This window comes from Mycobacterium sp. (genome assembly GCF_035274705.1).
GTDB lineage: Bacteria > Actinomycetota > Actinomycetes > Mycobacteriales > Mycobacteriaceae > Mycobacterium.
In genome coordinates this window covers 57,672-105,035 of the sequence record NZ_DATENY010000063.1, presented here as the reverse complement: position 1 = coordinate 105,035, position 47,364 = coordinate 57,672, and the positions used below count along the sequence as shown (strand labels likewise).

Below are 47,364 nucleotides of genomic sequence, written 5' to 3'. Positions count from 1 at the left end.
TATCGGGCATCCGATCGGCATGTCGGGGGCGCGCATCACCCTGCACGCGGCTCTTGAGCTGGCACGACGCGGTTCCGGATACGCTGTTGCCGCACTGTGCGGCGCGGGCGGCCAAGGCGACGCCCTGATCCTGCGCGCGGGATAGCCACCTACGACGCTATGTAGTAGCTGGCCCGTTTCTCGGGCACAATGGCGCTCATGACGAGCGCATTTGATCTTCGATCGGTTGCTGGCTGGTTCCGTCTCATCGCGCTGGCAGAGGCCGTCAGCTGGGTCGGTCTGCTGGTCGGCATGTATTTCAAATACCTGGGCACGCCGCGAACCGAGATCGGCGTCAAGGTCTTCGGCATGACCCACGGGCTGGTTTTCATCGCATTCGTGGTGGCCGGGCTACTGGTCGGTATCGCGTTCAAGTGGTCGACCGGCACATGGTTGCTGGCGTTGCTCGCAAGCATCGTGCCCCTGTGCAGTGTGATCTTCCTCATCTGGGCCGATCGGACGGGCCGAACGGGGTCCGCTGAGGCCGCGTCGGCGGTTGCGCAACCGGGGCAGCCGGCGCCCGAAACGACGTGACAGACTTGGGGGCGTGACTCGTCCCCGACCTACCATCGCGGCCTCCATGGCCGGTGCGGTTGACCTGTCGGCTCTCAAGCAACGAGCAGCCTCCCCCGAAGGCGGCGAGGCTACCGGCCCGCCGGGGGGCGTCGAGGTCACCGAAGCCAACCTCGAAGCCGAGGTGCTGGTTCGGTCAAGCCAAATGCCCGTCGTCGTGCTGTTGTGGTCACCGCGCAGTGAAGCAAGCGCCCAGCTAGGCAATGTCCTTGCCCAACTCGCCGATGCGGACGGCGGTAAGTGGTCGTTGGCGACGGTGAATGTCGACGCCGTGCCGCGGGTGGCCCAGATGTTCGGCGTGCAGGCCGTCCCGACGGTCGTTGCGCTGGGGGCCGGGCAGCCGCTGTCGAGCTTCCAGGGTCTGCAGCCGCCCGAACAGTTGCGGCGGTGGGTCGACTCTTTGCTCGACGCGACCGCCGGCAAGCTCAGCGGCGGCGACCCCGACGTGCCCGAGCAAGTCGATCCCGAACTCGCCCAGGCACGTTCGCATCTCGATGCCGGCGACTTCGATGCCGCGCTCAACGCCTATCAAGCGATCCTGGACGCCAACCCCGGCCATGCTGAAGCCAAGGGCGCGGTCCGTCAGATCGGCTTCCTGCAGCGAGCTTCCACACAACGGCCGGATGCAGTCGCCGCGGCCGACGCTGCCCGCGATGACATCGACGCGGCGTTCGCGGCCGCCGATGTGGAGGTTCTGCAGCAGAACGTCGCCGCGGCGTTCGACCGGCTGATCGGGTTGATCAAGCGAACCTCGGGCGACGAGCGCACGACAGTGCGCACGCGCTTGATCGAGCTGTTCGACCTCTTCGACCCAGCCGACCCCGAGGTAATCGCGGGGCGGCGCAACCTCGCCAACGCGCTGTACTAGTACGCCGCGAGCAGACGTAAAACTGCCCATTTGTCGCCGAAATAGAGCAGTTTTGCGTTCCCCTACCTGCGGTGTGGGCCCAACTCGCGCTAAGAAACTAGGCCGGTTCGAACCACAGCGCGGCCAGCGGCGGCAGCACCATCACCGCCGAGGCCGGGCGTCCGTGCCACGGCTCGTCGGTGGCGTCCACCGCGCCGAAATTGCCGATGCCCGAACCGTTGTATATGTCGGCGTCGGTGTTGAGCACCTCGCGCCACGCGCCCGTGTGCGGCAAGCCCAGCCGGTAGCGCGTGTGCTCGGAGCCGGAGAAGTTGAACACGCATGCCAGCACCGAGCCGTCGTCGCCATAGCGCAGGAAGCTCAGCACATTGTTGGCGGAGTCGTTGGCGTCGATCCACGAGTAGCCCTCGGGGCGGGTGTCCTGCGACCAGAGCGCACGTCGGCTGCGGTAGATGCCGTTGATGTCCCGCATCATCCGCTGGATTCCGTTGGAGAAGCTGTCCTCACCGAGTTGGTACCAGTCGACACCGCGTTCCTCCGACCATTCCCCCCGCTGCCCGAATTCCTGGCCCATGAACAGCAGCTGCTTGCCTGGGTGCGCCCACTGATACGCGAGCAGGCCGCGTAGCCCGGCCGCCTTCACATGGTCGTTTCCGGGCATCCGGCCCCACAGTGTGCCCTTGCCGTGCACGACCTCGTCGTGGCTGATCGGCAGCACGAAGTTCTCGCTGAACGCATAGAGCATCGAGAAGGTGATCTCGTGGTGGTGGTAGCTGCGGTGTATCGGGTCGCGCTTGATGAACTCCAATGTGTCGTTCATCCAGCCCATATTCCACTTCATTGAGAAGCCAAGCCCGCCAAGGCTTGTCGGTCGCGTGACGCCCGGCCACGACGTCGACTCCTCGGCGACGGTAACGATGCCGGGTGCGACCTTGTGCACCGTCGCGTTCATCTCCTGAAGGAACTGCACGGCTTCGAGGTTCTCCCGGCCACCGTAGATGTTCGGTGTCCAGCCATCCTCGGGCCGCGAGTAGTCGAGGTAGAGCATGGAGGCAACCGCGTCCACGCGCAGGCCGTCGATGTGGAACTCCTGCAGCCAGTACAGCGCGTTGGCGACCAAGAAGTTGCGCACCTCTGCCCGGCCGAAGTCGAATACATAAGTGCCCCAGTCGAGTTGCTCGCCACGGCGCGGGTCGGAGTGCTCGTAGAGTGGTGTGCCGTCGAAACGGCCCAGCGCCCACGAGTCCTTCGGAAAGTGCGCAGGCACCCAGTCCATGATCACGCCGATGCCGGCCTGATGAAGAGTGTCCACCAGGAACCGGAACTCGTCGGGTGTGCCCAGCCGTGACGTCGGAGCGTAATACGACGTGACCTGATATCCCCACGATCCGCCGAACGGATGCTCGGCGACGGGCATCATCTCGACGTGTGTGAACCCCTGGGAAACAACGTATTCCGTGAGCTCCTCGGCGAGCTGGCGATAGCTGAGCCCGGGCCGCCACGACATCAGATGCACCTCGTAGGTGCTCATTGGTTCGAACACCGGATTCTGTCGGGCACGCTGCGCCATCCAGTCGTCGTCGCCCCAGGTATACGAACTCGTCGTCACCTTCGACGCCGTCTGTGGCGGCACCTCGGTGGCGAAGGCCATCGGGTCGGCACGGTCGCTCACTGCGCCGTCAGCCCCGTGAATCCTGAACTTGTAGAGCCCGCCGACCGGCAAGTCGGGCCAGAACAATTCCCACACACCCGTCGAACCGAGCACACGTAGCTGGGCCTCATTACCGTCCCAGTGGTTGAACTCGCCGATCAGGCTGACGCCCTTGGCATTCGGCGCCCAGACTGCAAAGGACACCCCTTCGACGACGCCGTCGGGGGTGGTGAAGCTCCGCGGATGCGCGCCTAGAATCTCCCACAGGCGCTCATGGCGGCCCTCGGCGAAAAGATGCAAGTCCATCTCGCCAAGCGTCGGCAGGAAGCGATACGCATCGGCGAGGGTGTGCGTGTGGGTCGAGCCGTCCGCACCCGGGTAGCTCACTACCAGCCGGTAATCCACCAGATTTGTGAACGGCAATGCGACGGCGAAGAGTCCGGATTCGATGTGCTGGAACGTATAGCGCTCACCGCCGACCAGCGCCACCACCTCGACCGCATGCGGCCGATACGTGCGGATAACGGTGTGGTCGTCGTATTCATGCGCGCCCAAAACCGAATGCGGGTCATGGTGTTCGCCGGCCAGCAGCCGGTTGAGGTCGGCCGTGTGCGGCCGCAGGTGTGGGCTCGTGCGTTGGTTTGTCTGCGTCATCTCGTCACTCCCTACGCAGCAGCTTGAGTCGTTGGTCGGCAGGCACCTGGGGCATGTTCAGCACATGCGCGACCGCCTTGGCCGGATCGAGGCGGACGTAATTTGCCTGCCCCCATTGGTATTCGTCCCCGGTGATCTCGTCGCGCACCCAAAACCGGTCGTAGGGCTCCATACCCAGCGCGGCCATGTCCAGCCACACCATCGCCTCCTCTGGCCCGAACGCGTTGAGCGTCACCACCACCAGCACCTGGTCGCCGGTCACCGGGTCGAACTTGCTGTAGGCCAGCACCGCATCGTTGTCGGGATGGTGGAACTTGATGGTGCGCAACTCGTGCAGCGCGGGGTGTACCCGGCGAATCTCGTTGAGCCGGGTCAAGAACGGCTCCAACGACTCGCCATCGGCAAGGGCGGCGTCGAAGTCGCGGGGACGCAGTTCGTACTTCTCCGAGTTCAGGTACTCCTCGCTGCCTTCCCGAACCGACCGGTGTTCGAACAGCTCGAATCCCGAGTACACGCCCCACGCCGAGCTCATCGTCGAGGCCAGCACCGCCCGAATCGCGAACATGCCCGGGCCGCCGTGCTGCAGGCTCTCATGCAGGATGTCGGGTGTATTGACGAACAGGTTCGGCCGGGCAATATCGGCATACTCGGCGATCTGCTGACCGAATTCGGTGAGCTCCCACGTCGACGTGCGCCAGGTGAAATACGTGTAGGACTGCGTGAAACCGAGCTTGGCCAGCCCGTACAGCCGTGCGGGCCGGGTGAAGGCCTCCGACAGAAACAGGACGTCGGGGTCCTCGTTCTTCACTTCGCCGATCAGCCAGGCCCAGAAGTTCGGCGGCTTGGTGTGCGGATTGTCGACGCGAAACACCTTGACGCCGTGGGCGATCCAGAACCGCACGACTCGCAGCACTTCCTCGTAGAGACCGGCCGGGTCGTTGTCGAAGTTCAGCGGATAGATGTCCTGATACTTCTTCGGCGGATTCTCCGCGTACGCGATCGTCCCGTCGGGCAGCACGGTGAACCACTCCGGGTGCTTGCGTGCCCACGGGTGATCGGGCGCGCACTGCAACGCAAGGTCCAGCGAGACTTCCATGCCCTCGTCACGAGCGGAGGCGACGAAGTCGTCGAAGTCTTCGATGGTGCCCAGCTTCGGATGCACCGCGTCGTGGCCGCCTTCGTCGCTGCCGATCGCCCAGGGCGAACCGACGTCGTTGGGCGCAGCGGTAACGCTGTTGTTGCGGCCCTTGCGGTGCACCTTGCCGATCGGATGGATCGGCGGCAGGTACACCACGTCGAATCCCATCTTGGCGATGCGTGAAAGTGCCTTGGTGGCGGTCGCGAACGTGCCGTGCACAGGGTTGCCCTTCGCGTCCCACCCGCCGGTGGACCGCGGAAATATCTCGTACCAGGCACTGAAGCGGGCCAGCGGCCGGTCCACCCACACGCCGTATTGCTCGCCACGGGTGACCAATTCGCGCAGCGGGTACTGGTCCAGCAACTCGGTCACTTCCGGCGACAGAGCGGCACCCGCGCGGTAGAAGGGGTCGCCGGGCTCGCGCAGCCGCGCCGCGGCATCGATCAGGGGATAGCGGTTCTGACGCGGCACACCCGTGGCGGCGCGATCCAGTAGCCGCGCACCGACGAGCAGGTCGTTGGACAACTCGCCCTCGCTCTGACCCGCGTCGAGTTTGGCGGTCACGTTCTTGCGCCATGTCGCGATGGGGTCGCCCCAGCCGTCCACCCGGAACGTCCACAGCCCGACGCTGTCGGGGCTGAAGGTGCCGTGGAACGCGTCGGGTGTGCGGCCCATCGACATCCGCAGCAGCTGCGGCTTGATCCGCGGCGCCGGGGTGACGACCTCCTCGATCGGCACGGGATCGGCGGCCTTGACGCGACCTGGCGGATCCTCGGACAGCCTCGGATACGCCGTGCCGTGATAGCGCACCACAAGCGTGGCCGACACCGCTTCATGACCTTCTCGCCACACCGTCGCCCGGACGGGAACTATCTCTCCGACGACGGCCTTGGCCGGGAACCGTCCTCCGGAGACGACGGGTGCGACGTCATCGATTCCGATACGACCGGCCACCCCACCACTCCTTACACTGGCGCGGCCACTGTGGGCCGCTGTGCTTGTCGTCTGGTCTTCGTTTACAGCCTCTAAAGCTTCCTGGGCGCCCTATACCCACCGTAGTGCTCGGCCCAACCCAACGAGGCGAAGGGATCACCGCCCAACGCCGCCATCTGCTCTTCGCGCAAAGCGCCCAAGACTGCGAAACCGCGATTTGTCAGTAAGGTTGGGTCGCGTGAAAGCCCTTCGCAGGTTCACCGTCCGCGCGCATCTTCCCGATCGTTTGGTTGCGCTCGAGCGGCTGTCGATCAACTTGCGCTGGTCGTGGGACAAGCCCACGCAGGACTTGTTCGCGGCCGTCGATCCGGAGCTGTGGCGGCAGGTCGGGCATGACCCGGTTGCACTGCTCGGACAGGTCAGCCCGAAGCGGCTCGACGAACTTGCCGTCGACGAATCGTTCGTGCGCCGTCTCGACGGGCTCGCCGCAGACTTGGACGACTACCTGAACCGGCCGCTGTGGTACCAGCAGCAGATCGATCAGGGGTCAGCACTGCCCAATGGCATCGCGTACTTCTCGATGGAGTTCGGTGTGGCCGAGGTCCTGCCGAACTACTCCGGCGGCCTTGGCATCCTCGCTGGTGATCACCTGAAGTCGGCGTCTGACCTGGGTTTGCCGTTGATCGCCGTCGGGCTGCTGTACCGGTCGGGTTACTTCCGGCAGTCGTTGACCGCCGACGGCTGGCAGCACGAGAGCTATCCGTCGCTGGATCCGCAGGGGCTTCCGCTGCGGTTACTCACCGACACCGAAGACAATCCGGTTCTCGTCGAGTTGGCGTTGCCGGACTCCGCGCAGCTGCGAGCGCGTGTGTGGATCGCGCAGGTGGGCCGAATTCCGTTGCTGCTGTTGGATTCCGACGTCCCGGAGAACGAGCACGACCTGCGCGGCGTGACCGATCGGCTCTACGGCGGCGACCAGGAACACCGCATCAAGCAGGAGATCCTGGCCGGCATCGGCGGCGTGCGCGCGATCCGCGCGTTCACGGAGGTGGAGGCCTTGCCCGCCCCGGAGGTGTTCCACATGAACGAGGGGCATGCGGGCTTCCTCGGCGTCGAACGCATCCGTGAGTTGATTGACGCCGGGCTGGATTTCGACACCGCGCTGACGGTCGTGCGGTCGTCCACGGTATTCACCACGCACACCCCTGTGCCCGCGGGCATCGACCGGTTCCCGGTGGAGATGGTCAAGCGCTACTTCGGCAGCTCTTCCGATGAGCGCTCGCGCGAAGAGCATCGATCCGGCGGGCCCTCCGATTCAACCTCGCGCCTGCTGCCCGGGGTGCCGCTGGACCGGATCATCGCGTTCGGCGAGGAGGACGACCCGTCGAAGTTCAACATGGCGCACATGGGCCTGCGGCTGGCGCAGCGCGCGAACGGGGTGTCGCTGCTGCACGGGCGGGTCAGCCGCCACATGTTCAACGAGCTCTGGCCGGGATTCGACCCCGATGAGGTGCCGATCGGCTCGATCACCAACGGCGTGCACGGGCCGACGTGGGCGGCGCCGCAGTGGCTGGAGCTGGGTCGCGAGCTTCTGGGCAGCGAAGATCTCGGCTCGCTGACGGAGCCGGAGACGTGGCAGCGGTTGCAGCAGGTCGATCCGGGCCACATGTGGTGGATCCGATCGCAGCTGCGACAGGCGCTGGTCGAGGACGTGCGCGCCCGGGTGCGGCGCTCATGGTTGGAGCGAGGCGCGTCGGACGCCGAATTAGGCTGGATTGCAACAGCTTTCGACCCGGATGTATTGACGATCGGGTTCGCCCGACGGGTGCCGACGTACAAGCGGCTGACGCTGATGCTGCGAGACCCCGAACGGCTGGAGAAACTGCTGCTCGATGAGAAGCGGCCGATTCAGTTGATCGTCGCCGGCAAGTCGCATCCAGCCGACGACGGCGGCAAGGCATTGATCCAGCAGGTGGTCAAGTTCGCCGACCGGTCCGAGGTGCGGCACCGCATCGCGTTTCTGCCCGACTACGACATGTCGATGGCACGCCAGCTGTACTACGGCTGCGACGTGTGGTTGAACAATCCGCTGCGACCGCTGGAGGCGTGCGGCACGTCGGGCATGAAGAGCGCCCTCAACGGCGGGCTCAACCTGTCCATCCGCGACGGTTGGTGGGACGAGTGGTACGACGGCGAGAACGGCTGGGAGATCCCGACCGCCAATGGTCTGGCCGACGAGAGCCGTCGCGATGACATCGAGGCCGCCGCGCTCTATGACCTGCTCGAGCGGTCGGTGGCGCCGAAGTTCTACGACCGCGATGAGCGCGGAGTTCCGACGCGGTGGGTCGAGATGGTCCGCCACACGCTGATGGAGCTCGGGCCGAAGGTGCTGGCGTCGCGCATGGTTCGCGACTACACCGAGAAGTACTACGCCCCGGCGGCGCAGTCGCTGCGCAAGACCGTCGAACCCGGCGCGGACGGCGAGCCGTTCGGTGCCGCCCGCGATCTGGCCGCCTACCGGCTGCGGGCCCAGGAGGCGTGGCCGAAGATCCAGATCACCGACGTCGACAGCTACGGGCTGCCCGACACTCCGCTGCTGGGCTCGGAGCTGACGCTGACCGCGACGGTGGAGCTTGCGGGGCTGCGGGTCGACGAAGTGGTGGTGCAGGCCGTCCTGGGCCGGGTCGACGCCGGCGATGCGCTGGTCGAGCCGGTCACCGTGCCGATGCAGCACACCGGCACTGCCGACGGCGGCAACGAGATCTTCTCGACGACCACGCCGTTGCCGGTCGCGGGCCCGGTGGGCTACACGGTTCGGGTGCTGCCGCATCACCCGTTGCTCGCCGGTGACAACGAGCTCGGCCTCGTCACCCTGGCGTGAGTGCTGCCCAGAAGGTCGCGCTGGACGGCGGCCCGTATGCGATTGCGTCAGGTCCGGACGGAGCGATGTGGGTGACGCTGGTGCACAGCGGCGCGATCGCGCGGGTTACAGACGCGGGCGAGGTGGCGGTGTATCCCGTCGGTCCGCAATCGCGGCCGTCAATCATCACCGCGGGACCCGATGGCGCGATGTGGTTCACCCGTACCGGTGATGACCGCATCGGCCGTATCAACATGGCAGGCGAGCAGACCGCGTTCGATTTGAAGGAGGGCAGCGGGCCGTTCGGCATCACCGCGGGCGCGGATGGCGCGTTGTGGTTCACCGCCATGGCGTCGGGTGACATCGGCCGGATCTCGGTGGACGGCGAGCTGTCCAGCTGGCCCTCGGTGGGCGGTGCGCCGTCGATGATCATCACCGGCCCCGACAACGCGTTGTGGTTCACCCTCAATCAGGGAAACGCGATCGGCCGCTTGGCGCCTGCAGACGGTGTCACGGTGCGCGAATTGCCCACTGCAGGAGCGGGACCGGTGGGGATCGCTGCCACGCACGACGATGCGGTGTGGTTCACCGAGATCCTCGCCGACAAGCTCGGACGCATCCCGATGGACGACGCGATCCAGGAAATGGATCTGCCGGGGAAACCGCACGCCGTGGTCGCCGATCGCGACGACGGCGTCTGGGTGAGCCTGTGGGGCGCCAGTCAGATCGCACGCGTCAGCGGCGACGGCTCGGAAGTAGTCACGATCGACCTGCCGCCAGGCAGCGAGCCGCACGGCCTGGCGATCGGCCCTGATGGCGCGCCATGGGTCGCACTGGAGTCGGGATTCTTGCTGCGAATGCCCACCTGACGTAGCGGGTAGCACCGAACTCGGTCTGGTCACACTCGCATAAAGACACGCGCAAAATGCGGACGGCTCTTGGCAACGGGCGATTCCGTCGGGTAATGATCCTAGGCGGTATAAGTTCCGGCCGAGGAGGGCTGCGTTGTGCTGGTTCGTCCGCTGGCCCTCATGACCGCGTGCGTCCTGACCTGCGTGTTGGTTGCGCCGCCCGTCGCCGCTGAGCCCGAGACGGAGCCCGTTTCGGCAGCGGGGCCCGCACCTGAAGCGGCCCCGGTCGACGACGGCCGAGTGGAGTCGTCGCCGCCGGCTACCACGAAGACGCCCGACGGGTGGACGCTCACGGTGTCGGCCAAGGACGAAACGCAGCGCGTGATCGCGCCGCTGACGACCGCGATTTCGTCGCGCGAATACGAGGTCGGCGGAATCTTCAACGGCTCGCTGGCCGGCCCCGAAGGCGAAGAACCGCCGCACGGCACGCTGGAGGTCGGATATCAGATCGGCTGCGGCATCGACATGAGCACGTCCAACGGCGTCACGCTGACGGGCAGCGTGGGCATCACGCCGTCGCTGGGCCTCGGCGGGGTCGATGTGGTGTCGCCGCTGCCGGAAGGCCTGGTACCCGTAGTGCTCACACCCGTCACCGGCGGCATGGCGATCGCGCTCAAGCCCGGCATCGTCAACGTGGTTCCGGTGTCGAAGAAGGAGTTCAAGGGTACGGATCCGTGGATCATGGTCGACGGGTTCCACATCAAGATCGACGGCTGCGTCGGCGAGTCGTTCGTTCGGTCCTACGCGTTCCTGACCCGGTCGACGGAAACGTCCGACGCCGTCAAGGCCTGGTACGGCGTGACGAAGAAGGTCTAGTACCGCGTCGAAACTGCGCACAGATCGCGAAAATCGCCAAAATCGCGATCTGGCAGCAGTTTCGAGAGCAGGCCGCTACGGGAAGCGCTTGAAGCAGCGGTCTGCGTCGCCGAGCACACCGACGCGGAACGCGTCGATGCGCGAAAAGCCCGACGGCACGGATTCACCGTTGACGTCGCTGGCCACCAAGCCGTTGGTGAGGATGCCCGACACCGCCTCGTCGACGTCGCCGGCAGTCAGCGCGATCGTGTTCCCGTCGGGCGTCGTGACGTCTTTGGACATCTTCACGGTCGCCACTCCGGTCAGGCACGCCGTGCGCAGCGCTGCCTCGGCATTGTCGAGCACCACGCCGCCGTGCTCCTGCTGGATGGCCTGCATGTACCGCGACACCAGCACCGAATATGCCGTGTTGTCGCCACTGGCCAGGCTGGTGCCCTCCTCGCGGTCGGACTGCATACCCATCGTCTTGAGCTCAGGGAGGTCGACGACGATGGTGTTGCTCGCCGGACAGTACGACACCGGCGAACTCGGGCGCGCGTTTGGGCACTTCTCCGCTTGGGAGGTCTCGAAGCTCAGCTTCGGCGGTTTGGCGGGGGAGAACAGGATGCCCATCGCATCGACGATCGATCGCACAGACTCCTGGGTGATGGGCAACTCGCCGCTCTGATCCTCAGGCAGCAGCACAGGCAGATCGCCACGGCGCTGGCCGATTTCACGCATGTCGATCGCCGCGCACGCCGAGGGCCCGTCTGTGAAGCCGAACTGGAAGGCCGAGAGCCGCTCGAACGCCGAACCGTGCTCGTCCACGCCGGCTTCGGGATCTCCCTGACTCAGCAGCGGGTCGCGGAACGCGATCACCGCCGCCAGCACGTCGTTGAGCCCGTCGCCTGTGGACAGCGTGAAGCGGGGCGAATTGCCTTCGGCGACCCACCGCATGTAGGACCCGGCGAAGCAGTCGGCCTGCTGCTCGGAGACCAGCGTCGGCGTGCTCTTCTTGTTCAACCCGGCCTGATGCTGGATGGCGTGGCCGTATTCGTGGGCGAGCACCATTACAACGCCCATGTCCCCGAACGCTTTTCGTAGCGAGGGCATCAGTTCACCACGATCCCAGCCGATGGTGTTGTCGTCGAAACAGAACGCGGCATTGACCAGACCGTAGGTGTCGTCGCCGCAGAACTGCCCGTCAAACCCGTTGGCGTCCCACGAGATCAGCGCCTCAACGGGGCTGAAGCTGCCATCGAATGTGTCACCGTAGGCATTTCCCCAGTACTCTTCGATGTCGCCGACCGCGTTGCCTGCGAGGTCGTCGATCTTGCCGCCGTCGCTGCCCTGTATTACGCGGCCGGGCTCGTGGGCGTCGGGCCGCAGGCCGGTCGGTCCGTCGGTGGCAGGCAGCCCGGCGACGTGAAAGGGGTCGTCGAACACCGAGACGGCTTTGCCCTGCAGAGTCGTCGTGCAGCCTGCGACGATGAGCGCCGAACAGGTGGCGATGACGGCGCCTATCAGGTGTCGTCGGCTCATGGAGGCGCCTTTCGAGATCGGAAAGCGGCCGTGCGGCCGACACTGGGAATTCGCTGACAGGATATTGAAAAAATCATTCAGCGCGCAGACGTTCGAGCGCCTGACGCACCCGGTCGGAGTCAGTCGTCGCCCAGAACGGTGGCAGTGACGCGCGCAGATAGCCGCCGTAGCGGGCGGTGGCCATTCGAGAATCGAGTACGGCGACGACGCCTCGGTCATCGATGCGGCGCAGCAACCGACCCGCACCCTGTGCCAGCAGGAGCGCCGCATGACTGGCGGCGACGGCCATGAACCCGTTGCCCCCGCGCGCGGCGACCGCGCGCTGGCGGGCGGTCAGCAGCGGATCGTCGGGCCGCGGGAATGGAATGCGGTCGATGAGCACCAACGACAGCGATGGGCCGGGCACGTCGACGCCCTGCCACAGCGAGAGCGTGCCGAACAACGACGTCTCCGCGTCGTCGGCGAACCGTTGCACCAACGCCGAAGTGGTGTCCTCACCCTGGCACAGGACCGGCGTGTCGAGCCGTTCCCGCATGATCTCGGCGGCGGCCTTGGCGGCGCGCATCGACGAGAACAGTCCCAGCGTGCGACCGCCCGCCGCAGTGATCAGCGCCTGGATTTCATCGAGCTGTTCGGCCGAGCCGGTTCCGTCGCGCCCCGGCGGCGGCAGGTGGGCGGCGACGTAGAGGATGCCCGATTTCGCATGTTCGAACGGCGATCCGACATCGAGACCCCGCCACTTCGCGTCCTTGTCGCCACCGGCCAGTCCCCACGCCGACGCCATCGCGTCGAACGTGCCGCCGATCGTCAGCGTCGCCGAGGTGAGTACCGTCGTCGACCGCTCAAAGAGCCTGCCGCGCAACAATCCTGACACCGACAGCGGTGCCACCCGCAGCACCGCGCGGATGCTCCCGCGGTTGTCCTCATGGTCCAGCCACACCACATCGGTGCGGTCCGGGATGGCGGGAACGAACGACGCGAGAATGCGGGTCGCCGTGTCAGCGAGGTCGCTCAACGCCGTGACCGCCTCGGAGCGTGCGGACGCCGCCTTCGGATCGCTTGGCGCGGTGTCGATGGCCGAGCGGGCCTTGCTCGCAACGTCGCGCAGCGCGGTCAGATACGTCGTCGTCTCGTCATCGAGCACGTCGATGCGACCCGGCCTCGCGTCGTGAATGGCCGACGACAACGTCGCCGTCGCCGCCTCGAGCCGTTGTGCGAGTTCGGGATCGATGAGTGGTCGGGCGCGTCGGTGTGCGATGCCCATCGATGTCGCCGACAGCTCGGCGGTGGCCACACCGGTCACCCGGTCAACGAGCTCGTGGGCCTCGTCGACGACGAGCAGGTCGTGTTCGGGCAGCACCGCGGCGTCGGCGATGGCGTCGATGGCCAACAGCGCGTGGTTCGTGACGATGACATCGGCGTGGCCCGCCTTGTCTCGCGCCTTCTCCGCGAAACAGTCGGTGCCGAACGGGCATCGCGACACCCCGATGCATTCGCGGGCCGACACGCTGACCTGAGACCACGACCGGTCGGGCGCACCCGGCGTCAGGTCGTCGCGATCACCGGTAGCGGTGGTCGAGGACCATTCGACCAGACGCTGTACGTCTCGGCCCAGGGCCGTGGTGGCCATCGGTTCGAAGAGTTCGTCCTGCGGCCGGTCCTCGGGTTCGTTTGCCGATCCGTTGTGAATCTTGTTGAGACACAGGTAGTTTCCTCGACCCTTCAGCAGCGCGAACTCGGGTCGGCGGGGCAGGGCGTCGGCAAGCGAGTCGGCCAGCCGCGGCAGGTCGCGATCGACGAGCTGACGTTGCAGCGCGATGGTCGCCGTCGAGATCACCACGGGTTCGTCGGTGGCGACGGCGCGGGCGATCGCAGGCACCAGGTAGGCCAGCGACTTGCCGGTTCCGGTGCCGGCCTGCACCGCGAGGTGTTCGCCGGAGTCGAAGGCGTGCGCGACGGCCTGGGCCATCTCGATCTGTCCGCGGCGTTCTGCGCCGCCCAATGCGACAACCGCCTTGGCCAGCAGTTCGGTGACTTCTACCTCGGCCGTGGCTATGCCTCTCGCCTCGGAGCGGGCGGAATCATGCGCGTCGGGATCGCGGGCTCGCCCTTGGAGAGTTTCAACCCGTCCCATGGCAGGCTGCGTAGTCCCTCTTTGACGCGACGACGGGCCGCGTCGATGCTGAGGTCGCCGACCGGTTCACCGTTGCGCACCAGCTCGACGGTGAGGGCCCGCCCGGACTCACCCGGCGGCGGCTGCCCGTACGGATGGACGATCTCCTCGAGGATGGTCCCGGTGGGTTTGCACGTTCGCAGCGCCTGCTTGCGTCCGCCGTGAGATTCCTTGTGACTGCTGCGTTTTTCGACGGGCATCCCGTCGACCTCCGACAGCTTGTAGACCATGCTGGCGGTCGGGGCGCCCGAGCCGGTGACCACCGATGTGCCGACGCCGTATGTGTCGACGGGCTCGGCGCGCAGCGCGGCGATCGAGTATTCGTCGAGATCACCCGAGACGACGATGCGGGTCTTTTTGGCGCCGAGGTCGTCGAGTTGTTTACGGACCTGTCGCGCCATCACCCCCAGGTCACCGGAGTCGATGCGCACCGCACCGAGTTCGGTGCCCGCGATCTCGACCGCGTTGGCCACGCCGGCCGTGATGTCGTACGTGTCGACGAGCAGCGTCGTGCCGACGCCGAGCGCATCGACCTGCGCCCGAAACGCCGCCTTCTCCCAATCGGATGTTCTTCGCTCGAGTGGCTCATCACCAGGGCCGGCTGTGTCTGTCGAGTGCAGCAGCGTGAATGCGTGCGCGCTGGTGCCTAGCGCGGGCACGCCGTAGCGGCGCTGGGCTTCCAGGTTCGACGACGCGGTGAACCCGGCGATGTAGGCGGCTCGCGCTGCGGCGACGGCGGCCTGTTCGTGGGTGCGACGCGAACCCATTTCGATCAGCGGACGGTCTTCTGCCGCGCAGGCCATCCTCGCGGCGGCCGAGGCGATCGCGGTGTCGTGGTTGAAGATCGACAGCGCCAGTGTCTCCAGCACCACGCATTCGCCGAATGTGCCGTGCACTGACAGCACCGGCGAGCCGGGGAAGTACAGCTCACCTTCTGCGTAGCCGTCGACATCGCCGCTGAAGCGGTAGTCGGACAGGTACGCGAGTGTTTCTCGGTCGAGGAAATCCGACAACGCCGCCAGCGCTTCACCATCGAACGTGAACTGCGCCAAGGCTTCCACGAACCGCGCGGTGCCGGCGACGACGCCGTAGCGGCGGCCCTCAGGCAGCCGGCGCGCAAAGATCTCGAAGGTGGTGCGACGGTGCGCGCTGCCGTCGCGTAGCGCCGCCGCAAGCATCGTCAGCTCGTATTTGTCGGTGAGCAACGCTGCGGTCACAGGAGCAACGGTAGTAGTTCGAGGGGGGCGATATGGCCCGGCTATCCTGAAGAACATGGTTACGCCGGCGAAGACCCGACCGGGAACCCGCGAGGAACGCGACGTCAAGACCGTCGATGCCACCGACACCCCGTGGGTAACCATCGTCTGGGATGACCCCGTGAACCTGATGACATACGTGACGTACGTCTTCCAGAAGCTGTTCGGATACAGCGAGCCACAAGCGACCAAACTCATGCTGCAGGTGCACAACGAGGGCAAGGCCGTGGTGTCGGCGGGCAGTCGTGAATCCATGGAGGTCGATGTGTCCAAGCTCCATTCCGCCGGCTTGTGGGCGACCATGCAACAGGACCGCTGACAGACCAGTGCGTAAATGGAAGCGGGTCGACACCGCCGACGGCCCGCGATTCCGATCGGCGTTGGCCTCGCATGAGGCCGAGCTGCTGCACAGTCTCGTGACATCGATGGTCAGCATGCTCGAGGAGCGCGAATCCTCAGGCCCCACAGACGAACTCGAAGAAATCACCGGTATGCGCACGGGTAATGCGCAGCCTCCGCAGGATGACACGATGAAGCGGTTGCTGCCCGACTTCTACCGCCCGCAGACCGATCATCCAGCCGGATCAGGAACCGCCGAGAGCCTCAACAGCGCATTGCGCAGTCTGCATGAGCCGGAGATCATTGACGCGAAACGCCAAGCGGCACAACGATTGCTGGACACCGTGCCGCCAGGGGGCGGAAAGTTCGAAATCACCGAGGACGATGCTCACGCGTGGGCCGCCGCGGTCAACGACGTGCGGCTGGCGCTGGGGACGATGCTCGATGTGGGTCAGCATGGCCCCGACGCCCTGCCCCCCGATCATCCGATGGCCGGGCATCTGGACGTGTACCAGTGGCTGACGGTTTTGCAGGAATATCTGGTGTTGGGGCTTATGGATACGCGGTGATGAGCGCTTTCGCGAAGAACGGACAGGCATGAGTGCGATCACGGACGTCGGCGGGATTCGCGTCGGCCATCACCACCGGCTCGACTCCGACGCCGAGCTCGGCTCCGGCTGGGCCAGCGGCACCACCGTCGTGCTGACCCCGCCGGGCACCATCGGGGCGGTTGACGGCCGCGGCGGCGCACCGGGCACGCGGGAAACCGACCTTCTCGACCCGATCAACTCTGTTCGCCACGTCGATGCTGTCGTCCTGTCGGGCGGCAGCGCATACGGTCTCGCAACCGCCGACGGCGTGATGAGTTGGCTCGAGGAGCACGACCGCGGCGTGGCGATGGAGGGCGGCGTGGTGCCGATCGTGCCCGCCGCGGTGATCTTCGACTTACCCGTCGGCGGATGGAAGTGCAGGCCGACCGCTGAGTTCGGCTATGCGGCCGCCGAGGCTGCCGGTGAAGACGTTGCCGTCGGGACCGTGGGGGCGGGCGTCGGCGCGCGCGTCGGCGTGCTCAAGGGCGGCGTGGGAACGGCGTCGGTGACGCTCTCCTCGGGCGTGACCGTCGGCGCGCTCGTGGTGGTCAACGCAGCCGGCGACGCGGTCGACCCGGCCACCGGGCTGCCGTGGCTGGCGTATCAGATCGAGGAGTTCGGCCTGGTCGCGCCGCCGGCCTACCAGATCGCCGCATATGCGGACCGGCACATCGAGCTCAGCCCGCTCAACACCACGATCGCCGTGGTCGCCACCGACGCGGCCCTGAGTAAGGCGGGGTGCCGGCGAGTCGCCGTCGCCGCGCAGGACGGCCTGGCTCGCACCATCCGGCCGTGCCACACCCCACTCGATGGCGATACGGTATTCGCACTGGCCACCGGTGCCATCGAGGTGGCGCCGGACCCGGCCACGCCGGCGTCGATGTCGCCGGAGGTGCCGCTGATCACGGCGATCGGCGCGGCCGCGGCGGACTGCCTGGCCCGCGCGGTGCTTGTCGGCGTCCTGGCGGCCGAGTCGGTCGCCGGAATACCGACATACCGCGACATGTTGCCGGGAGCGTTCGAGTGAAAGGTGATCAACCGTGCTGGTGATCCGGGCCGACCTGGTCGACGCGATGGTCGCCCACGCCCGCGCCGACCACCCAGACGAGGCCTGCGGCATCATCGCCGGGCCTGAGGGGTCAGACCGGCCGGAAAGACACGTCGCGATGCTCAACGCCGAACGGTCGCCGACCTTCTACCGGTTCGACTCCGGCGAGCAGCTCAAGGTGTGGCGGGCGATGGACCAGGCCGACGAGGTGCCCATCGTCATCTACCACTCACACACCGCGACCGAGGCATACCCGAGTCGCACCGACATCTCGTATGCGTCCGAACCCGACGCGCACTACGTGCTGGTATCGACGCGCGATCCCGACGAGCACGAGCTGCGCAGCTACCGCATCGTCGACGGCGTCGTCAGCGAAGAACCCGTCGAAATCATTGAGCAGTATTAGAAAGGTCAACCCATGTCAGTCACTGTCTCGATCCCGACGATCCTGCGCACCCACACCGGCGGCGAGAAGCGCGTCGCCGCGTCGGGCACCACGCTGCAGGCCGTCATCAGTGATCTGGAGTCGAACTACTCCGGGATCTCCGAGCGCCTCGTCGACCCTGCTAATCCTGGCAAGCTGCACCGCTTCGTCAACATCTACGTCAACGACGAGGATGTGCGCTTTTCCGGCGGGCTGGACACCGAGATCTCCGACGGCGATTCGGTCACGATCCTGCCTGCCGTCGCGGGTGGCTAGCGTGGCCCGGCGATCCGCGAAACTGCAGTTACCGTGCGCTCTACTCGCACTTCTCCGCGATAGCTGCAGTCTCGACGTGCCGGTTGGGGCGTCACAGTGACCCGGTACGACTCGCTGCTACAAGCGCTCGGCGACACGCCTTTGGTTGCGCTACACCGGCTTTCGCCCCGCTGGGACGACGAGCCGCACGTTCGGTTGTGGGCCAAACTGGAGGACCGCAACCCGACCGGCTCCATCAAGGACAGGCCCGCGCTGCGGATGATCGAGGACGCTGAACGCCGCGGCATCTTGAAGCCCGGCGCGACGATCCTGGAGCCGACGAGCGGCAACACCGGCATATCGCTGGCGATGGCGGCGCTGCTCAAGGGCTACAAGATGATCTGCGTGATGCCGGAGAACACCTCCATCGAGCGCAGGCAGCTGCTGGAGCTCTACGGTGCGAAGATCATCTACTCGCCGGCCGAGGGCGGGTCGAACACCGCAGTGGCACACGCGAAAGAGCTTGCCGCCGAAAACCCTTCGTGGGTGATGCTGTATCAGTACGGCAACGAGGCCAACACCGAAGCGCACTACTACGGCACCGGACCCGAACTGCTCGCCGACCTGCCCGAGATCACCCATTTCGTGGCGGGGCTTGGAACGACCGGAACGCTGATGGGCACCGGCCGGTATCTGCGTGAACACGTCCCGGACGTACAGATCGTCGCGGCCGAACCCCGTTACGGCGAGGGCGTATACGCGCTGCGCAACATCGACGAGGGCTTCATCCCGGAGCTCTACGACCCCGACGTGCTGACCACGCGCTACTCCGTCGGCTCATACGACGCGATCAAGCGCACCCGCGAACTGGTCCAGGTGGAGGGCATCTTCGCCGGCATCTCCACCGGCGCCGTGCTGCACGCCGCACTGGGCATGGCGGCCAAGGCCGTCAAGGCAGGTGAACGTGCCGACATCGCGTTCGTCGTCGCCGATGCCGGGTGGAAGTATCTGTCGACCGGCGCATACGCCGGTAGCCTGGATGATGCCGAGGACGCATTGGAAGGGCAGCTATGGGCTTGACAGGCCCCGGATACCCGGTCGCACCATCTCCCGAGCCGAAGAAGAGGCCCGCGTGGCTGGTCGGCGGGGTCACGATCGTCAGCTTCGTCGTGCTGCTGTACGTGATCGAGGCGTTCGACTCGATGTCGGGGCATCACCTGGACGACAACGGCATCCGGCCGCTGGAGACAGACGGCCTGTTGGGAATCCTGTTCGCGCCGCTGCTCCATTCGAATTGGCAGCACCTGATCGCCAATACCGGCCCTGCGCTGATCCTCGGCTTCTTGATGACGCTCATCGGGCTGGGGCGGTTTGTCGCTGCCACCGCGATCGTCTGGATCGTCGGCGGCTTCGGGACGTGGCTGATCGGCAATGTGGGCACGCATTGCCCGTACGTCGGCGTGAGCTGCGAGACCAACCACATCGGCGCGTCCGGCCTGATCTTCGGCTGGCTGACGTTTCTGATCGTGTTCGGGTTCTTCACCCGCAAGGTATGGGAGATCGTCGTCGGCGTGATCGTGCTGTTCATCTACGGCAGCGTTCTGCTCGGCGTGCTGCCCGGCACGTTCGGCGTCTCCTGGCAGGGGCATCTGTGCGGGGCGATCGCCGGCGTCCTCGCGGCGTACATGCTGTCCGGTCCCGAACGCAAGGCGCGTGAGACTCGTAAACGCAAAGCGACGAACCCATACCTGACGTCGTGAGCAACCCGTTGGCGTCCGTCGGGATCTTCGATTCCGGCGTCGGCGGGCTTACCGTCGCGCGCGCCATCATCGACCAGTTGCCCGACGAGGACATCATCTATGTCGGCGATACCGCCAACGGCCCATACGGGCCGCTGACCATTCCCGAGATTCGCGCCCACGCGCTGGGGATTGGCGACGACCTCGTCGAGCGTGGTGTGAAGGCTTTGGTGATCGCGTGCAACACCGCGTCGTCGGCGATGTTGCGTGACGCGCGCGAACGGTATGCCCCCGTGCCCGTCATCGAGGTGATCCTGCCGGCGGTACGCCGTGCCGTCGCCGCCACCCGCAACGGTCGCATCGGCGTCGTCGGAACGGCCGCGACGATCGCGTCCGGGGCGTATCAGGATGCGTTCGCCGCCGCGCGCGACACGGAGGTGATCGGTGTGGCGTGCCCGCGGTTCGTCGACTTCGTCGAACGGGGAGTGACGAGCGGCCGCCAGGTCCTCGGCTTGGCCGAGGGTTATCTCGAACCGCTGCAGCGCGCCGAGGTCGACACACTGGTTCTGGGTTGCACGCATTACCCGATGCTGTCCGGCCTGATCCAGTTGGCGATGGGCGAGAACGTCACGCTGGTGTCGAGTGCCGAGGAGACCGCCAAGGACTTGCTGAGGGTGCTCACCGAGCTCGATCTGCTGCGCCCGCACGACGCTCCCGCGGCCCGGCGGTTGTTCGAGTCGACCGGCGATCCTGAGGCGTTCACCACACTGGCGGCACGATTCCTGGGACCGTCGCTGGATGGCGTTCGGCCTGTTCAACGTCACGTCGGCGCACAAACATGATTTCCGTCGCGTAAACGGGCCATGTTTTCGTCACGCGGATAGCGGGCATGGCAAGCTAGTGAGCGTGCGAATCACCGTACTCGGTTGCTCCGGCAGTGTCGTCGGACCTGATTCGCCAGCCTCCGGCTACCTTGTGACCGCACCTGACACTCCGCCCTTGGTTCTCGATTTCGGTGGTGGAGTGCTCGGCGCACTGCAGCGTCACGCCGACCCGAACTCCGTACACGTGCTGCTGAGCCACCTACACGCCGACCATTGCCTTGACCTGCCCGGTCTGTTCGTGTGGCGGCGCTATCATCCGTCGCCGGCAAAAGAGCGCGGCGTGCTGTACGGGCCGGCCAATACATGGGCACGGCTGGGCGCGGCGTCGTCACCGGAGGGCGGGGAGATCGACGACTTCACCGACGTCTTCGAGGTCCGGCACTGGGTCGACAACGAGGCCGTACAGATCGGTGCGCTCTCGGTGGTGCCGCGGTTGGTGTGCCATCCGACGGAGTCCTATGGGATGCGGATCACCGACTCGTCCGGCGCGACGCTGGTGTACAGCGGCGACACCGGTTATTGCGATGCGCTGATCGACCTCGCGCGGGATGCCGACGTCTTTCTGTGCGAGGCGTCGTGGACGCACGATCCGTCGCGCCCGCCGAGACTGCACCTGTCTGGCACCGAAGCAGGCCGGGCTGCCGCGCGGGCCGGTGTGGGCGAGTTGCTGCTGACCCACATTCCGCCGTGGACCTCACGTGAGGACGTCATCAGCGAGGCGAAGGCGGAGTTCGACGGGCCAGTGCACGCGGTGGTGTGCAGCGAGGCCTTTGACGTCACGGGCTCCTGAGTAGCGTCGGGCCGACCGGATAGGGTTGGCCCGTGTCCAGACGAGAAGACGGCCGGCTCGACGACGAGTTGCGTCCGGTCCGCATCACCCGTGGCTTCACCTCTCATCCCGCCGGATCGGTGTTGGTGGAGTTCGGCCAGACCAGGGTGATGTGCACGGCCAGCGTTACGGAGGGTGTGCCGCGCTGGCGTAAGGGCTCGGGTCAGGGATGGCTGACGGCGGAGTACGCGATGCTGCCCGCGGCGACCCACGAGCGGTCGGACCGCGAGTCGATCAAGGGCCGCGTCGGCGGGCGCACGCAGGAGATCAGCCGGCTGGTCGGGCGGTCGCTGCGCGCATGCATAGACCTGGCGGCGCTGGGGGAGAACACGATTGCGCTCGACTGCGATGTGCTGCAGGCCGACGGTGGCACGCGCACGGCGGCGATCACGGGTGCGTATGTGGCGTTGGCCGACGCGGTGACGTACTTGTCGGCAGCGGGTCGGCTGTCGGATCCGAGGCCGTTGTCGTGCGCGATCGCCGCGGTCAGCGTCGGTGTGGTCGACGGACGTATCCGCGTCGACTTGCCGTACGTCGAGGACGCCCGCGCCGAGGTGGACATGAACGTCGTCGCCACCGACACCGGGACGCTGGTCGAGATTCAGGGCACGGGGGAGGGCGCGACGTTCCCGCGCTCGACGTTGGACAAGATGCTCGACGCGGCGATGGCCGCCTGTGATCAGCTGTTCGTGATTCAGCGCGAGGCGCTGGAGTTGCCCTATCCCGGTGTGCTGCCGGAGTCGGCGGATCCGTCGAAGAAGGCGTTCGGAAGCTGACTTCAGTTTCCAGGCTGCTGGTTGCCAGCCGCAACCGCAAGAAGCTGGCCGAGTTGCACAGGGTGCTCGACGGTGCCGGGGTGGCGTTGACGCTGTTGTCGCTTAACGACGTCGCGCCGTTCGATGAGGCCCCGGAGACCGGCGCTACATTCGAGGAAAACGCGCTGGCGAAGGCGCGGGATGCGTTTCGGGCTACCGGCTTGGCTTGTGTGGCAGACGATTCCGGGCTGGAAGTGGAAGCGCTGAACGGGATGCCGGGAGTGCTCTCGGCGCGGTGGTCAGGTCGGCATGGCGACGATGTTGCGAACACGTCGCTGCTACTGGCGCAGATGGAGGACGTGCCGGACTCGCGGCGAGGGGCGGCGTTCGTGTCGGCGTGCGCGTTGGTTTCAGACGCGGGCGAGGTCGTGGTGCGTGGGGTGTGGCCGGGCAGCATTGCGCGCGAGCCGAGGGGCGACGGCGGGTTTGGCTACGACCCGGTTTTCCTACCCGACGGCTCGTCGCGGACGGCGGCAGAGTTGAGCCCGGACGAAAAGGACGCGGTGTCGCATCGCGGGAGGGCGCTGGCTCAGCTGGTTCCGGCTTTACGCGAGCTCGCTACAGGCTGAACTTCTCTTTGATGCCCGCGGTCTGGAAGTGCTCGACGATGATGCCGACGAGCGGGATGGTGCCGGCAAGTAGCACACCGATCGTCTTGCCTATGGGCCAGCGCACCTTGACCGCGAGGTTGGCGGTGAAGATCAGGTACACGAAGTACACCCAGCCGTGCACGATCGCGATCCAGTTCGGCGGGTTGTCGACATGGACGATGTACTTGAGCACCATCTCGTAGCAGAGTGCGATGAGCCAGATGCCCGTAGTCCAGGCCATGACGCGGTAACCGAGCAGGGCCTTGCGGATGGTGTCGACAGGGGTAGTGGCTTCGGTCATGGGGTTGGGTGTTCCTTGTCTTTCTTGGCTAGCTCGGCGAGGTACGCGTTGTACTCGCGCAGAGTGGGGTCATCGTCGGAATGGCTTGCGGGCTTGGGCCTTTCGGGAAGCAGCCCGGTAGGAATCTCGGAGACAGTGTCGCGATTCTTCGGCTCGGGCGGGGCTTCTTCGTAGCGGACGAATTTGTAATACGCGTAGACCACAAAGCCGGCGAAGAGTGGCCATTGGAGCGCGTAGCCGAGGTTTTGGAAGCTGCCCGAGGCTGACTCGAAGCGGGTCCACTGCCACCATGCGAGCGCCAGGCAGCCGGCGGCGCCGACGATCACCAGAGCGATGAGCGCCGGTCTCCTACGTCGCGTAGTGGACACCATTCAACGGTACCGCGCTACTCTGGACGCGCTCACGCGCGAGTGGCGAAATGGCATACGCGATGGATTTAGGTTCCATTGTCCTAACGGACGTGGGGGTTCGACTCCCCCCTCGCGCACCGCATGTATTTCCTTGGGTCGTCAGCAACTGTTGACGGCCGCGGAACGGGTCATTGCTTCCTGAAGCGTCGATAATTGCTGACAATTTCAGGCGATTCCGATCACGCTCAACCGTTCCCACTGGCGTCCACGAGCCATGCGACGTGTTCCAACTGCTCCTTGTCCGTGATCGCGTATGCACCGCGGAAGTCGGCCGTTACCGCGGCCTTCCACTGCATGCGGGCGAAGTTGACCAACACGACGGCTCCATATACGTCCCCGCTGACAAGGTCATGATCGGCCATTCCCGGGTTGTCCGACTTGTCGAGCCACTCCGCCGTCATTTGGGCAACTTCGCCGCGCGTCAACCTCGGCCAGCGGGCACGTTGCAAGGTTCCTTTGACCTCGATGCTGAACACCGCTTCAAGGCCTGGCGTCAGCATGAGAAGGTCGACGCCGTGTCCGCCCGACTCCGGACCCACCATGTGTTGAAGGGGCGTAAAACCCAACTCCTCCAACAAAGCGGCGACGACCGATTCTGCGATGTGCCCAGTAATTCCATTCAGCCTGCCGGTCCGGTCGACGGTAGGGATCGACGCGAGTGATGTCCTGACGGCGACCCGAAACAACTCTTCGAGCTTCTGGACCTTCTCTTCGTTCGCGGCCGAGTCTGAACACGCCATGACGAGGTCGGCTGGCAACTCGAACGGAGTTGCCGCGCGCAGACTCTCGCGCATGGCGGCGTGCAATACCGGAATGTCAACGGCGTCACCAGCCATGGTCATGAGGCCTCGTTGGGCATGTTGGTCCAGCTCGTGTGGTCTGCGCGGGCATACCACCGTTATGCGGCGAGTCCCCCGTCGCGCACCGCATGTGCGTCCTCAGGCCGTCAAGATATGCCGACGGTCGCGGAAAGGGCATTGCTTCCTCGTGCCCCAATCGAAGACCGTCAACTCGCGATCGAACCGCCGGTGTCCCGACCGGAGCGCGCCACGGTGCGCACCGGAAATCCATTGAGCTCTGCGAGTGACCGTAACTGCGTCATCGCGAATCGCCGGGCACGGCCGGCTTCGGGTATCAAGATGCCGGCCCATATGCCTTCGGCTCCCGGGGTCTCACAGGCGTCTCGAGCGCACTGCCACCGGCGTGGACAAGCGCGGCAGATCGCCTTGGCACCCTCATCGGCCTGCGCAGTCCACCGCTCCGGGTCGCGGGTGCACGCCGCGACCGGTGTCTCACCTAACACGAGTGCGATGACTTCGCCCCGCGGTGTCGTAGCGGTTCCGTTGTGGTCTTGCAAGAGCGTCGGCCCCCGAAATCATTCGGCAATACATTTGTACCGTTACCCCACCATACAGATGTATTGTCGACCGTGTCGATTCCCCACTCGTCCCTAGGCGTTGAATGACAACCGTGCTGCCCGAGGCTGACGGAATTGGCGCGAGTGCGCCCTCGAGTGTCGAGCGCATACGCGACGCAGCGCTGAAAAGCTTCGCCACGTATGGGACTTCTGCGACATCACTGCGGACGGTTGCCGCAGCCGCAGGTGTGTCCCTTGGGTTGGTGCAACACCATTTCGCCACAAAAGCCGGCCTGATCAAGGCCGTCGACGACCATGTCCTGGCCGTCGTGACTGCCACGATGTCGCAACCAATCCCGCGGCCGCCAGCGGACTCGCTTACCGCCATGAGCAACCGGGTGACGAGCATCATGGTCGAGCACCCCGACGTATTGGACTATCTCGGCCGCGCACTCATCGAAGGCAGTCCGTTGGGAACCGAGGTCTTCGACTTTCTCGTGGACACCGGCATAGACCGGTGGAAGAAACGCGCCGAACACGGGCAGGCCAGGCCTGATATCGACCTGGAGTGGGCTGTTCTCAACGCGCTCGTGCTGCCCCTGGGCACCCTCATCCTGCGCAGCCATGTCGAGCGCCATCTCCTGGAGCCGCTCACGACACCCACACAGCTCGACCGATGGCAGGACGCCGTCAACATGCTGCTGCGCGAGGGCCTCTTTCGGCCTTCCGATCGGTAGCGCGTCAGATCTCGCCACCGCTACCCCTTTTCCGATACGACGACGGGGTCTCCCCGCAGAATTGCGTGAACGCCCGCGTGAACGCGCTCATGCTTTCGAAGCTGATCCGCACGCGCGGATGGAAACATGTAATTTGACCGCATTTGCGGATAAGATGCCGCGGTGGCATTGATCCGGGTCCGTGAGGCGGCCGAGCTGCTAGGCGTCAGCGACGACACCGTTCGGCGGTGGATCGACGACGGAAGTCTGCCCGCGAGCCAAGACCAGTCCGGGCGGAAAGTCATCGCCGGCGACGTGCTGGCCGAGTTCGCGCGTTCGCACGCCGCGGCAGCGCCGAAGGACCCGTTGACCATCGCCAGTTCTGCGCGCAATCGCTTCGCCGGGCTGGTCACCAGGGTCGTGACCGACAAGGTGATGGCACAAGTTGAAATGCAATGCGGCCCTTTCACCGTCGTGTCGTTGATGAGTGCGGACGCGGTTCGCGAGCTCAATCTCGAACCGGGCAGCGTCGCGGTCGCCGTCGTCAAGGCCACCACCGTGATCGTCGAGACCCCCGGAGGAGAGTCGTGAAACGCGTGGCGATCGGCATGCTGGCCCTCGTTTTGGTCAGCGCATGCAGCTCCTCGCAACAGCCGGCGGCCGAGCACCAGGAGATCGTTGTGTTCGCCGCGGCCTCGCTCAAGAAGACATTCACCGACATCGGTGAGCAATTCAAGACCGAAAACCCCGGTACCTCAGTCGAATTCAACTTCGCAGGATCGTCGGATCTGGTCACTCAGTTGACCCAGGGCGCCCAGGCCGACGTGTTCGCATCCGCTGACGCCAAGAACATGGACAAGGCAGCGCAGGGCGGTCTGCTGGCCGGCGATCCGGTGAACTTCGCGTCCAACACGCTCACCATCGCTGTCGCACCCGGGAATCCGAAGAAGATCGCATCGTTCAAGGACCTCACGCAACCGGGTCTCAACGTCGTGGTCTGCGCTCCGCAGGTGCCCTGCGGGTCGGCCACTCAGAAAGTGGAGCAGGCGACCGGTGTGCAGTTGAAGCCCGTGAGTGAAGAGTCCTCGGTGTCCGACGTCCTCAACAAAGTGACCACCGGCCAAGCCGACGCAGGCCTTGTCTACGTCACCGACGCAATCGGGGCAGGTGACAAGGTCACCGCCGTTGCGTTCCCCGAAGCCGCCGGTGCGGTCAACACGTATCCGATCGCGGTGCTCAAGGAATCAAGTAACGCTGCGTTGGCGCACAAGTTCGTCGAACTGGTCATCAGCGAGCAGGGCCAAAAGACCCTTAGCGCAGCAGGTTTCGCCAAGCCCTAGGTCTCGTTGGGCATATTCGTCCAACCTTTGCCGTCGGCGCGGGCATACCAGCCGGCCGCGGCCAGCGTGCCGCCGTCGACCGGGATCGTCTGCCCGGTGACGAACCGCGCGTCGTCGGACGCCAGGAACTGCACGACGGCCGCATAGTCGTCGGGTTGTCCGAATCGGCCCACGGGGATCCACGTGCGGATCAACGACGGATCACGTCCGCGCAGCATCGAGTCGGCCGGCGTCTGCGGTGTGTCGGCGAGGTCCGGTGCGATCGCGTTGACCCGGATGCCATGCTGTGCCACGTCGACGGCCAGGCTGCGCGTGAAGGCCACCACACCTGCGTTGAACGCCGCATACACCGCGGCGTAGGGAATGCCGCGGAACGCCTCGACCGTCGCGTTGTTCACAATCGCGCCTCGACCGCGACTCACCATCGCCGGTAACACGGCATGGCACATCCGCAGCACGTGCAGAAGGTTGAGTTCGTACAGCGTCTGCCAATGCTCCTCGGTGCTGTGCAGAAAGGTTCTCGCCGCCGGCCGGAAATCGCCGACGTTGTTGACCAGGATGTCGATCCGTGAATCGGCTACGCCCAACGCGGTTTCCGTCACCGCGGCCACCGTTTCCCGTTCCCGGATATCGCCGACGACGACGGTGCAGCGGCCGTCCGCGGAAACGATTTCGTCGCGAGTCGCATTGGCCGCCTCGGCGCCGATGTCGGCAAGAACGACGTGCGCGCCGGCCGCGGCCAGCCGCCGGCTGATGCCGCCGCCGATGCCGAGTGCGCCGCCGGTCACCACGGCGACCTGTCCGCTAAACGGCGCCGACTCAGTCACGGCGTCAGCTTATTGGTTCCGATCGCCTGGCAGACACCAGTGGGCAGCCCGAGCACTTCGGACAACGTGGCGGAGAGCGACCTGCGCAATAGGGCAGCCGGCGTCTGCTGGAGATGACACGATTTCGAGGTAAGCGCTTTGCGCGATGAAGCGTTAGGGGGTACGGGCTAGGTGAGCCGAGAGCAAGCAATAAACGTCGCCGTCACCCTGTTGGTGCCGATCCTGTCCGCTTTCCTCGGGGTTCTCGGCCTGGTGGTGGGCGACTGGCGGCTACGAAGAACACAGGCCGGCCGACGCAAGCTGGCGCTTGAAGATGCGAGCCGCCAAGTGTCCTTCGCCGCCGAGTGGTGGAATGCGAGGAAGGCGCTTGGCGATTCGTCTCAAGCAGAACAGGAAGCGATCACTCGTGCAGTGGCCTGGCTGGACGAGGCGTCCGCCCGTGTCGAGGAGTCCAACCCACCTCCTGTTGATCAGAGGCCGGCGGTCACGCTTCGCCGACTGCTACTTCTCTATCCGTTTCAGAGTCGAGCAGCGAGGGTTCTGCGTGGCGCCTACTACGTTTTTCTGGGCTTGGTGCCGATGTTGGTGGGCTTCTTGATCCTTGACATCCTGAACCCTGTCGCCGGCGTGCCCGAATACTTCACAGCAGACCTACTCATCGTTGCAGCTTTGGTGCTGCTCGCGATCGGCCTTCGCCTTTGGGCACAACGCGTCGAGACAGCGAGACCAAAAGGTCAGAAGGGGCGCCGCTTAACGCTCCGCCTCGCGTTATTGTTCTATGGGTTCCACAGGCCCGCAGCCCGGATCGTCCGCATTGTCTACTACATCTGGTTACTTGGAGTGGCCGTGTTCGCGCTACGTCTTGTCACCACAGCGTTTTTCGAGCCAAAGTCCCTCCCGGGCTATCTGATTATGTTCCTCGGGTTTGTCGGATATATGCAGTAGCGCTCCGATATTGGGCGGTGTCTCTCGAAACACGCAACGATGGTGAGGTTAGTTCCATGGCCCCTTCGGCTCCCACCGTTGGTGAATCAGCGAGCGAAGATGTTCCTTGACGCTCTTCTCCTCTTTCACTGTTTGTCGGGTACTGCGCGGCCAGGTCGGCCAGTATCTGCGCCACAGCGTGTAGCCGGCGCCGACATTTCCGTCGCCTCCGACCGGCCTCGCAGCACCTCGGAACCACACACCGCCCAGCACCGTCGCTCAGGGGCATCCGAGCGCGCCAAGGCCGCGGCTGAGCACAACACGCGCCCGTCGAACTCCTTGGCGCGGTCAGCCAGCCGCGCCGCTTCGTTGACGGCATCGCCGACCACGGTGTACTCATAACGGTTTTCGGCGCCGATGTTGCCGGCGAAGACTGGGCCCGCCGATACCCCGATGCCGAAGTCGACCGGCAGACGGCGCAACTCGTCGGCCAGAGCCCGTGCGGTTGCCAACGTGGCCGTCGCCGGATCGTCGATGCGTAGGGGTGCGCCGAAAACCGCCAGCGCCGCATCGCCCTGGAATTTGTTGACCAGCCCACGCTGTTTGTCCACCGCGGCGACGACAATGCGGAAGAAGTCGTTGAGCACCTTGGCCACCTCGTGTGGCTCCCGCGTCGCCGCCAACTGCGTCGACCCCACCAGATCGATGAACAGAATCGCGGCCTCACGCTCGTCTCCCGACAGCGATTCGTTTTCGGCGACCGCCCGGCGGACGACTTCTTCGCCGACATGACGGCCGAACAGGTCCCGCAATTGGTCACGTTCCCGCAGTCCCGCGACCATGCGGTTGAATCCGCTTTGAAGTTGGCCGATTTCGGATCGCTCATAGACGTCGATCTTCTGGCCGATGTGTCCGCGCTCTACCTCCGCCATCGCGTCGACGACCTCGTGCACGGGATCCGATATGGAAGACGACACGAGAATCATTGCGCGCAATCCCAGTATGACGGCGACGAGCGCAAGCACCAAGATGGGAACCTCGATCGGCGCGTTGTCCTTGATGATCCAACCGTTGGCTCGCAGCATTACGAGGACCACGATTCCCGCGCCGGGTAACGCCGTGCACATGGTCCACATCAGGATCAATCGCGCCCGCACTCCCGGCGCCCTCTCGGCGTGCTCCAAATCCACTGTCGCGGCTACCATCAGGGCGCGCAACGGGCGTTGGGTGAACAGAAAGCCGGTGCATACCGTCGCCGTCGCGCCGAACATGACTGCCGAAGCAATGAGTGTCAGAACCCGGCCGCCATTGCTGACGTTCAACGGAATCATCACAACCGTGGCGATGACCCATGGCGTCAACAGGATCGCGGATTGGCGCCGGGTGATATTCGGCGCCTTTCCCTTTCGAGCAGAACCCGCTCGGTGAAGCGCGCGACCGACCAAGGCGACGCTGCTCAGCCACACGGAGGTGGTTCCGACGACGACAATCGCCACCGTCGCGACGAGATTCTTCGGGCCGAGGACGGCCTGCGCGCCGATGACTGCCTCACCGCTCACCGAAATGACGATCGCGACGACTTCTGCGGCGCAGAGGAGGTAGGCGAACGCAAGGCCTGCCGAATATCGAACGAGCAGGCTGCGTGGCCTCATAAGGCCATCGTGTCAGTCGCTGGCCGGTAGCGGCTTGGCTTCCTTCAGATTCAGTGGAGTAGTTCCGATGCTCAGTGTCCCGGACCCCGCTTTGGTGACGAGCACCTCGGCACCGTTTTCGTCGACGTAGCGCTTGCCCATCACGTTGCCGTCAGACAAGGCCGGATCCATTGTGGCGTCGGCGGATTTCTGCGCGTCGAGCGGCACCATCGGGACGCCGCCCGCCCGCAGATCATCGAGGCTGTCCGCGCTGCGGACGACGATCACCTGGGTATCGCAGACCTGGCTCTGCAGCCGCGTGCCGTTCTTGATCATGTTCGGCTCCTGTGTTTTTCGTGCCCCTCGCGTGCGCGCGCGAATTCATCAACCAGTTCGCGACGCAACACCTTGCCCGTCGCGTTGGTCGGCAGCTCGTCACGGAACACCACCCGGTCAGGTGTGCGTGATCCGCGTAGATGCGCTCGCACATGCTCGCGCAATTCGTCAGGGTCGGGCGTCGTGCCTTCGGCGGGCACCACCACCGCGACGATGATCTGGCCCCATTCGGGATCGTCCGGGCCGACGACCGCGCAATCGCGCACGGACGCGTGTTCGACGAGTACGTCCTCGATTTCGGCTGGGGAGATGTTCTCTCCGCCGCGGATGATGGTGTCGTCAGAACGACCGCCGATGAAAAGGTAGCCGTCTTCGTCAAGCATGGCAACGTCTTTGGTGGGAAACCACCCGTCTGCATCGAGCACCGACCCGATCTCGGCGTAGCGCCCCGACACCTGCTCGCCACGGACGAACAGCTCACCGGTCTCACCCGGGCCGAGTACGGCGCCGTCCTCGGCGCGGATCTGCACCTCGACGCTGGGTACCGGCTGTCCGACGGACCCCAGCCGCCGAGCGCCCGCCTCGTCTGAAGCGGTCAGTGCGGCCCGGTGGTCCTCCGGGGTGAGAACCGCGATCGTGGAGCTGGTCTCGGTGAGACCGTAGGCGTTGACGAAACCAACGTCCGGCAGCAGGCCAAGCGCCTTGCGTACCAAGGGAAGAGCAACTTTGGACCCGCCGTAGGCCAAGTTGCGCAGCGTCGGCAGTGCCACCTTGTCTCGCTCCAGCACTGTGACAATTCGGTCCAGCATCGTCGGCACTACGGTCGCCGCCGTCACGCCCTCGTCGCGGACCAGGCGCACCCACTCGTTCGGGTCGAACTGGCGGAGATACACCATCTTTCGGCCCGCGTAAAGATTCGACAACGCGGCGCTGACGCCTGCGATGTGATATGGCGGCACACAGATCAACGCGGCGTCGCTGGGGTCCGCGGCGTCGAACTCCACGGTGCCGGTCACGTAGCTGGTCAAGTTGTTGTGAGTCAGTTCAACGGCTTTGGGCCGCGACGTGGTGCCCGACGTGAAGAGCACCACCCCGACATCGTCGGGATCCGGGAATTCCGCAGCGGGTTCGGCGCTGCGGGCAGCGTCGATGAACTCCTCGGAGGTCATCACCTGCTTGCCGGCGCCGGCCAGCATGTCGCGGTAGTCGGCGTCTGCGATCACCAGCGGCGTCGGCAGGCGGTCGATCAACTGCCGCAGGCCGTCCTCGCTGAGCCGGTAGTTCAGCGGCGTGAACGCAACCGCCGCACGGGCCGAGGAAAACAGCAGCAGCGGCAACATCACGCCGCCGGTGCCGATGTAGGCCGCGTGCTGGGCGCCGGAGGCGGCGATCACGCCTGCGCCGCCGTCGGCAAGTGAGCTCAGTTCGCTTGTGGTCAAGCGCATGTCGCCGGACACCAGCGCGGTGCGGTCCGGATTCGACGACGCCGCCATTTCCAGCAGCAACGAGATACTCATGACTTGTCGACGAAGATATCAAGGATGGGGTCGTCGCCGCCGCCATAGCGAGACAGGTCGCTGACACCGGACTCGGCCAGCACGGCGGAGTCGATGAAGCATTGGCCGTTGACGTCCATGGGCGCGCGGGACAGGATCTCGACAGCGGCGTCGGCCATGATCTCCGGGCTGCGCGACGAGGACATCAGTTCGCCGTCGGCCATGTTGGCGACCGCCGAGGTCGCGATATGGGTCTCCGGCCACAAACAGCTAAAGCCGATGCTTGCCCCAGCCCGTTCCTGGCTGAACTCACGGCGACGCCCTTGCCACCGGCCTCTTCGATCTCGGCAACGGCGGTGAAGACGGTTCCCGGTAGCTTCGGGTGCGGTTCGGCCGTCTTGGCCAGCAGCACCACGTTCGCGCCCTGTTTGGCGGCGCCCAGCGCAATGACCAGCCCGATGCCACGGCTACCGCCCGAGACGACGAGAGTGCGGTCGCTGAACGTGGACATGGGCCTCCTCGATGTGCCGTCCCTTGATGGTATTGGCATTCTCATTCTAGGCAAGTGCCATATTCGCTGTTTGCTGGGGGTTCGGCCCGGTTCTACAGTCTGACGCCGCCCTCTCTCAGTGCATATTTCCGCAGGGCGGTATTGGCATTCTCATTTTGTGCAAGTACGTTATCCAGTGATGAGCGAGCCTGTACAGACCCCCTCTGGCATCCCGCTCGAGCCGGTCTACGGACCGGCCGATCGGGACGCCGATCCACCTGCGCCGGGTACGTATCCCTTCACGCGCGGCAACTTCGCCAGTGGGTACCTCGGCAAGACATGGACGTTCCGTCAGTATTCGGGTTTCGGTACGGCCGAGGAATCCAACCGCCGCTACCGCTACCTGTTGGACCAGGGCGGCACCGGCCTGTCTGTGGCGCTGGATCTGCCCACGCAATGCGGCTACGACTCCGACGACCCGGAGTTCGGCGAGGAGGTCGGCCGGGTCGGGGTCGCGGTCGACACGCTGGCCGACGCCGAGATCCTGTTCGACGGCATCCCACTCGACAAGATCAGCACCAGCTTCACGATCAATGGGACCGCGGCGATCTTGCTGGCCTTCTATGTGGCTGCCGCGGAGAAGAAGGGCGTGCCGCGGGTCAAACTGACCGGCACCATCCAAAACGACATCCTCAAGGAGTACGCCTCACGCGGCACCTGGATCTGGCCACCGGCGCCGTCGCTGCGCCTGATTGCCGACACCATCGAGTTCTGCGCGGAAGATGCGCCCAAGTTCAACGCGATCTCGGTCGCCGGGGCTCACTTCCGCGACGCCGGCGCCAACGCCGTTCAGGAGATGGCGTTCACACTCGCCGACGGCGTGACGTACTGCGACACTGTGGTCGAGCGCGGCCGCGTGACCATCGACCAGTTCGCGCCGCAGATCTCTTTCTTCTTCTATACGCATGGCGATTTCTTCGAGGAGATCGCCAAGTACCGGGCGGGCCGCAGGCGGTGGGCCACGATCGTGCGCGAACGCTACGGCGCCACCACGGACAAGGCGTCGATGTTCCGGTTCGGGTGCGTCGCCGGCGGCGCGTCGTTGTATGCGCCGCAGGCGCAGAACAACCTGGTGCGGGTCGCCTACCAGGCGATGGCCGCGGTGTTGGGCGGTGTCCAATCGATGTTCACCGCAGCGTGGGACGAGCCGTTCGCGCTGCCCAGCGAGGAGTCAGCGACACTGGCGCTGCGCACGCAGCAGATCCTGGCGTACGAGACCGGTGTCACCAAGGTGGCCGACCCGCTGGGCGGCTCCTACTTCGTCGAGGCGCTCACCGACGCCACCGAAGAGAAGATCATCGAGATCATGCACGACCTCGAACAGCACGGCGGCATGGTGCGCGCCATCGAGGACGGCTACCTGCAGGGTCTGATCGCCGACGAGGCGTTCAAGATCCACCAGGAGGTGGAATCGGGTGTCCGGCCCGTTATTGGCGTCAACAAATTCGTGTCCGAGGAGCCGCCACCCGACATCGCGACCTACGAACTCGACGCCGAAGGCCGCGACGTTCAGCTCAAGCGGCTGTCCAAGGTCAAGGCCGAGCGCGACGGGGTCGCAGTGAAGGAAGCTCTGGCCGCCTTGTCTCGCGCGGCCGAAGGCGATGACAACCTGATGTACAAGCTGATCGACTGCGCCAACGCCTACTGCACGGTCGGCGAAATGGTCTCTGCACTCAAAGCGGTGTGGGGCGAATTCCAGCAGCCGGTGGTGTTCTAGGTGGCCGTTCGTGTACTTGTTGCCAAGCCCGGTCTCGACGGCCACGACCGCGGAGCCAAGATCGTCGCGCGCACACTGCGGGACGCCGGCTTCGAAGTCATCTACACGGGCATTCGCCAGCGCGTCGAGGACATCGTCTCGATTGCGCTTCAGGAAGACGTTGCGCTGGTGGGGCTTTCGATTCTGTCGGGTGCGCACCTAGCGCTGACGACGCGGACCGTCGAGGCGCTGAGGGCGTCCGACGCCGGCGACATCGCGGTCGTCGTCGGCGGGACGATACCGCAGGGCGATGTTGCCAAACTCCGCGAAGCCGGTGCTGCTGCGGTGTTTCCCACGGGCACATCGCTCGATGTCCTTGTCGACGAGGTGCGCAAGCTGACCGCATCAATACCCGGGTCGCTTCGCTCTCCCCCTGGCCTTCGGCCGGGAGGTGCCCCCAGCCCACCGGAAGAGAAGGTGGACTGAGATGCGCCTTGGCGTGATGATCGGGGCCGAGCGTGGCGATATGGCCCGCAAGGTCAAGAAGTTCCTCGAGGACATCGAGTGGGCGGAATCGGCCGGCATGGACACCGCGTGGATGCCCCAGGTGCCCAATGACTTCGACTGTTTGACCATGGTGTCGCTCATGGGCGGCCGCACGTCGCGGATTGAGCTTGGCACCGCCGTGGTACCGCTGCAGGCGCAGCATCCGATCGCGTTGGCCCGTCAGGCGTTATCGGTCCATGCAGGCACTGGCGGTCGGCTGGCGCTCGGCGTCGGTCCGTCGCACCACTGGATCGTGCGCGACATGCTCGGCATCCCGTACGAGAAGCCGGCGGCGTACACCCGCGACTATCTCCAGGTGATCAACACCGCACTGGCCGGCCCTGGCGAGGTCGACGTGGAGAACGACACGTTCACTGTGCACAACCCGACAGTGCTGGCCGCGGCGACGCCGATGCCGGTGCTGGTCGCGGCGCTCGGGCCGGTAATGCTGCAGATCGCAGGCGAACTCGCCGACGGCACCGTGTTGTGGATGGCCGATGAGCGCGCCATCGGCGATCACATCGCACCGCGAATCACCAAGGCCGCCGACAACGCCGGGCGTAAGGCACCGCGCATCGTCGCGGGCATCCCGGTTTGCCTATGCGCCAACTCCGAGATCGACGCCGCGAAGGCGCGCGCCAACCGCATCTTGGCCGAGGCGGAGACCTCGCCGAACTATCAGAAGCTACTGGATCGCGGCGATGCCCGCGATGTCGGCGATCTGACCGCCGCCGGCGACGAGGAGGCGATCCTCGCGCGGTTCCGCCGCTTCGCCGATGCCGGTGTCACCGATTTGTCGGTGCGGCTACTGCCGATCGGCGAGACGCGCGACGAGTTGATCGCATCGAAATATCGGACACGCGAAGTCATTTCGCAGCTGGCCGCGGAAGTGCGATGAGCGCTCGCGCGAAGAGCCGACGGCACCGATGAGCCAAGGGCCGCTCTCCGGTATCCGCATCCTCGAGGCGGGCGTGATGCTGGCCGGCCCGTACGCGACGATGCTGCTGGCCGACCTCGGCGCCGAGGTCATCAAGATCGAGCCGCCGGGGGGTGAGATCTCGCGTCAGGTCAGCGACAGCTACTTCGCCAGCCTCAACCGCAACAAGCAGAGCGTATGTCTAGATCTGCGCTCCGAGGCTGGGCGGCAGCGGCTCGGCGAGCTCGTCGCGAATTCGCATGCGCTGCTGGTCAACATGAAGCCGTCGGCGATCAAACGTCTTGGCCTTACTTATGACTCGCTACGTCAGTACAACGAGCGCATCGTCTGCGTTGCGATGACCGGCTTCGGGCTGGACGGCGGTGACGACCCGGCATTCGACTACGTGATCCAGGCCGCGACGGGCGTCGCGGCGATGACGGGCGATCCGGCGGGCCCGCCTACGTTGCCGGGATATTCGTCGGCGGACAACTCGACCGGGCTGGCGGCGGCGCTGGGGCTACTCGCACAAATCGTGTCCGGGCGCGGTGGTCAGGTGGACGTGTCGCTACGCGACGTGATGCTGTCTCAGCTGAACTACCGCGCGTCGGCGTACCTCAACGACGGCGCCGCGCCGCGGCGCTATCCATTCGGGGCGCACTCCTACTACGTTCCAGCCCAGTTGTTTTCGACGGCCGAAGGGTACTTGGCGCTATTCATCACTCACGACGCATTCTGGAAAGCCTTTGCGTCCGAGGCGAAGATCGATGGCTATCCGACGATGGCCGAGCGTGCGGAGCGCCGCGACGAGGTGCTCGCCGTCGTCAGCGCCGCGTTGGCAACGGATACGGCGGCGAGTTGGGAGTCGCGATTGCGTCCGCGCGGCATTCCCGCAGCCGCCGTGCGGACGCTACCCGAGGCGCTGGAAGCCACAGCCGAAGTCATCGTGCAGGCGGGGGAGTTTCAGCTCGTCCGCAGCCCGATCCGGATCGACGGGTACGAGCCCGCATACCGGCCACCGCCGATGCTCGACGAGCATGGGGATCAGTCTTCGTAGTGGACCGTTACAGACGGCGTATCCGGAATAGCTTGGCAGGTCAGCACATAACCGTCTTCGACCTCGTCTGGTTCTAGGGCGTCGTTGACTCGCATGGTCACGCTGCCTTCCGACAGCCGCGCCATGCACGTGCCGCAGTTGCCCGCCTCGCAGGAGAAGGGCGGCGACATACCAGCCCTGCGCGCGCTCTCGAGCAGTGTCTCGTTTTCGACCCGAGGCACTGTGGCCTTCGTGCGGTCGAGGTGGATCGTGATGGTGCCGTCGACCTTGCCGCTGTCCTGCTCCGCCGATGCGGGCTCGTGGGTCTGCGGCGCGGCGTCGAAGTCCTCGATGAACACCGTCCCCGGACCAGACAGCGCCGACGTCACGACCGACATGAATCCCTCGGGCCCACAGACATAGCAGTCGGCGTCGGCGTTGTCACCGACGAAGTCGACGATCGCCGCCGGATCGATCAGCCCCTGTTCGGCGTCGATGTGGCGCACGATCGACAGCCGGTCCGGGTAGCGGGTGACGAGATCGTCGAGTACGCCCTCGAAGATGACGGACGCCCGGTCCTTGTCCGCGCACAGCAGGCGCACTGCGCGGTCGGTGGTGGCCAATGCGCTCTTGACGAGAGACAGGATCGGCGTGACACCGCTACCGCCGCTGAAGCCCAGCAGAGGCGCCGATGTGGGCGTCAGGCAGAAGGTGCCGGCGGCCCGCGTCATAGTGACTTCGTCGCCCTCAGTGATGTTGTCCAGCATCCAGTTGGACACCTTGCCGCCTGGCACTCGCTTGACGGTCGTGGCCATCTCGGAATCGGTCTCGGGTGCGCTCGACATCGAATAGGACCGGTATAGGTCCTCGCCGTCAACGTTCACCTTGAACGTGCAGAACTGCCCGGCCTTGTAGGGGAATGGCGTCTCATCGGGAGCCAGCACATAGGTCCGTGCGTCGGCGGTCTCCTTGATGATCCGAGACACCGTCGCAAGGTGGAACAAGTGCGGCTTGACCATGGCCCCCCTGCCGCCTGGCATTGTCATTCTGATATTAAGAGAATACCATTCTCCTCGAGAACCGAAACCTTCTCAATTCCCGGAAAGGGGCGGGCGCGACGTGAGTGAGCGGGTAGCGCTCGCCTTTGAGCAGCGGGAATACAGCATCCCGCAGCTCGACGCCCTCGCCAATGGCATGGCGACTGTGCTCGAACACGGTGGTGTGCGGCCCGGGGAGCGCGTTGCGCTGATGTCGTCGAACCGTCCGGAGTTCGTCACCGCACTCTGGGCCATCTGGCGCCTGGGCGCATCGGCGGTGCTTCTCAGCCCGGCCTGGAAGCGGGCGGAGGTGGAGCACGCGCTGTCGCTGACGACTCCCTCGCATGCGGTCGGTGATCATCCGGTGCTCGCCGAGTTGATGCCGATGCTGCACCTGGACGAATCCGTTACCCCGGGTCAGCGTGCAGTCGAAGTACCCGCCCCGCAATCCGAAGCGCTGCTCGTGTTCAGCTCGGGAACGACCGGTATGCCCAAGGCTGTCCGGCACACCCACGAGTCCTTTGGGGTGGCTGTGCGGCACTGGCGCGATGCGTTGGGTCTGTCGTCGGCCGACCGTATGCAGATCATGACGCCGCCGTCACACATCCTTGGATTGCTCAACATCGCGATGGCACTCGATACCGGCGCGTGGATCAGGCTGCATCGCCGTTTCGACATCGACGCGATGCTGCACCACATCGAGACCGACCGAATCACGATCGAAATGGCAGTCGCACCTATCGCTTTGGCGTTGGCTGCCCACCCCAACTTGGAAACCTACGACCTGTCGTCGCTGCGGTACATCATGTGGTGCGCGACGCCCGTCACCGCAAGCGTCGCCGAGGCCGTCACCCGCAGAACCGGGGTGAACTGGGTAACGGCATACGGCGCAAGCGAGCTTCCTGTCATCGCCTGCAACGATATCGAAGGCGCTCGCCTCGACACCGTGGGACGCTCGGTGCCCGAAGTGCGTGTGCGGATCGTCGCGTTGGAGACCGGTGAGCCACTGTCCGCGGGGCGAGTCGGTGAGATCCAGGTGCGGTCGGGTTCCGTGATGACCGGGTATCTGCCGAACGATGCGACAACTCAGGCGTTTTCAGACGGCTGGTACCGCACGGGCGATGTCGGCTACCTGGATACCGACGGTTGGTTGCGCATTACCGACCGCGCCAAGGAAATGATCAAGGTGCGGGGCTTTCAGGTCGCGCCCGCCGAGATCGAAGCGGTGCTCCACGGGCATCCGGCCGTCGAGGACTGCGCCGTGTTCGGTGTGCCTGACGCGGCGAACGGCGAGGCGGTCGTCGCCGCGGTCAAGACGTGTGGCCCTGTTGAGACGAATGAGCTTGTGGACCTGGTCGGGGAGCGGCTGGCGTCGTATAAGCGGCTGAGTCGTGTGGTGTTCGTGCCCGAAATACCCCGCTTGCCATCGGGAAAGGTGTTGCGCCGAGTGTTGAAGGAGCGTCTGTGGACGTGCGTCTGACAAGTGAACAGCAGCAGCTGCGGGAGGCCGCTGCCAAGCTGGCCGACGATCTTGGGCCCGGGTCAGTAGCGGATATCGACGATCAGGCCCGCATCGCCCGGCTCGAAAAGGCGGTTGAGGGCGCGGGCTTTCGCACTCTGCGATCCGACGGTGCGTCCGGTGTAGAGGTCGCCATCGTCGCCGAGGAGTTCGCGCGTGGGCTCGTCGACGTGCCCTTCATCGGGCCTGTGCTGACCGACGACCTCGCGGGTCGCATCGGTCGTGCGCCGTCGGCGGCTGAAGGCCCGGAGTCCGTCGATCTGACCAAAAGCCTTGCCGGAGGGGTGGAGTCGCCCGCCGAGCTTGGTGAGCTCTCGGAAGGCGACGCCGGCCGCTGGCGGGCACTCGCGCTGACGGTGACGTGTGCCGACCTCGTGGGTTCCGCGCGCGGAGCGCATGCGTTGGCTGTGGACTATGCGAAGGTCCGGGAGCAGTACGGCGCGACGATCGGGTCGTATCAGGCCGTTGCGCACGTACTGGCCGAGAGCCTTGCGCTGATCGAGGGCTCGATCAGCGTGTTGCGCCATGCTGCATGGGCGGTCGACGAGGTGCCGGCGGCGGAGGCCATCGAGGCCGCGCGGGTGGCCAAGATCTACTGCACCCGTGCGGCGTTGGCCGTCTGCGAAACATCGATCCAGGTGCATGGCGGCATCGGCAACACCTGGGAATGCCTGGCCCACGTGTACCTGCGCCGGGTGCTGGCCGCCACCGAAGCATGGCCCGTGAAGCTGGAGGAGCTGTCCATTGGACTTTCGTGATTCGCCCGAGGAAGCCGCGTTCCGGAACAGGCTTCGCGGCTGGCTGACCGAACAGAAGGGCAAGTTCCCGACGTCCGGCGACGAGTACTGGGCCAAGCAGGGCGAGTGGCATCAAGCGCTGTATGAGGCCGGCTTCTTCGGCATGTCGTGGCCGAAAGAGTATGGCGGCCAGGACCTGCCACCGGTCTACGACGTCATCGTCGACGAGGAGATCGCGAAGGCTGGCGTTCCGGCTCGGCCCAGCCTCGGCTATCTCGTGGTCGGCCTTGGTGACCACGGCAGCAAGGAACTACAACAGCGGTTCCTGCCCGGCATGATCAACGGAACCGAGCGGTGGTGCCAGGGCTTCAGCGAGCCGGGTGCAGGATCCGATCTGGCATCGTTGACGACAACGGCGACCCACGAGGACGGCGAGTACGTTATCCATGGGCACAAGATCTGGACGAGCTATTCCGATGTGGCCGACTGGTGTCTGCTGCTGGCGCGCACCGATAAGGACGTCCCCAAGCACCGCGGCATTTCGGCGTTCATCGTCTCCATGCATCAGCCAGGGATCGAGCAGCGACCGCTGAAGATGATCAGCGGCGTTACCAAGGAATTCGGTCAGGTTTTGTTCGACGGTGCGCGGGTGCCTGTCGAGAACATGGTGGGCGCGCCGGGCGAGGGCTGGAAGCTCGCGATGACCGTCGTCAGCCACGAGCGCGAGCCGTCGACGCTCGGGTTCTCCGCTCGGTACGGGAAGCTGTTGCACCAGTTGGCATCCCGGGTGGAGGGCCCGCCACCGGAAGAATTGTCGTGGGCGTGGGTGCAGACCGAGATGCTGCGGTTGCACGTGCGCAGGCGGCTGTCCGAGCAACTCGACGGCATCACCCACGGGCCGCAGGGGTCGCTGGACAAGCTGTTGATGACGTGGACCGAGCAATCGGTCGGGCATGCTGCGCTGGCCACCGTCGGGACCAGCGATCCGGAACTGTTCGGCGCCTACATGTACAGCCGCGCGCAAAGCGTGATGGGCGGTACCAGCCAGATTCAGAAGAACATCATCGCGTCGCGCATTTTGGGTTTGGAAGTGTGATGAGCGCTCGGGCGAAGAACGAAAGGTACTGAATTGTACGATCTGCCACCGGAAATCGATGTCCAGTCCGACGGGGCGCTGCGCATCATCACGCTCAACCGGCCGGACTCGCTGAACTCCGTCAACGATGCTTTGCACGTCGGCCTGGCCCACATCTGGGCACGCCTGGGTGAGGACCGCGAAGCACGTGCCGCGGTGATCACTGGAGCGGGTAGGGCATTTTCTGCCGGCGGTGACTTCGCGTATCTCGAGGAGTTACGCCAGGACGCCGATCTGCGCGCCAAGACCATCCTGCATGGCCGCGAGATCGTGCTGGGGATGGCGCGCTGCCGAATTCCGGTGGTGGCGGCGGTGAATGGCCCGGCCGTCGGGCTGGGCTGCAGCCTGGTGGCGCTGTCCGACATCGTCTACATGAAAGACGATGCGTACCTGGCTGACCCGCATGTCCAGGTCGGCTTGGTGGCCGCGGACGGCGGACCGCTTGTCTGGCCGCTGCAGATGAGCCTGCTGCACGCCAAGGAGTACGCGCTCACCGGTACCCGTATTTCGGCCCAGCGCGCCGCGGAGCTCGGGCTGGCCAATCACGTCGTCGAGGATCCGCTGGCCGAGGCGCTGGCGTGTGCCAAGAAAATCATGGAGCTCCCACGGCAAGCCGTCGAAAGCACCAAGCGGCTGTTGAACATTCACCTCGAGCGTTCGGTGCTGGCCGTGCTCGACTACGCCAACGCCGCCGAGGAGCAGTCCTTCCAGACTGAGGACTTCCGCAACATCGTCACCCGCCTCAACGCCAAGAAGAGCTAGCCCCCACTACCGCGAGCGTGCGTGTCTGTACGCCGACACGCCGTGATATGCGTGCACTCTGCGCACGCTCGGCGCTTCATGACAGTGCGCAGCGCAATACCCGCATTGCGGTTTGCGCTGCGTATCAGATGCGCACGTTCGACGGTTGGTGAAGGTGCGCGACGTGTACACGATTTGCGGTGTGTCGGCGTACAGACACGCACGCTCGCGGAACTAGACGGGGAGCTCTTCCGAACGTTGGATGGAGCCCGTGATGCCGCTGGCGTCCTGCTGGGCGAGCAACACCGCGGCATTGGCCATCGCTTCCGGCGGAATCTCCATGCCGCCGCCGGCCAGCCAGCCCTCCGTCGGCACCACCCGCGAAGGGCTCAGGCAGTTCACGGCGATGTTGTCGCTCTTCAGATCTGAGGCCAGCCCAAGGTACAGCCGTTCGACGGCGGCCTTGGATATCCAGTAGGCATTCGAGCCATGCTCGACCATGCCGACGCCAGTCGTGGTGGTCGCGATGAGCGATCCGCCGCCGCGTGCCCGCACATGCGGTATGACGGCCTTCGTCACCAGGAAGACACCGGTCAGGTTCACGTTCAGGCACAGCTGCCAGCGCTTCAGCGGTGTCGATTCGATCGGCCCGAGCCACAGCACGCCCGCGTCGGCGACAGCATGGATCGTGCCGGGCACCTTGCCGTCGCGCTCGGAGCGTGCGGCGACGGCGACCGAAGCACCCTGTGCCGCAAGCGCCTTGGCCACCGTTGCGCCGATGCCACGACTGGCACCGGCGACGAACGCCACCTTGCCGTCGAGGGTCATTTCGGCGGGAACCGCAGCGCCCCGTCGAGACGAATGATTTCGCCGTTGAGATAGTCGTTTTCGATGATGCTCTGCGCCAGTTGCGCGTACTCAACCGATCGGCCCATGCGCTTGGGGAACGGCACCTGCGGCGCCCAGTACTGCTCGAGCTGATCGGCCGCCTTGCCGTACGCCGGGGTGTTGATGGTGCCGGGAGCGATGGTGACGACGCGGATGCCGAGCGGCGAGAGGTCGCGCGCAGCGACGAGCGTCATGCCCAGCACACCGCCCTTGGCGGCGGAGTAGGGAAGCTGGCCGATCTGTCCCTCGTAGCCGGCGATCGAGGCCGTGTTGACGATGACGCCGCGAGCACCCTCATCGAGCGGCTCCGACTTGGCGATCTCGGCCGCCGACAGCCGCATCACGTTGAAGACCGCCGTCAGGTAGAACTCGATCGTCTTCTTGAAGCCGTCGAGGTCAAGGGGCGAGCCGTCCTTGCCGATGAGCCGGCCGCCGCTGGCGGGACCCCCGTGGGTGTCGACGGAGATCCGCAGGGGAGCCAGCGACGACGCCTCGGCGATCGCCGCGTTCACCGACTCCTCCGAGGTGGCGTCGGTGCGGACATAGCGCACACCGAGCTCGTTCTCGAGCTCCTTGCCCTTGTCGTCGGCGAGGTCGGCGACCACAACCTTGGCGCCGGCGCCATGCAGGCGGCGGACAGTCGCTTCACCCAGGCCACCTGCGCCTCCAACGACGATCGCCGAGCTACCTGCGATTTGCATATGGTTCCCCTTCTTGCAACTGGCACTCTCGGACTGAGAGAATATCATTCTCATCCGGAACGGAGACACCCATGCCTGACGCCGTCATTGTGTCCGCCCTGCGTACGCCTATCGGCACCGCCGTCAAGGGCACGCTGCGTGACACCGACGCTTACCAGCTGGCCGAGCACGTCGTGGGCGCCGCGGTTGCCGATCTCGGCTCGACGCCGATCGACGACGTGATCCTGGGCGAGGGACTCTACGGTGGCGGTGTCGTCGCGAGGCATGCCGCGATCACAGCGGGGCTGCCGTCAGTTCCAGGTCTGGCCGTCAATCGACACTGCGCTGCAGGCCAGGCAGCTGTGCAGAGCGCCGCGGCCAGCATTCGGGCCGGCATGGAACAGCTCATCCTCGCGGGCGGGGTGAACTCGGCGTCGACGTCGCCGCGGTTCAAGCGCCGGGCCGGCGACGAGATGGTCGACTGGTTCCCGCCCACGCATCCCGACCGCCCGGACGCACCGAACATGGATATGTCGATCACGGTGGGCTGGAACGCCGCGGTCAAGGCGGGCATCTCGCGCGAAGAGATGGACGAGTGGGCGCTGGGGTCGCATCGCAAGGCCATCCAGGCGATCGACGAGGGTCGGTTCAAGCACGAGATCGTGCCGATCGAGACGCCGTATGGCTTGTTCGAGGTCGACGAACATCCACGTCGCGAAACCAGCCTGGAGAAGCTGGCCGCGCTCAAGCCGCTGCATCCTGAGATCGAAGGGTTTTCGATCACGGCGGGCAATGCCTGCGGCGGCAACGACGGCGCGGCGATAATCGGCATCGCGAGCGATCGCCTCGGACTGCCGGCGCTGGCGATCATCCGGTCGTGGGCGTCGGTCGGCGTGGATCCGGCGTCGACGGGGTTGGCGCCAGTCGAGGCGATCCCGAAAGCCCTTGCGCGTGGACGCCTTTCGCTGGCGGATGTGGCCCTGTTCGAGATCAACGAGGCATTCGCGTCGATGTGCGTGGCGACCATCAAGTCGCTCGACATCGATCCCTCCAAGGTCAATCCCAGCGGCAGCGGCTGCTCGCTCGGCCATCCGGTCGCCGCGACTGGCGCGCGGATGCTCGTCACGCTGGTGCACGAACTGCGCAGGCGGGGTGGCGGTATCGGAGTGGCGGCGATGTGTGCCGGCGGAGGAATGGGTTCTGCCACGGTCATCGAGGTACCCGCTCCCTAGACTGGCAGAGATGACCATCGACGAGCTCATCGAGGCGGCGCGCAACGGATCGACCCGAGCCGCCGGCCGCTTGTTGAGCCTCGTCGAAAGTCCGCGCCGCGAGGAAGTACTCGATGCGCTAGGCCCGACGACTCCTCCGTTGATCGTCGGCGTGACGGGACCACCGGGTGCAGGTAAGTCAACGACGGTTGGGGCTTTGGTCGGCGCCTACCGCGAGCGCGGCATGCGTGTCGCGGTGCTGGCCGTCGATCCGTCGTCTCCATTCAGCGGGGGAGCGCTGTTGGGTGACCGCATCCGGATGGCCGCGCACATCAACGACCCTGACGTGTTGATCCGCTCAGTGGCGACGCGCGGTCATCTCGGCGGACTCGCCGCCGCGATCCCGGCCGCTATCAGGCTCCTTGCGGCGCTGTCGTACGACGTGATCGTGCCGGAGACCGTCGGCGTAGGGCAATCAGAGATCGAGATCGCCGCAGTGGCCGATCCCACCGTCGTTATTCTGAATCCTGGTGCAGGCGACGCTGTTCAGGCTGCCAAGGCGGGCCTGCTCGAAGTCGCCGACATCGTGGTGGTGAACAAGGCGGACCGCGAAGGCGCCGACCAAACCGTGCGTGACCTCCGTGGTGAGACGATGGCGCCCATCCTGAAACTCGTTGCTGCACAAGGGGAGGGCATCCCGGAGCTCGTTGCGGCGATCGAAGCGCATCACCGCGCGGACACTCCGGAGCGACGCGTAGCGCGTGCCCGCGCGCAGATTCTGTCACTGGCGCAGACCCGAATGCGGAACCATCCTGAAGTGGATCGCTTGGCAGAACAAGTCGCTGAGGGCCGCCACGACCCGTATACCGCAGCCGAACAACTCTTCGCCGCGCCTGTTGTGCCCTGAGCCCTCTCCGCGTCACCCTCGCGCCGCGCACACTTACTGCGAGGGCAGCCAGCGCCGAGGCGGCAGATCATCAGTTCGGGCCAGCCGCAACCTTCCGTAGGGTCGAGAGCGCATTCTCGATGAGCGGGGAGTTCGCCAGAACCGCGCGACCGACGGCCAAGTCCACACCCAACCGGGCAGGGCTCAAACGTCGATAGCAGACCCCCGCCACATCGAGGGCGGCTGTTGGCTCGGGCACCACTGCCACTCCGAGCCCCGCGGCCACAAGCGTGACCAGGGTGGAAGTCTCCTCGACTTCGTGGCGCACGCGAGGCACAAATCCGGCGTCCGCACACATCGCCATCAGCACACTGTTCATGACCGAACGGCCATGGCCGGCATGCACTATGAACTCCTCGTCACTAAAATCGTTGATGCGCAGTTGGTTACGAGCAGCCAACGAGTGGCCCTCGGGCAGTGCGGCGATCAGCCGATCTCGACGCACCGTTTCGACGATCACTCCCGGCTCGTCGATGGGCGGACGAAGCAGCGCCAGATCGATATCGCCGGCCAGCAGTGCCGAGATCTGGGCGGGCGCGAGCATTTCCCCGCGCACGCTCACATCGACTCCAGGCAGTTCCTCACGTAACGCGCGAACCAGCCGGGGAAGCAGGGAGTAGGTTGCCGAGCCGACACAGCCGATGGCGAGATGGCCCTCCGCCCCCTGCGCGATGCGCTGCGCTTGCCGCCCCGCCTCATCGACCGCGTCCAGAATCGCCACTGCCCTGTCGAGGTAGGCCTTGCCCGCCGGCGTCAGCTCGACCTTGCGTGTGTTCCTGACAAGCAGGGTCACCGCGAGTTCCCGCTCGAGTTGACGAATCTGCTGCGACAGAGGCGGCTGAGCAATGTGCAGCCGCACGGCGGCGCGCCCGAAGTGCAGCTCTTCCGCGACGGCGCGGAAGTAGCGGAGATGGCGCAGCTCCACTGACTAAGACTCCAATGCTCTCAATAAGCGCGAAATAGATATTTCAGAATATCAGCGCCGTTCCATAGTTTTAAGTCATGACCGTTGGAAGAGATATCGTCATCTGCGAGCCGGTGCGCACACCGGTCGGGCGCATGGGCGGTGCACTCGCATCGTTGTCGGCCGCCGAGTTGGCCACAGCGCTGCTGCGTGAACTCGGCCACCGAACCGGACTCGGTGAAGGTGACGTCGATGACGTAATCCTCGGCAACGGCTATGCCAACGGCGAGAGCCCGGCTATCGGCCGGATTGCCGCTCTTGATGCCGGTTTGGGCACCGGTGTACCTGGGCTGCAGATCGACCGCCGCTGCGGCTCGGGTCTTCAAGCGGTCCTTTACGCCGCCGCCCAGGTCGCCACCGGTGCAGCCAGCGTCGTGGTGGCCGGCGGCGCGGAATCGATGTCCAATGTCGAGCACTACGCGCTTGGACTGCGCTCGGGGATCAAGCAGGGCGGGATTGAATTGATGGATCGCCTCGATCGGGCTCGTCAGACGGCCGGCGGTGCGTCGTATCCGGTT

General features: G+C 65.5%; 47 protein-coding genes, 1 tRNA gene and 4 pseudogenes (1 of these 52 cut by a window edge). 33 read left to right on the top strand and 19 right to left on the bottom strand.

Annotated features, from left to right (window positions below; genetic code table 11):
* From VJV41_RS15010 to VJV41_RS15000, 3 genes and pseudogenes are all read left to right on the top strand, one after another.
* A pseudogene (locus VJV41_RS15010) lies at window positions 1–145 on the top strand (acetyl-CoA C-acyltransferase); the annotation flags it as partial.
* A gap of 44 nt (window positions 146–189) precedes the next feature.
* Window positions 190–573: a DUF3817 domain-containing protein gene (locus VJV41_RS15005; protein WP_325334986.1), complete on the top strand. Its 384-nt coding sequence runs from the start codon at window positions 190–192 to the stop codon at window positions 571–573.
* A gap of 13 nt (window positions 574–586) precedes the next feature.
* Window positions 587–1,480 (top strand): tetratricopeptide repeat protein, encoded by an 894-nt coding sequence (locus VJV41_RS15000; RefSeq protein ID WP_325334984.1) that lies wholly within the window; start codon window positions 587–589, stop codon window positions 1,478–1,480.
* Window positions 1,481–1,577: 97 nt separating this feature from the next.
* Here the strand turns inward: VJV41_RS15000 and glgB are convergent, their stop codons facing one another.
* Together glgB and VJV41_RS14990 are read right to left on the bottom strand one after the other, a co-directional pair.
* Window positions 1,578–3,785, bottom strand: coding sequence for a 1,4-alpha-glucan branching protein GlgB (glgB, locus tag VJV41_RS14995; RefSeq protein WP_325334982.1), 2,208 nt, complete (start codon window positions 3,783–3,785; stop codon window positions 1,578–1,580).
* Between the two features lie 4 nt (window positions 3,786–3,789).
* The gene (locus VJV41_RS14990; protein ID WP_325334980.1) at window positions 3,790–5,877 is read right to left on the bottom strand and encodes an alpha-1,4-glucan--maltose-1-phosphate maltosyltransferase; all 2,088 of its coding nucleotides are present in this window, start codon (window positions 5,875–5,877) and stop codon (window positions 3,790–3,792) included.
* A gap of 217 nt (window positions 5,878–6,094) precedes the next feature.
* Here VJV41_RS14990 and VJV41_RS14985 point away from each other — a divergent pair, with 217 nt between their 5' ends.
* The 3 genes from VJV41_RS14985 (at window position 6,095) to VJV41_RS14975 (ending at window position 10,443) form a co-directional block, all read left to right on the top strand.
* Window positions 6,095–8,737, top strand: a complete 2,643-nt coding sequence (locus VJV41_RS14985; protein ID WP_325334978.1) for a glycosyltransferase family 1 protein — start codon at window positions 6,095–6,097, stop codon at window positions 8,735–8,737.
* Complete coding sequence (locus VJV41_RS14980; RefSeq protein WP_325334977.1) at window positions 8,734–9,585, top strand: virginiamycin B lyase family protein; 852 nt, start codon at window positions 8,734–8,736, stop codon at window positions 9,583–9,585. The genes VJV41_RS14985 and VJV41_RS14980 overlap by 4 nt, the downstream gene beginning before the upstream one ends.
* A 162-nt stretch (window positions 9,586–9,747) precedes the next feature.
* Window positions 9,748–10,443, top strand: a complete 696-nt coding sequence (locus VJV41_RS14975; protein WP_325334975.1) for an MspA family porin — start codon at window positions 9,748–9,750, stop codon at window positions 10,441–10,443.
* Between the two features lie 75 nt (window positions 10,444–10,518).
* Here VJV41_RS14975 and VJV41_RS14970 read toward each other — a convergent pair whose 3' ends face one another.
* The 3 genes from VJV41_RS14970 to VJV41_RS14960 all read right to left on the bottom strand — a co-directional run bounded on the left by VJV41_RS14970 (window position 10,519) and on the right by VJV41_RS14960 (window position 15,315).
* Complete coding sequence (locus tag VJV41_RS14970) at window positions 10,519–11,964, bottom strand: neutral zinc metallopeptidase (protein WP_325334973.1); 1,446 nt, start codon at window positions 11,962–11,964, stop codon at window positions 10,519–10,521.
* Window positions 11,965–12,037: 73 nt separating this feature from the next.
* A complete protein-coding gene (locus VJV41_RS14965) occupies window positions 12,038–14,098 on the bottom strand; it encodes an ATP-dependent DNA helicase (protein ID WP_325334971.1) in 2,061 nt (686 codons plus the stop codon).
* On the bottom strand, window positions 14,017–15,315 hold the full coding sequence (locus VJV41_RS14960; protein ID WP_325335004.1) for a nicotinate phosphoribosyltransferase: 1,299 nt from the start codon (window positions 15,313–15,315) through the stop codon (window positions 14,017–14,019). The genes VJV41_RS14965 and VJV41_RS14960 overlap by 82 nt, the downstream gene beginning before the upstream one ends.
* Before the next feature lie 94 nt (window positions 15,316–15,409).
* Between VJV41_RS14960 and clpS the strand changes: the two genes are divergently transcribed.
* The 11 genes from clpS (at window position 15,410) to rdgB (ending at window position 22,885) form a co-directional block, all read left to right on the top strand.
* A complete protein-coding gene (clpS, locus tag VJV41_RS14955) occupies window positions 15,410–15,712 on the top strand; it encodes an ATP-dependent Clp protease adapter ClpS (RefSeq protein ID WP_325334969.1) in 303 nt (100 codons plus the stop codon).
* The gene (locus VJV41_RS14950) at window positions 15,657–16,301 is read left to right on the top strand and encodes a DUF2017 domain-containing protein (protein ID WP_414684960.1); all 645 of its coding nucleotides are present in this window, start codon (window positions 15,657–15,659) and stop codon (window positions 16,299–16,301) included. Before clpS ends, VJV41_RS14950 begins: the two co-directional genes overlap by 56 nt.
* 28 nt (window positions 16,302–16,329) lie before the next feature.
* A complete protein-coding gene (locus VJV41_RS14945) occupies window positions 16,330–17,349 on the top strand; it encodes a P1 family peptidase (RefSeq protein WP_325334965.1) in 1,020 nt (339 codons plus the stop codon).
* Window positions 17,350–17,362: 13 nt separating this feature from the next.
* Window positions 17,363–17,776 (top strand): M67 family metallopeptidase, encoded by a 414-nt coding sequence (locus tag VJV41_RS14940; RefSeq protein WP_325334963.1) that lies wholly within the window; start codon window positions 17,363–17,365, stop codon window positions 17,774–17,776.
* Window positions 17,777–17,788: 12 nt separating this feature from the next.
* Window positions 17,789–18,070, top strand: a complete 282-nt coding sequence (locus VJV41_RS14935; RefSeq protein ID WP_325334962.1) for a MoaD/ThiS family protein — start codon at window positions 17,789–17,791, stop codon at window positions 18,068–18,070.
* A 96-nt stretch (window positions 18,071–18,166) separates the two neighbouring features.
* Window positions 18,167–19,129 (top strand): cysteine synthase, encoded by a 963-nt coding sequence (locus VJV41_RS14930; protein ID WP_325334960.1) that lies wholly within the window; start codon window positions 18,167–18,169, stop codon window positions 19,127–19,129.
* A complete protein-coding gene (locus VJV41_RS14925; protein WP_325334958.1) occupies window positions 19,120–19,809 on the top strand; it encodes a rhomboid family intramembrane serine protease in 690 nt (229 codons plus the stop codon). Before VJV41_RS14930 ends, VJV41_RS14925 begins: the two co-directional genes overlap by 10 nt.
* On the top strand, window positions 19,806–20,630 hold the full coding sequence (gene murI / locus VJV41_RS14920) for a glutamate racemase (protein WP_325334956.1): 825 nt from the start codon (window positions 19,806–19,808) through the stop codon (window positions 20,628–20,630). Before VJV41_RS14925 ends, murI begins: the two co-directional genes overlap by 4 nt.
* Window positions 20,631–20,688: 58 nt before the next feature.
* Window positions 20,689–21,462 carry a cyclic nucleotide-degrading phosphodiesterase gene (locus tag VJV41_RS14915; RefSeq protein WP_325334954.1) on the top strand — a complete coding sequence of 258 codons (774 nt, stop codon included), beginning with the start codon at window positions 20,689–20,691 and terminating at the stop codon, window positions 21,460–21,462.
* A gap of 32 nt (window positions 21,463–21,494) precedes the next feature.
* A complete protein-coding gene (gene rph / locus VJV41_RS14910; RefSeq protein ID WP_325334952.1) occupies window positions 21,495–22,277 on the top strand; it encodes a ribonuclease PH in 783 nt (260 codons plus the stop codon).
* Window positions 22,274–22,885, top strand: a complete 612-nt coding sequence (gene rdgB, locus VJV41_RS14905; RefSeq protein ID WP_325335002.1) for an RdgB/HAM1 family non-canonical purine NTP pyrophosphatase — start codon at window positions 22,274–22,276, stop codon at window positions 22,883–22,885. Before rph ends, rdgB begins: the two co-directional genes overlap by 4 nt.
* On the opposite strand, the gene VJV41_RS14900 is transcribed toward rdgB, so the two are convergent.
* Together VJV41_RS14900 and VJV41_RS14895 are read right to left on the bottom strand one after the other, a co-directional pair.
* Window positions 22,875–23,207 (bottom strand): DUF3817 domain-containing protein, encoded by a 333-nt coding sequence (locus tag VJV41_RS14900; protein ID WP_325334950.1) that lies wholly within the window; start codon window positions 23,205–23,207, stop codon window positions 22,875–22,877. The genes rdgB and VJV41_RS14900 overlap by 11 nt on opposite strands.
* A complete protein-coding gene (locus VJV41_RS14895) occupies window positions 23,204–23,575 on the bottom strand; it encodes a hypothetical protein (protein ID WP_325334948.1) in 372 nt (123 codons plus the stop codon). The genes VJV41_RS14900 and VJV41_RS14895 overlap by 4 nt, the downstream gene beginning before the upstream one ends.
* A gap of 36 nt (window positions 23,576–23,611) precedes the next feature.
* On the opposite strand from VJV41_RS14895, the gene VJV41_RS14890 reads away from it, so the two are divergent.
* Window positions 23,612–23,694, top strand: a tRNA-Leu gene (locus VJV41_RS14890).
* Between the two features lie 108 nt (window positions 23,695–23,802).
* Here the strand turns inward: VJV41_RS14890 and VJV41_RS14885 are convergent.
* A complete protein-coding gene (locus tag VJV41_RS14885; RefSeq protein ID WP_325334946.1) occupies window positions 23,803–24,459 on the bottom strand; it encodes a hypothetical protein in 657 nt (218 codons plus the stop codon).
* 164 nt (window positions 24,460–24,623) lie between these two features.
* Complete coding sequence (locus tag VJV41_RS14880; RefSeq protein WP_325335000.1) at window positions 24,624–24,929, bottom strand: WhiB family transcriptional regulator; 306 nt, start codon at window positions 24,927–24,929, stop codon at window positions 24,624–24,626.
* 149 nt (window positions 24,930–25,078) lie between these two features.
* Between VJV41_RS14880 and VJV41_RS14875 the strand changes: the two genes are divergently transcribed.
* The gene (locus VJV41_RS14875) at window positions 25,079–25,711 is read left to right on the top strand and encodes a TetR/AcrR family transcriptional regulator (RefSeq protein WP_325334944.1); all 633 of its coding nucleotides are present in this window, start codon (window positions 25,079–25,081) and stop codon (window positions 25,709–25,711) included.
* Between the two features lie 4 nt (window positions 25,712–25,715).
* On the opposite strand, the pseudogene VJV41_RS14870 reads toward VJV41_RS14875, so the two are convergent.
* A pseudogene (locus VJV41_RS14870) lies at window positions 25,716–25,817 on the bottom strand (AraC family transcriptional regulator); the annotation flags it as partial.
* Window positions 25,818–25,873: 56 nt separating this feature from the next.
* On the opposite strand from VJV41_RS14870, the gene VJV41_RS14865 reads away from it, so the two are divergent.
* Window positions 25,874–26,281, top strand: a complete 408-nt coding sequence (locus VJV41_RS14865; protein ID WP_325334942.1) for a helix-turn-helix transcriptional regulator — start codon at window positions 25,874–25,876, stop codon at window positions 26,279–26,281.
* A gap of 17 nt (window positions 26,282–26,298) precedes the next feature.
* On the top strand, window positions 26,299–27,030 hold the full coding sequence (modA, locus tag VJV41_RS14860; protein WP_325334998.1) for a molybdate ABC transporter substrate-binding protein: 732 nt from the start codon (window positions 26,299–26,301) through the stop codon (window positions 27,028–27,030).
* On the opposite strand, the gene VJV41_RS14855 is transcribed toward modA, so the two are convergent.
* Complete coding sequence (locus tag VJV41_RS14855; RefSeq protein ID WP_325334940.1) at window positions 27,027–27,857, bottom strand: SDR family NAD(P)-dependent oxidoreductase; 831 nt, start codon at window positions 27,855–27,857, stop codon at window positions 27,027–27,029. The genes modA and VJV41_RS14855 overlap by 4 nt on opposite strands.
* Window positions 27,858–28,028: 171 nt before the next feature.
* On the opposite strand from VJV41_RS14855, the gene VJV41_RS14850 reads away from it, so the two are divergent.
* Window positions 28,029–28,802: a hypothetical protein gene (locus VJV41_RS14850; protein WP_325334938.1), complete on the top strand. Its 774-nt coding sequence runs from the start codon at window positions 28,029–28,031 to the stop codon at window positions 28,800–28,802.
* A gap of 125 nt (window positions 28,803–28,927) precedes the next feature.
* On the opposite strand, the gene VJV41_RS14845 is transcribed toward VJV41_RS14850, so the two are convergent.
* From VJV41_RS14845 to VJV41_RS14830, 4 genes and pseudogenes are all read right to left on the bottom strand, one after another.
* The gene (locus VJV41_RS14845) at window positions 28,928–30,433 is read right to left on the bottom strand and encodes an adenylate/guanylate cyclase domain-containing protein (protein ID WP_325334936.1); all 1,506 of its coding nucleotides are present in this window, start codon (window positions 30,431–30,433) and stop codon (window positions 28,928–28,930) included.
* Between the two features lie 12 nt (window positions 30,434–30,445).
* Window positions 30,446–30,748, bottom strand: coding sequence for a hypothetical protein (locus tag VJV41_RS14840; RefSeq protein WP_325334934.1), 303 nt, complete (start codon window positions 30,746–30,748; stop codon window positions 30,446–30,448).
* Entirely contained in the window at window positions 30,745–32,265 is a 1,521-nt protein-coding gene (locus VJV41_RS14835; RefSeq protein WP_325334932.1) for a fatty acid--CoA ligase family protein, read from the bottom strand. Before VJV41_RS14835 ends, VJV41_RS14840 begins: the two co-directional genes overlap by 4 nt.
* Window positions 32,262–32,755: pseudogene (locus VJV41_RS14830) on the bottom strand (hypothetical protein). Before VJV41_RS14830 ends, VJV41_RS14835 begins: the two are co-directional and overlap by 4 nt.
* A gap of 178 nt (window positions 32,756–32,933) precedes the next feature.
* Here VJV41_RS14830 and VJV41_RS14825 point away from each other — a divergent pair.
* The 4 genes and pseudogenes from VJV41_RS14825 (at window position 32,934) to VJV41_RS14810 (ending at window position 37,009) form a co-directional block, all read left to right on the top strand.
* On the top strand, window positions 32,934–34,511 hold the full coding sequence (locus VJV41_RS14825; RefSeq protein WP_325334931.1) for a methylmalonyl-CoA mutase family protein: 1,578 nt from the start codon (window positions 32,934–32,936) through the stop codon (window positions 34,509–34,511).
* Window positions 34,512–34,898: pseudogene (locus VJV41_RS14820) on the top strand (cobalamin B12-binding domain-containing protein); the annotation flags it as partial.
* A 79-nt stretch (window positions 34,899–34,977) separates the two neighbouring features.
* Window positions 34,978–35,934: an LLM class F420-dependent oxidoreductase gene (locus VJV41_RS14815; RefSeq protein WP_325334927.1), complete on the top strand. Its 957-nt coding sequence runs from the start codon at window positions 34,978–34,980 to the stop codon at window positions 35,932–35,934.
* Window positions 35,935–35,962: 28 nt separating this feature from the next.
* Window positions 35,963–37,009, top strand: a complete 1,047-nt coding sequence (locus VJV41_RS14810) for a CoA transferase (protein ID WP_325334925.1) — start codon at window positions 35,963–35,965, stop codon at window positions 37,007–37,009.
* On the opposite strand, the gene VJV41_RS14805 is transcribed toward VJV41_RS14810, so the two are convergent.
* Window positions 36,997–38,007 (bottom strand): ferredoxin--NADP reductase, encoded by a 1,011-nt coding sequence (locus VJV41_RS14805; protein WP_325334923.1) that lies wholly within the window; start codon window positions 38,005–38,007, stop codon window positions 36,997–36,999. The genes VJV41_RS14810 and VJV41_RS14805 overlap by 13 nt on opposite strands.
* A gap of 100 nt (window positions 38,008–38,107) precedes the next feature.
* Between VJV41_RS14805 and VJV41_RS14800 the strand changes: the two genes are divergently transcribed.
* The 4 genes from VJV41_RS14800 to VJV41_RS14785 are packed head-to-tail and all read left to right on the top strand — an operon-like array spanning window position 38,108 to window position 42,178.
* Window positions 38,108–39,505, top strand: coding sequence for a class I adenylate-forming enzyme family protein (locus VJV41_RS14800; protein WP_325334921.1), 1,398 nt, complete (start codon window positions 38,108–38,110; stop codon window positions 39,503–39,505).
* Window positions 39,490–40,302 (top strand): acyl-CoA dehydrogenase family protein, encoded by an 813-nt coding sequence (locus tag VJV41_RS14795; RefSeq protein ID WP_325334919.1) that lies wholly within the window; start codon window positions 39,490–39,492, stop codon window positions 40,300–40,302. Before VJV41_RS14800 ends, VJV41_RS14795 begins: the two co-directional genes overlap by 16 nt.
* The gene (locus VJV41_RS14790) at window positions 40,289–41,377 is read left to right on the top strand and encodes an acyl-CoA dehydrogenase family protein (RefSeq protein ID WP_325334917.1); all 1,089 of its coding nucleotides are present in this window, start codon (window positions 40,289–40,291) and stop codon (window positions 41,375–41,377) included. Before VJV41_RS14795 ends, VJV41_RS14790 begins: the two co-directional genes overlap by 14 nt.
* A 33-nt stretch (window positions 41,378–41,410) precedes the next feature.
* The gene (locus VJV41_RS14785) at window positions 41,411–42,178 is read left to right on the top strand and encodes an enoyl-CoA hydratase/isomerase family protein (RefSeq protein ID WP_325334914.1); all 768 of its coding nucleotides are present in this window, start codon (window positions 41,411–41,413) and stop codon (window positions 42,176–42,178) included.
* A gap of 213 nt (window positions 42,179–42,391) precedes the next feature.
* Here the strand turns inward: VJV41_RS14785 and VJV41_RS14780 are convergent, their stop codons facing one another.
* Both VJV41_RS14780 and VJV41_RS14775 read right to left on the bottom strand, forming a co-directional pair.
* Window positions 42,392–42,985 (bottom strand): SDR family NAD(P)-dependent oxidoreductase, encoded by a 594-nt coding sequence (locus tag VJV41_RS14780; RefSeq protein WP_325334912.1) that lies wholly within the window; start codon window positions 42,983–42,985, stop codon window positions 42,392–42,394.
* On the bottom strand, window positions 42,982–43,746 hold the full coding sequence (locus tag VJV41_RS14775; protein ID WP_325334910.1) for an SDR family NAD(P)-dependent oxidoreductase: 765 nt from the start codon (window positions 43,744–43,746) through the stop codon (window positions 42,982–42,984). The genes VJV41_RS14780 and VJV41_RS14775 overlap by 4 nt, the downstream gene beginning before the upstream one ends.
* Window positions 43,747–43,817: 71 nt before the next feature.
* On the opposite strand from VJV41_RS14775, the gene VJV41_RS14770 reads away from it, so the two are divergent.
* Window positions 43,818–44,957, top strand: a complete 1,140-nt coding sequence (locus VJV41_RS14770) for a thiolase family protein (protein ID WP_325334908.1) — start codon at window positions 43,818–43,820, stop codon at window positions 44,955–44,957.
* 10 nt (window positions 44,958–44,967) lie between these two features.
* On the top strand, window positions 44,968–45,843 hold the full coding sequence (gene meaB / locus VJV41_RS14765; protein ID WP_325334906.1) for a methylmalonyl Co-A mutase-associated GTPase MeaB: 876 nt from the start codon (window positions 44,968–44,970) through the stop codon (window positions 45,841–45,843).
* A gap of 70 nt (window positions 45,844–45,913) precedes the next feature.
* On the opposite strand, the gene VJV41_RS14760 is transcribed toward meaB, so the two are convergent.
* Window positions 45,914–46,807 carry a LysR substrate-binding domain-containing protein gene (locus VJV41_RS14760; RefSeq protein ID WP_325334904.1) on the bottom strand — a complete coding sequence of 298 codons (894 nt, stop codon included), beginning with the start codon at window positions 46,805–46,807 and terminating at the stop codon, window positions 45,914–45,916.
* 77 nt (window positions 46,808–46,884) lie between these two features.
* Here VJV41_RS14760 and VJV41_RS14755 point away from each other — a divergent pair, with 77 nt between their 5' ends.
* Window positions 46,885–47,364: the 5' end (the start) of an acetyl-CoA C-acetyltransferase gene (locus VJV41_RS14755; protein WP_325334902.1), read on the top strand. It continues 741 nt past the right edge of the window; the window shows 480 of its 1,221 coding nt (coding positions 1–480); its start codon is at window positions 46,885–46,887; its stop codon lies off the right edge, out of view.

Coding starts and splice junctions, on each gene's coding strand:
- VJV41_RS14825 (WP_325334931.1), top strand. CDS start 32,934: ATGAGCGAGCCTGTACAGACCCCCTCTGGCATCCCGCTCGAGCCGGTC.
- VJV41_RS14770 (WP_325334908.1), top strand. CDS start 43,818: ATGCCTGACGCCGTCATTGTGTCCGCCCTGCGTACGCCTATCGGCACC.
- VJV41_RS14840 (WP_325334934.1), bottom strand. CDS start 30,748: ATGATCAAGAACGGCACGCGGCTGCAGAGCCAGGTCTGCGATACCCAG.
- VJV41_RS14875 (WP_325334944.1), top strand. CDS start 25,079: ATGACAACCGTGCTGCCCGAGGCTGACGGAATTGGCGCGAGTGCGCCC.
- VJV41_RS14965 (WP_325334971.1), bottom strand. CDS start 14,098: ATGGGACGGGTTGAAACTCTCCAAGGGCGAGCCCGCGATCCCGACGCG.
- VJV41_RS14805 (WP_325334923.1), bottom strand. CDS start 38,007: ATGGTCAAGCCGCACTTGTTCCACCTTGCGACGGTGTCTCGGATCATC.
- VJV41_RS14810 (WP_325334925.1), top strand. CDS start 35,963: ATGAGCCAAGGGCCGCTCTCCGGTATCCGCATCCTCGAGGCGGGCGTG.
- VJV41_RS14975 (WP_325334975.1), top strand. CDS start 9,748: ATGACCGCGTGCGTCCTGACCTGCGTGTTGGTTGCGCCGCCCGTCGCC.
- VJV41_RS14815 (WP_325334927.1), top strand. CDS start 34,978: ATGCGCCTTGGCGTGATGATCGGGGCCGAGCGTGGCGATATGGCCCGC.
- VJV41_RS14960 (WP_325335004.1), bottom strand. CDS start 15,315: ATGCTTGCGGCGGCGCTACGCGACGGCAGCGCGCACCGTCGCACCACC.
- VJV41_RS14925 (WP_325334958.1), top strand. CDS start 19,120: ATGGGCTTGACAGGCCCCGGATACCCGGTCGCACCATCTCCCGAGCCG.
- modA (WP_325334998.1), top strand. CDS start 26,299: ATGCTGGCCCTCGTTTTGGTCAGCGCATGCAGCTCCTCGCAACAGCCG.
- VJV41_RS14780 (WP_325334912.1), bottom strand. CDS start 42,985: ATGACCCTCGACGGCAAGGTGGCGTTCGTCGCCGGTGCCAGTCGTGGC.
- VJV41_RS14900 (WP_325334950.1), bottom strand. CDS start 23,207: ATGACCGAAGCCACTACCCCTGTCGACACCATCCGCAAGGCCCTGCTC.
- glgB (WP_325334982.1), bottom strand. CDS start 3,785: ATGACGCAGACAAACCAACGCACGAGCCCACACCTGCGGCCGCACACG.
- VJV41_RS14950 (WP_414684960.1), top strand. CDS start 15,657: ATGTGTCCAAGCTCCATTCCGCCGGCTTGTGGGCGACCATGCAACAGG.
- VJV41_RS14835 (WP_325334932.1), bottom strand. CDS start 32,265: ATGAGTATCTCGTTGCTGCTGGAAATGGCGGCGTCGTCGAATCCGGAC.
- meaB (WP_325334906.1), top strand. CDS start 44,968: ATGACCATCGACGAGCTCATCGAGGCGGCGCGCAACGGATCGACCCGA.
- VJV41_RS14885 (WP_325334946.1), bottom strand. CDS start 24,459: ATGACCATGGCTGGTGACGCCGTTGACATTCCGGTATTGCACGCCGCC.
- VJV41_RS15005 (WP_325334986.1), top strand. CDS start 190: ATGGCGCTCATGACGAGCGCATTTGATCTTCGATCGGTTGCTGGCTGG.
- VJV41_RS14945 (WP_325334965.1), top strand. CDS start 16,330: ATGAGTGCGATCACGGACGTCGGCGGGATTCGCGTCGGCCATCACCAC.
- VJV41_RS14845 (WP_325334936.1), bottom strand. CDS start 30,433: ATGAGGCCACGCAGCCTGCTCGTTCGATATTCGGCAGGCCTTGCGTTC.
- clpS (WP_325334969.1), top strand. CDS start 15,410: ATGGTTACGCCGGCGAAGACCCGACCGGGAACCCGCGAGGAACGCGAC.
- VJV41_RS14970 (WP_325334973.1), bottom strand. CDS start 11,964: ATGAGCCGACGACACCTGATAGGCGCCGTCATCGCCACCTGTTCGGCG.
- VJV41_RS14935 (WP_325334962.1), top strand. CDS start 17,789: ATGTCAGTCACTGTCTCGATCCCGACGATCCTGCGCACCCACACCGGC.
- VJV41_RS14775 (WP_325334910.1), bottom strand. CDS start 43,746: ATGCAAATCGCAGGTAGCTCGGCGATCGTCGTTGGAGGCGCAGGTGGC.